Annotated in this window: 55 protein-coding genes and 1 tRNA gene (2 of these 56 cut by a window edge); 30 read left to right on the forward strand and 26 right to left on the reverse strand. The window is 39.9% G+C overall.

Going from position 1 to position 57,671, the window contains the following annotated elements; translation table 11 throughout:
- The 13 genes from AAC851_RS11825 to AAC851_RS11885 all read left to right on the forward strand — a co-directional run.
- On the forward strand, nt 1-466 hold the 3' portion of the coding sequence (locus AAC851_RS11825; RefSeq protein WP_005083393.1) for a glycosyltransferase family 4 protein. Its footprint begins 851 nt before the window's first position; 466 of the gene's 1,317 nt are visible here — the last part of the coding sequence; its start codon lies off the left edge, out of view; its stop codon occupies nt 464-466.
- Between the two features lie 23 nt (nt 467-489).
- Entirely contained in the window at nt 490-1,041 is a 552-nt protein-coding gene (locus AAC851_RS11830; RefSeq protein WP_004640826.1) for a phosphatase PAP2 family protein, read from the forward strand.
- A gap of 84 nt (nt 1,042-1,125) precedes the next feature.
- The gene (iscX, locus tag AAC851_RS11835) at nt 1,126-1,326 is read left to right on the forward strand and encodes a Fe-S cluster assembly protein IscX (RefSeq protein WP_004640824.1); all 201 of its coding nucleotides are present in this window, start codon (nt 1,126-1,128) and stop codon (nt 1,324-1,326) included.
- A gap of 109 nt (nt 1,327-1,435) precedes the next feature.
- Nucleotides 1,436-1,867, forward strand: a complete 432-nt coding sequence (gene ndk, locus AAC851_RS11840) for a nucleoside-diphosphate kinase (RefSeq protein WP_004640823.1) — start codon at nt 1,436-1,438, stop codon at nt 1,865-1,867.
- Between the two features lie 120 nt (nt 1,868-1,987).
- Nucleotides 1,988-3,223, forward strand: coding sequence for a 23S rRNA (adenine(2503)-C(2))-methyltransferase RlmN (gene rlmN / locus AAC851_RS11845; protein WP_005083389.1), 1,236 nt, complete (start codon nt 1,988-1,990; stop codon nt 3,221-3,223).
- A gap of 17 nt (nt 3,224-3,240) precedes the next feature.
- Nucleotides 3,241-4,041, forward strand: a complete 801-nt coding sequence (pilW, locus tag AAC851_RS11850) for a type IV pilus biogenesis/stability protein PilW (RefSeq protein ID WP_026056343.1) — start codon at nt 3,241-3,243, stop codon at nt 4,039-4,041.
- Entirely contained in the window at nt 4,032-4,826 is a 795-nt protein-coding gene (locus AAC851_RS11855; RefSeq protein ID WP_075314793.1) for a helix-turn-helix domain-containing protein, read from the forward strand. Before pilW ends, AAC851_RS11855 begins: the two co-directional genes overlap by 10 nt.
- A gap of 21 nt (nt 4,827-4,847) precedes the next feature.
- A complete protein-coding gene (gene ispG, locus AAC851_RS11860; protein ID WP_005083384.1) occupies nt 4,848-5,963 on the forward strand; it encodes a flavodoxin-dependent (E)-4-hydroxy-3-methylbut-2-enyl-diphosphate synthase in 1,116 nt (371 codons plus the stop codon).
- Complete coding sequence (hisS, locus tag AAC851_RS11865) at nt 5,960-7,252, forward strand: histidine--tRNA ligase (protein ID WP_004640814.1); 1,293 nt, start codon at nt 5,960-5,962, stop codon at nt 7,250-7,252. The genes ispG and hisS overlap by 4 nt, the downstream gene beginning before the upstream one ends.
- A gap of 24 nt (nt 7,253-7,276) precedes the next feature.
- On the forward strand, nt 7,277-7,975 hold the full coding sequence (locus AAC851_RS11870; RefSeq protein WP_004640812.1) for a YfgM family protein: 699 nt from the start codon (nt 7,277-7,279) through the stop codon (nt 7,973-7,975).
- Nucleotides 7,975-9,117 (forward strand): outer membrane protein assembly factor BamB, encoded by a 1,143-nt coding sequence (bamB, locus tag AAC851_RS11875; RefSeq protein WP_004640811.1) that lies wholly within the window; start codon nt 7,975-7,977, stop codon nt 9,115-9,117. The genes AAC851_RS11870 and bamB overlap by 1 nt, the downstream gene beginning before the upstream one ends.
- Nucleotides 9,118-9,491: 374 nt before the next feature.
- Complete coding sequence (gene der, locus AAC851_RS11880; RefSeq protein WP_340600894.1) at nt 9,492-10,901, forward strand: ribosome biogenesis GTPase Der; 1,410 nt, start codon at nt 9,492-9,494, stop codon at nt 10,899-10,901.
- A 59-nt stretch (nt 10,902-10,960) separates the two neighbouring features.
- Entirely contained in the window at nt 10,961-11,608 is a 648-nt protein-coding gene (locus tag AAC851_RS11885) for a 4'-phosphopantetheinyl transferase family protein (protein ID WP_340600895.1), read from the forward strand.
- Nucleotides 11,609-11,670: 62 nt separating this feature from the next.
- Here the strand turns inward: AAC851_RS11885 and secF are convergent, their stop codons facing one another.
- From secF to AAC851_RS11930, 9 genes are all read right to left on the reverse strand, one after another.
- Complete coding sequence (secF, locus tag AAC851_RS11890; RefSeq protein ID WP_004640807.1) at nt 11,671-12,639, reverse strand: protein translocase subunit SecF; 969 nt, start codon at nt 12,637-12,639, stop codon at nt 11,671-11,673.
- A 10-nt stretch (nt 12,640-12,649) separates the two neighbouring features.
- Entirely contained in the window at nt 12,650-14,551 is a 1,902-nt protein-coding gene (gene secD, locus AAC851_RS11895) for a protein translocase subunit SecD (RefSeq protein ID WP_004640806.1), read from the reverse strand.
- Between the two features lie 52 nt (nt 14,552-14,603).
- On the reverse strand, nt 14,604-14,933 hold the full coding sequence (yajC, locus tag AAC851_RS11900; RefSeq protein WP_004640804.1) for a preprotein translocase subunit YajC: 330 nt from the start codon (nt 14,931-14,933) through the stop codon (nt 14,604-14,606).
- 99 nt (nt 14,934-15,032) lie between these two features.
- The gene (gene tgt / locus AAC851_RS11905; RefSeq protein ID WP_005083369.1) at nt 15,033-16,160 is read right to left on the reverse strand and encodes a tRNA guanosine(34) transglycosylase Tgt; all 1,128 of its coding nucleotides are present in this window, start codon (nt 16,158-16,160) and stop codon (nt 15,033-15,035) included.
- Between the two features lie 96 nt (nt 16,161-16,256).
- Complete coding sequence (locus AAC851_RS11910) at nt 16,257-16,826, reverse strand: LemA family protein (RefSeq protein WP_005083367.1); 570 nt, start codon at nt 16,824-16,826, stop codon at nt 16,257-16,259.
- A gap of 62 nt (nt 16,827-16,888) precedes the next feature.
- A complete protein-coding gene (locus tag AAC851_RS11915) occupies nt 16,889-17,917 on the reverse strand; it encodes a hypothetical protein (protein ID WP_340600896.1) in 1,029 nt (342 codons plus the stop codon).
- A 105-nt stretch (nt 17,918-18,022) separates the two neighbouring features.
- A complete protein-coding gene (locus AAC851_RS11920; protein ID WP_340600897.1) occupies nt 18,023-19,009 on the reverse strand; it encodes a hypothetical protein in 987 nt (328 codons plus the stop codon).
- A 63-nt stretch (nt 19,010-19,072) separates the two neighbouring features.
- Nucleotides 19,073-20,107, reverse strand: a complete 1,035-nt coding sequence (gene queA / locus AAC851_RS11925; protein WP_340601046.1) for a tRNA preQ1(34) S-adenosylmethionine ribosyltransferase-isomerase QueA — start codon at nt 20,105-20,107, stop codon at nt 19,073-19,075.
- Nucleotides 20,108-20,171: 64 nt separating this feature from the next.
- Nucleotides 20,172-20,258, reverse strand: a tRNA-Leu gene (locus tag AAC851_RS11930).
- A gap of 307 nt (nt 20,259-20,565) precedes the next feature.
- Between AAC851_RS11930 and AAC851_RS11935 the strand changes: the two genes are divergently transcribed.
- The 9 genes from AAC851_RS11935 to AAC851_RS11975 all read left to right on the forward strand — a co-directional run bounded on the left by AAC851_RS11935 (nt 20,566) and on the right by AAC851_RS11975 (nt 31,515).
- Entirely contained in the window at nt 20,566-21,837 is a 1,272-nt protein-coding gene (locus tag AAC851_RS11935) for a sensor histidine kinase (RefSeq protein WP_004640791.1), read from the forward strand.
- Nucleotides 21,838-21,924: 87 nt separating this feature from the next.
- Nucleotides 21,925-24,672: a bifunctional [glutamate--ammonia ligase]-adenylyl-L-tyrosine phosphorylase/[glutamate--ammonia-ligase] adenylyltransferase gene (gene glnE, locus AAC851_RS11940; protein ID WP_005089142.1), complete on the forward strand. Its 2,748-nt coding sequence runs from the start codon at nt 21,925-21,927 to the stop codon at nt 24,670-24,672.
- A 28-nt stretch (nt 24,673-24,700) separates the two neighbouring features.
- Nucleotides 24,701-25,627 (forward strand): branched-chain amino acid transaminase, encoded by a 927-nt coding sequence (locus AAC851_RS11945; RefSeq protein ID WP_340600898.1) that lies wholly within the window; start codon nt 24,701-24,703, stop codon nt 25,625-25,627.
- 141 nt (nt 25,628-25,768) lie between these two features.
- On the forward strand, nt 25,769-26,929 hold the full coding sequence (locus AAC851_RS11950; RefSeq protein ID WP_340600899.1) for a nucleotide sugar dehydrogenase: 1,161 nt from the start codon (nt 25,769-25,771) through the stop codon (nt 26,927-26,929).
- Nucleotides 26,930-27,096: 167 nt separating this feature from the next.
- Nucleotides 27,097-27,852, forward strand: a complete 756-nt coding sequence (locus AAC851_RS11955; protein WP_042874730.1) for a hypothetical protein — start codon at nt 27,097-27,099, stop codon at nt 27,850-27,852.
- 31 nt (nt 27,853-27,883) lie between these two features.
- Nucleotides 27,884-28,879 carry a Stealth CR1 domain-containing protein gene (locus tag AAC851_RS11960; protein ID WP_100834016.1) on the forward strand — a complete coding sequence of 332 codons (996 nt, stop codon included), beginning with the start codon at nt 27,884-27,886 and terminating at the stop codon, nt 28,877-28,879.
- A 15-nt stretch (nt 28,880-28,894) separates the two neighbouring features.
- Nucleotides 28,895-29,653, forward strand: a complete 759-nt coding sequence (locus AAC851_RS11965; RefSeq protein ID WP_279735332.1) for a glycosyltransferase family 25 protein — start codon at nt 28,895-28,897, stop codon at nt 29,651-29,653.
- Between the two features lie 75 nt (nt 29,654-29,728).
- Nucleotides 29,729-30,643: a glycosyltransferase family 32 protein gene (locus AAC851_RS11970; RefSeq protein ID WP_113996700.1), complete on the forward strand. Its 915-nt coding sequence runs from the start codon at nt 29,729-29,731 to the stop codon at nt 30,641-30,643.
- Between the two features lie 92 nt (nt 30,644-30,735).
- Nucleotides 30,736-31,515: a glycosyltransferase family 25 protein gene (locus tag AAC851_RS11975; protein WP_075314813.1), complete on the forward strand. Its 780-nt coding sequence runs from the start codon at nt 30,736-30,738 to the stop codon at nt 31,513-31,515.
- A 44-nt stretch (nt 31,516-31,559) separates the two neighbouring features.
- On the opposite strand, the gene AAC851_RS11980 is transcribed toward AAC851_RS11975, so the two are convergent.
- Entirely contained in the window at nt 31,560-32,567 is a 1,008-nt protein-coding gene (locus AAC851_RS11980; protein ID WP_075314815.1) for a glycosyltransferase family 2 protein, read from the reverse strand.
- Between the two features lie 70 nt (nt 32,568-32,637).
- Between AAC851_RS11980 and AAC851_RS11985 the strand changes: the two genes are divergently transcribed.
- The gene (locus AAC851_RS11985) at nt 32,638-33,426 is read left to right on the forward strand and encodes a glycosyltransferase family 25 protein (RefSeq protein ID WP_279735330.1); all 789 of its coding nucleotides are present in this window, start codon (nt 32,638-32,640) and stop codon (nt 33,424-33,426) included.
- A gap of 5 nt (nt 33,427-33,431) precedes the next feature.
- On the opposite strand, the gene AAC851_RS11990 is transcribed toward AAC851_RS11985, so the two are convergent.
- From AAC851_RS11990 to AAC851_RS12010, 5 genes are all read right to left on the reverse strand, one after another.
- Entirely contained in the window at nt 33,432-34,208 is a 777-nt protein-coding gene (locus tag AAC851_RS11990; protein WP_075314817.1) for a glycosyltransferase family 32 protein, read from the reverse strand.
- Nucleotides 34,209-34,338: 130 nt separating this feature from the next.
- Nucleotides 34,339-35,208 (reverse strand): lysophospholipid acyltransferase family protein, encoded by an 870-nt coding sequence (locus tag AAC851_RS11995; protein ID WP_340600900.1) that lies wholly within the window; start codon nt 35,206-35,208, stop codon nt 34,339-34,341.
- Nucleotides 35,209-35,213: 5 nt separating this feature from the next.
- A complete protein-coding gene (locus tag AAC851_RS12000) occupies nt 35,214-35,435 on the reverse strand; it encodes a hypothetical protein (protein WP_004640773.1) in 222 nt (73 codons plus the stop codon).
- Between the two features lie 161 nt (nt 35,436-35,596).
- Nucleotides 35,597-37,378, reverse strand: a complete 1,782-nt coding sequence (gene aspS / locus AAC851_RS12005) for an aspartate--tRNA ligase (protein WP_134251548.1) — start codon at nt 37,376-37,378, stop codon at nt 35,597-35,599.
- A 137-nt stretch (nt 37,379-37,515) separates the two neighbouring features.
- On the reverse strand, nt 37,516-38,280 hold the full coding sequence (locus AAC851_RS12010; protein WP_161420402.1) for a DUF4184 family protein: 765 nt from the start codon (nt 38,278-38,280) through the stop codon (nt 37,516-37,518).
- Nucleotides 38,281-38,415: 135 nt separating this feature from the next.
- On the opposite strand from AAC851_RS12010, the gene znuD reads away from it, so the two are divergent.
- The gene (gene znuD / locus AAC851_RS12015; RefSeq protein ID WP_075314825.1) at nt 38,416-40,506 is read left to right on the forward strand and encodes a zinc piracy TonB-dependent receptor ZnuD; all 2,091 of its coding nucleotides are present in this window, start codon (nt 38,416-38,418) and stop codon (nt 40,504-40,506) included.
- A gap of 79 nt (nt 40,507-40,585) precedes the next feature.
- Entirely contained in the window at nt 40,586-42,049 is a 1,464-nt protein-coding gene (locus AAC851_RS12020; RefSeq protein WP_051063683.1) for a phospholipase D family protein, read from the forward strand.
- 41 nt (nt 42,050-42,090) lie between these two features.
- On the opposite strand, the gene AAC851_RS12025 is transcribed toward AAC851_RS12020, so the two are convergent.
- On the reverse strand, nt 42,091-42,537 hold the full coding sequence (locus AAC851_RS12025) for a hypothetical protein (RefSeq protein ID WP_171065834.1): 447 nt from the start codon (nt 42,535-42,537) through the stop codon (nt 42,091-42,093).
- Nucleotides 42,538-42,705: 168 nt separating this feature from the next.
- Here AAC851_RS12025 and AAC851_RS12030 point away from each other — a divergent pair, with 168 nt between their 5' ends.
- Together AAC851_RS12030 and AAC851_RS12035 are read left to right on the forward strand one after the other, a co-directional pair.
- On the forward strand, nt 42,706-43,197 hold the full coding sequence (locus AAC851_RS12030) for an RcnB family protein (RefSeq protein WP_075314831.1): 492 nt from the start codon (nt 42,706-42,708) through the stop codon (nt 43,195-43,197).
- A 153-nt stretch (nt 43,198-43,350) separates the two neighbouring features.
- Nucleotides 43,351-43,725 (forward strand): RcnB family protein, encoded by a 375-nt coding sequence (locus AAC851_RS12035; protein ID WP_005089172.1) that lies wholly within the window; start codon nt 43,351-43,353, stop codon nt 43,723-43,725.
- 40 nt (nt 43,726-43,765) lie between these two features.
- On the opposite strand, the gene AAC851_RS12040 is transcribed toward AAC851_RS12035, so the two are convergent.
- The 4 genes from AAC851_RS12040 to AAC851_RS12055 form a co-directional block, all read right to left on the reverse strand.
- Entirely contained in the window at nt 43,766-44,266 is a 501-nt protein-coding gene (locus AAC851_RS12040; protein ID WP_008942362.1) for a phosphate-starvation-inducible protein PsiE, read from the reverse strand.
- A 113-nt stretch (nt 44,267-44,379) separates the two neighbouring features.
- Nucleotides 44,380-46,161, reverse strand: a complete 1,782-nt coding sequence (locus AAC851_RS12045; protein ID WP_161984492.1) for an acyl-CoA dehydrogenase C-terminal domain-containing protein — start codon at nt 46,159-46,161, stop codon at nt 44,380-44,382.
- A gap of 160 nt (nt 46,162-46,321) precedes the next feature.
- Nucleotides 46,322-48,124, reverse strand: a complete 1,803-nt coding sequence (locus AAC851_RS12050) for an acyl-CoA dehydrogenase C-terminal domain-containing protein (protein ID WP_005089176.1) — start codon at nt 48,122-48,124, stop codon at nt 46,322-46,324.
- A gap of 326 nt (nt 48,125-48,450) precedes the next feature.
- Nucleotides 48,451-48,822 carry a heavy-metal resistance gene (locus AAC851_RS12055; protein WP_075314833.1) on the reverse strand — a complete coding sequence of 124 codons (372 nt, stop codon included), beginning with the start codon at nt 48,820-48,822 and terminating at the stop codon, nt 48,451-48,453.
- A 131-nt stretch (nt 48,823-48,953) separates the two neighbouring features.
- Here AAC851_RS12055 and baeS point away from each other — a divergent pair, with 131 nt between their 5' ends.
- Entirely contained in the window at nt 48,954-50,630 is a 1,677-nt protein-coding gene (baeS, locus tag AAC851_RS12060; protein WP_075314835.1) for a sensor histidine kinase efflux regulator BaeS, read from the forward strand.
- A 44-nt stretch (nt 50,631-50,674) separates the two neighbouring features.
- The gene (locus AAC851_RS12065; protein WP_005083316.1) at nt 50,675-51,358 is read left to right on the forward strand and encodes a response regulator; all 684 of its coding nucleotides are present in this window, start codon (nt 50,675-50,677) and stop codon (nt 51,356-51,358) included.
- Nucleotides 51,359-51,411: 53 nt separating this feature from the next.
- Here the strand turns inward: AAC851_RS12065 and AAC851_RS12070 are convergent, their stop codons facing one another.
- From AAC851_RS12070 to AAC851_RS12085, 4 genes are all read right to left on the reverse strand, one after another.
- Nucleotides 51,412-52,497 carry a hypothetical protein gene (locus AAC851_RS12070; protein ID WP_004640749.1) on the reverse strand — a complete coding sequence of 362 codons (1,086 nt, stop codon included), beginning with the start codon at nt 52,495-52,497 and terminating at the stop codon, nt 51,412-51,414.
- 222 nt (nt 52,498-52,719) lie between these two features.
- Complete coding sequence (locus tag AAC851_RS12075) at nt 52,720-53,316, reverse strand: L,D-transpeptidase family protein (RefSeq protein ID WP_340600902.1); 597 nt, start codon at nt 53,314-53,316, stop codon at nt 52,720-52,722.
- 29 nt (nt 53,317-53,345) lie between these two features.
- The gene (locus AAC851_RS12080; RefSeq protein ID WP_340600903.1) at nt 53,346-54,788 is read right to left on the reverse strand and encodes a protein adenylyltransferase SelO; all 1,443 of its coding nucleotides are present in this window, start codon (nt 54,786-54,788) and stop codon (nt 53,346-53,348) included.
- A 139-nt stretch (nt 54,789-54,927) separates the two neighbouring features.
- Nucleotides 54,928-56,097, reverse strand: a complete 1,170-nt coding sequence (locus AAC851_RS12085; protein WP_005089185.1) for an acyl-CoA desaturase — start codon at nt 56,095-56,097, stop codon at nt 54,928-54,930.
- 211 nt (nt 56,098-56,308) lie between these two features.
- On the opposite strand from AAC851_RS12085, the gene AAC851_RS12090 reads away from it, so the two are divergent.
- Nucleotides 56,309-56,836 carry an META domain-containing protein gene (locus AAC851_RS12090; protein WP_075314852.1) on the forward strand — a complete coding sequence of 176 codons (528 nt, stop codon included), beginning with the start codon at nt 56,309-56,311 and terminating at the stop codon, nt 56,834-56,836.
- 35 nt (nt 56,837-56,871) lie between these two features.
- On the opposite strand, the gene AAC851_RS12095 is transcribed toward AAC851_RS12090, so the two are convergent.
- Both AAC851_RS12095 and AAC851_RS12100 read right to left on the reverse strand, forming a co-directional pair.
- The gene (locus tag AAC851_RS12095) at nt 56,872-57,591 is read right to left on the reverse strand and encodes a glycerophosphodiester phosphodiesterase (protein ID WP_075314854.1); all 720 of its coding nucleotides are present in this window, start codon (nt 57,589-57,591) and stop codon (nt 56,872-56,874) included.
- 21 nt (nt 57,592-57,612) lie between these two features.
- Nucleotides 57,613-57,671: the 3' end of a cob(I)yrinic acid a,c-diamide adenosyltransferase gene (locus AAC851_RS12100; protein WP_075314856.1), read on the reverse strand. The gene runs 529 nt beyond the window's last position; 59 of the gene's 588 nt are visible here — the last part of the coding sequence; the start codon falls outside the window, past its right edge; it ends in the stop codon at nt 57,613-57,615.

The raw sequence follows: 57,671 nt of genomic DNA on the forward strand, positions 1-57,671 counted from the left end.
TCAACAAGGTACTAATTTTAAATTTGTCATTGTTGGTGATGGTCCAGATCGCGCTCGCTTAGGGAAATTAGCTCAGTCCAATGATGTGATCTTTATGGGAAGTCTAAGTGGTCGTGAGTTATCAGAAGCTTATGCCAGTGCCGATGTTTTTACCTTTGCTAGCCAAGCCGATACCTTCGGGAATGTTGTGCTTGAAGCAATTGCGAGTGGACTGCCTGTGGTCGCTTATGACTATGTCGCTGCTCATCAACATATCAAACATGATGTTACAGGATGGTTGAGCCCACTGGGACATACCACTGATTTGATCCAATCGATTTGTCATTTACCTGCGCTCCCACAGCTTAGACAAATGGGGTTGCTTGCCAGTGAAAGCGTGCAAGAAACCAGTTGGCAGTTTCCTGTACAACAATTAGAACAAGCACTTTATCAAGTTGCCAAGGAGTCTCCGATGACTTCTAGCTAACGATTCTCATATAGGAGAAGATTATGAAATTTGAAAATGCAAAAATAAAAATACTTGATCTTGATTTAAAAGGGTGTTTATACCTAAATCATCTCTCACATTCACAGCGTGTTGCCTTGTTTTTTAAAACGATCAGTCGTTTAGGTGATGGGCCATTTTGGTACGTTATGTTGCTATCTGTATGGGCAACACAAGGTCTGGCATACGGCTTACAGATTCTGTATTTAATTCTCGCTGGTTCTGTTGGAACCTTGATTTATAAGTTTTTAAAACATAAAACCACACGACCAAGACCTTATCAGGTTCATCAGGTCATTGTACTCGGTGAGCGGCCATTGGACCATTTTAGCTTCCCATCGGGACATACTTTACATGCGGTGATGGTCACGATTGTATTGGGTTATATCCAGCCTGTACTGTTGATTTTGATGCTCCCATTTACGATCTTGATTGCCTTGTCGCGGATGGTACTGGGTTTACACTATCCAAGTGATGTGATTGTCGGCGCAATCATTGGTGCCTCAGTTGCAAGCGCGGTCATTTTACTAGCACCGAGCTTGAATATTATTTTGTAGTGAATCTAGGGAATAGGGCTATCGTTCAAATCGAATGATTTGTTAAAGTACGGGATAATCCTATTTTTTTATTCAGGTTGTCATATGGGCTTACGTTGGACAGATACGATCGATATCGCAATTGAATTGGTTGAGGCACATCCTGATGTCGATCCGCAATGGATTCGTTTTACTGATTTACATGCGTGGGTATGTGCATTGCCAGACTTTAATGATGATCCAAACAAATCAACTGAAGGCTTATTAGAAGCGATTCAAATGGCGTGGTTGGACGAAGTTCGTTAGAAATTCATCTGAAATCGTGGAACTTTTACAGATTCCAGCTGATTATTGGCGATGACATCGGTATAATGCGGCAAATTTTTTAATGTTTAGACCATAATGGGAGCCAATCATGGCGATTGAACGTACTTTATCTATTGTTAAACCAGATGCAGTTTCTAAAAACCACATCGGCGATATCTTTGCTCGTTTTGAAAAAGCGGGTTTAAAAATCGTTGCAACTAAAATGAAACACCTTTCTCAATCAGATGCTGAGGGTTTCTATGCTGAGCACAAAGAACGTGGTTTCTTTGGTGATTTAGTTGCTTTCATGACTTCTGGTCCAGTTGTTGTTTCAGTTCTTGAAGGTGAAAATGCAGTTCTTGCTCACCGTGAAATCTTAGGTGCGACAAACCCTAAAGAAGCTGCACCTGGTACGATCCGTGCTGATTTTGCTGTAAGCATCGATGAAAATGCTGCTCACGGTTCTGACTCAGTTGCTTCTGCTGAGCGTGAAATCGCTTACTTCTTTGCTGATAACGAGATCTGCCCACGCACTCGTTAATCCAAAGTATTCAAGCCAGATAAGTGGTATACTACTTATCTGGTTTTTTATTTTTTATAAATTGTGTTGTGTAAAGAATACACAGCATATTTAGCGCTGATATTGTTTAGGTAAATGTTCATGAGTTCTGCAGTGGTCGTTTCATCCGAAAATTTAGATGAAAAACAACAGTCTGTTTCTATGCCTGTGGTTCATGCTGCTGACAATAAAGTCAATTTACTGGGCATGTCACGTGCAGAATTAGAAAAGTTCTTCGAAGACTTGGGCGAAAAAAAGTTTCGCGCTGGTCAGGTGATGAAATGGATTCATCAATATTTTGTTACTGATTTTGCTGAGATGACCAATATCTCAGGTAAGTTACGTGAAAAATTAGAAAAAATTTGTGAAATCAAAGCACCTGAAGTGGTACATCGCAATTACTCAAAAGATGGTACCCGTAAGTGGGTGTTCCGTGTTGGCGATGGCGAAGGTTCTTTGGTTGAAACCGTCTTGATTCCTGCCGAAGATAAAACGGGCGCACGTAAAACCTTATGTATCTCGTCACAAGTTGGTTGTGCACTGGATTGTTCGTTCTGTTCAACAGGCAAACAAGGTTTTCAGCGTGATTTGACACCAGCGGAAATTATTGGTCAGCTTTGGATGGCAAACTATTCCTATATGGAAGAGGTGCCTGTTGCTGAGCGCGAACGCACGGTGACCAATGTTGTGATGATGGGGATGGGTGAACCATTACTCAATTATGATGCGGTATTGAGTTCAATGCAGTTGATGTTGGATGACTTTGCTTATGGCATGTCAAAACGTCGTGTAACCTTATCCACCTCTGGTGTAGTGCCAAAGATTGACCAATTGGCGCAAGATATTGATGTGGCATTGGCAATTTCATTACATGCACCGAATGATGAGCTGCGTAATGAATTGGTACCGATTAATAAAAAATATCCATTACAACAATTGATCGCTGCATGTCAGCGTTATTTAGCAAAAGATGGCAATGAAAGTGCGCGCCGTCATGTCACCATTGAATATGTGATGTTAGATGGGGTCAATGACCAGCCAGAGCATGCGCAACAGCTACTTAAATTGTTAAAAAATTTACCAAGTAAAATCAATCTGATTCCATTTAACCCTTTTCCGCATGCGCCATATGGTCGTTCAAGCAGAAATCGTATTATTGCATTCCAAAAAACTTTGTCTGATGCAGGATTTGTGTGTACGATTCGTCAGACACGTGGTGATGATATTGATGCGGCGTGTGGTCAATTGGTAGGGCAAGTTGCTGACCGGACTCGTCGTGCTGAACAATGGAAAAAGAAAGTGGCGCAGCGACAAGAAATTTTGCGCACACAAGGATAAAACTTGGGGACAATGCGTTGAATACAACTCGACTAAAAACGACCATAGCGATAACAGTTGTACTTATGGCAGGTGGCTTGACAGCTTGCCAATCGACACCATCTACGAAAGATCCAGAGAAAGCTGTTCAGGTTCGCACCCAATTGGCTGCGGAATATATTCGTACGCGTGATTTGGACTCTGCAAAACGTTCACTTGACCAAGCATTGAAACTTAATTCCCGTGATGCAAATGCCAATATGATGATGGGTATTTTGCTGCAACAAGAGGGAAGTAAGCTCAATATGGAAAAAGCAGATGCTTATTTTAAGCGAGCGATTTCATCTGAGCCAGACAATGCTCAAGCGCGTAATAATTACGGTACATACTTATATCAGATGCAGCGTTATAATGAAGCAATTGAGCAGTTCACGCGTGCTGGTGCAACCTTAGGTTATGATCAACGATTTCAATCACTGGAAAACCTAGGGCGAATCTATTTATTATTGGGCGATGTGACGAATGCTGAAAAATCATTCAAACAGGCGCTGCAAGCAAATCGAAATGCAACCATTTCAATGTTAGAGTTGTCGGAAATTTTCTATTTGCAACAAAACAATAGAGATGCATCCCAGTTATATGAACAATATGTTCGTAGCGTGGGACAGCGCAACCAAGGTGCTAGAGCACTTTGGATCGGGATACGCATTGCTCGAGCGAATGCGGATCAGTTAGGAATGCAAGTGTTAGTCAACCAATTACGCGCTTTATTTCCTGATAGTCCAGAATATCAACGTTATTTGCAATTACAGTACAGTACTGAGGCCGTATGGAAATAAATCCAAATTCACATCAGCCAACTGGCTCAACCTCGCCATCGTCAACATTGGGAAATATTCAACGACCTGGTGAGTATTTGCGTCAAATTCGTATTGCACAAAAGAAAGAACTTGAAGAAATTGCAAGCGTATTGAATATGCCGGTCAAAACGTTGACAGCATTAGAGCAGGATGAATATACCGCTTTGCCAGAGGCGACGTTTATCAAGGGCTATTATCGAGCATATGCGAAATGCTTAAATGCTGATGCGAGCGGGATTATTCAACGTTTTGATGAAATATATGCCAATGATACGGGGCTTAAAGCAAGCCATGCCTTGAATAACTCACCAATTAAAACCATGGGTAAATTGGCGGGTTCAAAAAGCGTACGTAATCGTAAATGGTTAAAACGTCTGGTGATTTTGGCTGTTGTTTTATTGCTGGGTTGGTTGGCTGTTATGGCTGTACAAAACTGGTCATCGAGTAGCAGTAAAGATGATGTCGATATTCCTAAGATTACCAATTCAGATATTGAAATTTTACCGATGGCAAACACATCTGTGGCATCGGGAGATCAGTTAGTATTGAACTTTAGCCGTCCGACATCCATTAATATTGTTGATGCAACAGGTAAAGTCCTTGCGACAGGTCGCCAAGCGTCAACATTAAATTTGAGTGGCGAATCACCATTTCAAATTCGCTTAGATGATGCGACTGCCGTAACATTAAGTTTGAATCAAGAACAGATTTCATTGCGTCCTTATACCGTGAATGGTAAAGCTGAATTCCGTTTATCTCGCTAATGCTAAATAGGTAGCTATACGATGATCGTGAACCCAATTAAGCGTCGCCCAACACGAAAAATCCGTGTGGGGTCGGTGTATGTCGGTGGTGATGCTCCCATTAGTGTGCAGAGCATGACCAATACTGAAACCTGTGATGTCGATGCAACGGTTGCACAAATCCAGCGCTGTGCAGATGCAGGTGCGGATATCATGCGTGTTTCTGTGCCATCGATGGAGGCAGCGGAAGCATTTGGTGCTATTCGTAAACGTGTTTCTGTGCCTTTAGTTGCTGATATTCATTTTGATCATCGTATTGCGTTAGCGGTCGCTGATTATGGCGCTGATTGTTTGCGTATCAATCCAGGAAACATTGGTTCGGATCAAAAAGTACGTGAGGTAGTTGCAGCGGCAAAGCATCATGGGATTTCGATTCGTATTGGTGTAAATGGCGGCTCTTTGGAAAAAGACCTGCAAATCAAATATGGCGAACCAACTGGGCAGGCGTTGCTTGAGTCTGCGATGCGTCATATTGATATTCTAGATCGCTTAAATTTTCACGAATTCAAAGTGAGTGTGAAAGCATCAAATGTATTTTTAACCATGGATGCTTATCGTTTGCTGTCACAACAGATTGATAATCCATTGCATCTCGGTGTAACTGAGGCAGGTATCTATCGTACTGGTACAGTGAAATCAGCGATTGCGCTCGGTGGGCTATTAATGGAAGGCATTGGTGATACCATGCGTATTTCCTTGGCTGCTGAGCCTGAAGATGAGATTAAAATCGGTTTCGATATTTTAAAATCATTGGGCTTACGTTCGAATGGCATTAACTTTATTGCTTGCCCAAGCTGTTCACGCCAAGAGTTTAATGTGATCCAAGTGATGCAAGCTTTGGAAGAGCGTTTAGAGGATATTCGTACTCCGATGGATGTATCGGTTATCGGATGTAAAGTGAACGGTCCTGGTGAAGCTAAAGAAGCTGATATCGGGATTGTAGGCGCATCACCGCGTTCGCTGGTCTATCGAAATGGTGAAAAAAGTCATTTAATTGACACCAATCAGTTGGTTGATGAAATTGAAACAATGGTTCGTCAACGTGTTCAAGAGCTTGAAGAAGCCAAATCTAAAGAAATTATTCGTAGTTCATCATGAGTTCAATCGTCGCTATCAAAGGTTTTAATGACATCCTTCCAACGCAAACTGCGGCTTGGAGAAGTCTAGAACAACAATTGGCATCTTTAATGGATGCCTATGGTTATCAGCAAATCCGTTTGCCTATCGTTGAGCAAACAGGTTTATTCAAACGTGCTATTGGCGATGCGACTGATATTGTCGAAAAGGAAATGTATACCTTTTTCGATAAGGGAACACCACCAGAGTCATTGACCTTACGTCCAGAAGGGACAGCGGGTTGTGTACGTGCAATGTTAGAACACAACTTACTTCGTGGCGCTGCGCCACGAGTATGGTATGTGGGACCTATGTTCCGTTATGAAAAACCGCAAAAAGGGCGTTATCGTCAATTTCATCAATTCGGTGTAGAAACTTTTGGTGTTGCAACGCCTGATATTGATGCTGAAATTATTCTCATGACAGCACGTTTGTGGAAACGTATGGGAATGGCGGAAAATGTGCGTTTAGAATTAAACACTTTAGGTGAAACGGATGAGCGCGCTGAGTATCGTGCTGCATTGGTTGAGTTTCTGAATCAACATAAAGATCAGTTAGATGAAGACTCACAACGTCGATTAACCACTAATCCTTTGCGCATTTTGGATTCTAAAATCGAATCAACACAAAAGATTTTAGAAAATGCACCTAAATTGCATGATTTCTTAAAAGAAGATTCGCTCAATCATTTCCAACAACTACAGCAATATTTAACTGATGCTGGCGTTGAGTTTGTGATTAACCAAAAGTTAGTACGTGGTTTAGATTACTACAACAAAACGGTATTTGAGTGGACGACCACCATGTTGGGCTCTCAAGGAACAGTATGTGCAGGCGGTCGTTATGATGGTTTGGTTGGTCAGTTAAAAGGTAAGCCAGATCAATCCGTACCTGCGGTTGGTTTCGCGATGGGGATGGAGCGTTTGCTGTTATTACTTGAGCAAGTAGCGCAGAACAAAGATACGCGTGATTGTGAAGTGTTCCTATTGGCAGAGCCAGCATATCAAGCTAAAGCATTGGTATTGGCTGAGCAAATCCGTGACCAGTTAGAAGCTGCGAATAGCACGATTCGCCTCAAAACTGGTTCTCAAGGTAGCATGAAAAGCCAAATGAAGAAGGCGGATCAATCGGGTGCTGTTTATGCTGTGATTTTGGGTGAGCGAGAGTGGGATTCACAGCAGCTTCTGGTGAAAGAACTTGCAACGGCTGAACAGTCTCAGGTTTCTTTGGCTGAGTTGGCGCCATTTTTTATCGAAAAATTTAAACAATAAAACATTTAGGAAAAGGACAATCACATGAGTTTAAGTGATGATGAACAACTCGACAGTTTGAAGTCGTTTGCTAAAAAATATGGTTCTGCAATTATTAGCGGGATTCTCATTGCCTTGATTGCCTTTTTCGGATGGGAATATTGGCAGAAGAAAACTCAGGCTGAAGCTCAGAATCAGACGGCTAAAGTGCAAAAGTTGATCGATGAGGCTCAAGCACTTGCTGGTCAACCTAATGCTTTTGAGACGATTTCTGAGGCGGCGGATAAGATTGTCAAAGAAGATGCCAATTCTGTGCATGCGATTCAGGTTCAATTGTTATTGGCAAAACTAGCTTATGACAAAGATGACTATGCAGCAGCTGAAAAGGCGCTGAAGAAAGTTGAAAACTCGACGATCAAAGATACTGGGTTGGTGCAAATTGTTAAATTACGTTTAGCAGATGCGCAACTGGCGCAGAAAAAATATGATGAAGCTTTGAAAACCTTAGATAAAGTGACTGAACCAACGTTCAAAGCGACTGCTGATGAGCTACGTGGCGACATTTATGTTGCAAAGCAAGAGACAGAAGCTGCACGTAAGGCCTATCAAAGTGCATGGGATAATGTGGTCGAGCGTAAGTTAGAGCGTCAGCTTTTACAAATTAAACTCGAAAGTGTTGGCGTTTTAGTGGATGATCCTGAAGTTGAGCGCCCGATCTTAGATACCAATGTGGATGAGTCTTAATGCAGAATAAACTAAAACTACCATTGGCAATCGCCATTGCTTCAGCTTTATTTGTAGGTTGTTCGAGTAATAAGGTAAAGCCTGTAAAGCCGAACCCATTACCGAAAATTACCCAAGAGCAAAGTTTAAACCTTGTGTTCTCGCAAAGTGTTTCATCGACCAGTGCTGCAGATGCTATTCGATTGCAGTTGGACACGGATAATGGTGTGATTTTTGCTCCTGATCCAGATGGTCAGGTGTCTGCTTACCAAGGCAAAGAAAGACTTTGGAAAAGTAAAATTACCAAACAAGAGCTGACCGCTGGTGTTGAAGCTGGTGAAGGTGTTGTGGTTATTGGTAACCGTAAAGGTCAGTTATTTGCACTTGACCAAGCAACAGGTGAGCAGAAATGGACTGCACAATTGTCGGGTGCAATTTTAACACCTTCTTCGATTCAGTCTGGTCGTGTGATTAGTTTGGCAAATGATGGAACTGTATTTGCTCATGATGTTGCTACAGGGCAGCAAGTTTGGGCGTATAAGTTGCCAAATGTACAATTCAGTTTACGTGGTCAAGCCGCACCAGTTCGTTTAGATGATCGTACTGTCCTGATCGCTTCAGCAAATGCATATATTTATGCAATTGATGTGATCAGTGGTATCCCAAGATTTCAACGTCGAGTTGCAATCAGTGAGGGACGCTCTGATATTCAACGTTTGAATGATATTAATGGTGATCCTGTTGTCGCAGGGCAGTACTTGGTGACTACAAGTTTCCAAGGACAAGTTACTGTTACTGATCTAGCAACCCAACGCGTGGTTTGGAGTGAAGATGCAAGCAGTACTAACCGCCCTGAAGTTGCTGAAGATAAGGTCTTTGTTTCAACTGTAGATGGCAAGTTAAATGCTTATGATCTCGCGACAGGTGAGCTTGTTTGGCAGAACGAAAGCTTGTTAAATCGTAAGCTTAGTAATCCAGTTATGCTTGGACAAAACCTTGTAGTTGGTGATTTGGATGGTGTTTTACATCTGATAGAACCTGCCACAGGACGTTTGGTTGGTCGTGCTAAAACACGTGGAGATGTTCGTAAATTACGTGTGATTAATGATCAGCTTTACGTTTCCACTCAAAAAGGTGCATTAAGCATTTGGCAGAATCGTTAATTTTATCCAAGCTTGTGGTAAAATTAGAAAATAGGGCATGGCAAAATACCATGCCCTGCATTTTTTATAGAATTTAAATTTCAACATAAATTTTTCAATCCGAATATGATACTCGTTAGGGGCATCCGCAACCTGAGCGAAGATACACAAAGCACTGCTTTGTCTGGGTGTAAGACGAGTAGCTCTGCTGCGAATATTGTATGCGAATTGAGTCTTGTAGTATGGATAACTGTCTTTGCCTTTACGAAGCTTCAAGTGCTTGTTTGGGTAAAAAGAAAGTCAGTCTAACTGAAAGCTTATCCAAGTATTGGGTGATAAATCAGCAAGACACCATTATGATGATTTTAAAAATCTAACTCAGATTAAGGTAATTTATGAAACCCGTTATTGCGCTCATTGGTCGTCCAAACGTCGGAAAATCAACGCTATTTAACCAAATCACTAAAAGTCGTGATGCTTTGGTTGCTGACTTCGCTGGTTTAACTCGTGACCGCAAATACGGAGATGCGGTATATCAAAATAAATCATTTATCGTCGTCGATACCGGTGGTATCGGTGAAAATGAAGGTGGTATTGACTCTTACATGGCGGAGCAGTCAAAAACCGCGATACATGAAGCGGATATCATCGTTTTCGTGGTAGATGCACGTGCTGGCCTATTGGCATCAGATGAACAAATTGCACGAGAACTACGCACCTTAGGTAAGAAAGTTTATTTAGTTGCTAACAAAGTGGATGGCGTCCATGCTGAAGCTGCTTTAGTCGAGTTTTATAAGCTCGGTATGGGTGAGCCATTGCAAGTAGCTGCAAGTCATGGTCGTGGCGTACAGCAAATGTTAGAAGATGTACTTGCAGAAGTACCTGAAGATGAAAATCCTGAAGAACATAATAAAAATACGGGTTTGCGTTTAGCGATTATTGGTCGTCCAAACGTGGGTAAGTCAACACTCGTTAACCGTTTATTGGGTGAAGAACGTGTGGTGGCTTTCGACCAACCAGGGACAACCCGAGACTCGATTTATATCCCATTTGAACGTGATGGCCGCCAATATACTTTGATTGATACGGCAGGCGTACGTCGTAAAGGTAAAGTGGATGAAATGATTGAGAAATTCTCAATTGTTAAAACACTACAAGCGATGAAAGATGCAAATGTGGTCGTAATCGTTGTAGATGCTCGTGAAGGTATTGTTGAGCAAGATCTACATTTGATCGGTTATGCACTTGAAGCAGGTCGTGCGATGGTGATTGCGATCAACAAGTGGGATAACATGACCGAGTATGATCGTAAGCAATGTAAACTAGATGTTGAGCGTCGCTTTGATTTTATTCCATGGGCGAAAATTCATTTAATTTCGGCATTACATGGCACTGGGGTGGGTGAGTTATATCCATCCATCCACCGCGCTTATGAATCATCGAATTTGAAAGTTTCACCAGCAAAACTCACTCAAATTCTAAATGATGCAACAGAAGCACATCAGCCGCCAATGATTAGTGGTCGACGTATTAAAATGCGTTATGCGCATATGGGGGGGCAAAACCCGCCGACGATCGTTATTCATGGTAATAAGGTCGATAAGACACCAGCAGACTATCGCCGTTATCTCGAAAATGTATTCCGTAAAGTCTATAAGCTTGAAGGAACACCCGTTAAGATTGATTTTAAAACGTCTGAAAATCCATTTGAAGGTCGTAAATCTCGGGTGGATGAGCGCGTTGCGGCACGTAAACGCCGTTATGTTCAGAAATTCAAAAAGGCTGAAAAGAAATTTAAGCGTTAATATAAATAGATCTAGATTAGCCCAAAGTTCGCTTTGGGCTTTTTTATAAGGAGGGACCAATGACCATACGTAAAATCGAAATACATCTACAGGCATTGGCGCAACTGCTGAAAAAAAATAAAACAGATTTTGCTGATTTAAGCAGCTTTAATTTTTATAAACAACAGCAAATAAGAGCTTACCGTGACCAGCTTTTGGCTGAGCACTTGCAGAGTGGTATTGAAGCGCTCAGCTTTGCTAAACATGAACATGGTAAGCCTTTTTTAAGCTCTCACGCTTTACATTTCAACCACTCACATAGTCGACATTATTATGCTTTAGCAGTGAGTAAACGTGTGCAAGATATAGGCGTTGATGTAGAGGAGTTAGATCGAAAAGTACGTTTTGATGCTTTAGCCCAACATGCTTTTCATCCTGATGAATATCAAATCTGGCAACAAGAGCAGAACAAAGAATATTGGTTTAAGGTGTGGACGACGAAGGAAGCAATATTAAAAGCTTCGGGCTTGGGGATTCGTTTAGATTTAAATAGTTTAAATACACAGGTTCATCCTGAACAGACTGGGGGAGTGTGTACGCACCCCCTGATCGGAACATTTGCCTATCAAAATTTTATCTTAAATCGTATTGTGATAACTGTGGCATGGCGAAGTGAGCAGTCATGCCGTGGGTTCCAGTTTCCACAGCTTCAAATTATTCAGCACTGATGTGAATAAAAAAATGCCAGTGGTTACACTGGCATTTGGTTTGAATCTAGAGAAGCCGAGATTTAAGGAATCTGATCATCTTCAAATTCAGGTTTGACTTGCACGATAAAGTCTTGACGGCTGAGACCACGCCATAAGGCATAGGCTGTACCAATATAAATCGATGAATAGGTACCTACAAAGACCCCAACAATCATTGCTGCAGAGAACCAATGTAAGCCATCACCACCCAAGATAAACATCGCAACGACAACCAATAATAAAGTTGCAGACGTATGAATGGTACGACGAAGCGTTTCAGTCAAGGCAATATCAATAATTTCTCGAGAGCTGGTCTCGCGGATCTTGCGGAAGTTCTCACGGATACGGTCTGAAACGACGATGTTATCGTTCAACGAGAAACCGATAATCGCTAGCAGGGCTGCTAAAACGGTTAGATCAAATGGCCATTGGAATAAGGCAAACGCACCGATAATGATGACAATGTCATGGAACAGTGACATTACTGCACCCATTGCAAGTTTAAACTCGAAACGAATGGTGACATAAATCAGCATTAAAATGAGTGCAAGAGCAACCGCACCAGCTGAACGCACATAGAGTTCATTTCCAACCGCACCACCGACTGCATCTACTTTATGTACATTCACCGTATTATTCGGTAACTGCACTGCTTGAGTGATGCTTTGGCTGAGATCATCGACCACGAGATCGTCCTGTACAGGCATACGTACAATCAGATCAGTATTACTTCCTAAGGTCTGAACTACAGCATCTTTAAAACCAGCTTGATTGAGCGCTTGTGTCACCTGTGAAGGTTGAACTGGATTTTGATAGTTCAATTCAGCAGAAACACCACCGGTAAAATCTAAGCCAAGATTGAGTCCTTTGGTTGCAATAAAGAAAATACTCGCAATGGTCAGTAAGATCGAAATAATCGCAGCAGGTTTGGCGATCTTCATAAATGGGATGATTTTTAAATCATCTGGACGACCGTATTGTTTTGAGTCACGTTGAGTCAGATCTGACATATCAATCTCCTTAAATACTCAACTTGGTCAAATTACGGCGTTTGCCATAAATGAGTTGTACGATTGCACGCGTCACTGTAATTGCAGTAAACATCGAACAAACAATACCGATCATCAATGTAACCGCAAAGCCTTTGATCGGACCTGTACCTATTGCAAATAAAATAAATGCAACAAGGAATGTGGTTAAGTTGGAATCAACGATGGTGTTATAAGCGCGATCATAACCTGCAACAATGGCTTGTTTCGGTGATGCACCCCATCGCATTTCCTCTCGAATACGTTCGCAGATCAATACGTTCGCATCGACTGCCATACCAATGGTAATGACAATACCCGCAATACCTGGCAAGGTGAGGGAAGCACCTAACCATGACATGACCGTTAAAATCATCGCAAGGTTAAAAATCAGGGCAAAGTTTGCAATCAAACCAAATAGACGGAAGAACACCACCATCCAAATTGCAACTAAGATAAAGCCAATAATGGTTGACTGAACCCCTTTCTCGATATTTTCTTTACCTAAGCTAGGACCAACCACACGTTCTTCAACGAAATACATTGGCGCAGCAAGCGCACCCGCACGCAACATCAGTGCAAGTTCAGCAGCTTCTTGAGGTGAATCTAGACCTGTAATACGGAACTGTGAACCCAACACCGCTTGAATCGTTGCTGCATTGATAACAACTGATTCAGTATAAGGTGTACGAACTTCGGTTTGTGCCCCTGTTTCAGGATCAGTGACGTAGCTAATGCGTTGTTTATTTTCAATAAACAAGACCGCCATACGTTTTCCAACTGCGTTACGTGTGCCATCTGCCATGAGCTTGCCACCCGCACTGTCCAAGGTAATATTTACCTCAGCACCACCTGTATCTTGGCTAAAACCAGAGCTCGCATTTTGTACACGTTCACCCGTTAAAATACGATTGCGGTTAAGCAATAAGTCACGGCCACTGTCTAGAGATTCAAAAGCAAAAACTTCTGTTCCTGGTGGCACAGGTTGTCCATTGTATTTACGTGTATAAGGATCGATATATTGATCGTTACTATCTGCAACCAAACGGAACTCTAGGTTGGCGGTACGACCGAGGACACGTTTTGCTTCAGCTGTATCTTGGATACCCGGTAACTCAACCACAATACGGTTGCTACCTTGAGTTTGAACCAAGGCTTCAGCAACCCCTAATTCATTGATACGGTTGCGAAGAGTCGTTAAGTTTTGGTTGACAGCGTAGGATTGGATTTCCTGACGACGAGCATCAGTATAATTCAATCTTAATGTTGCACCAGTCGCTGTCGCAATGGATTGCTGATTAAACTCATTACCATTACGACGTAAGAAATCAGCCGCTGCATCACGATCTGCATTGCTGGCAAATTGGATGGTAATTGTATTATTGTTTAAAGCGAGGTTATTGAACTTAATTTTGTTGTCACGGAACTGACGGCGTAAATCAGTTGCGGATGTTTCCATACGCTGACTAATTGCCTTATCCATATCAACTTCGAGCAAGAAGTGTACACCGCCACGTAAGTCCAAACCGAGTTTCATCGGTTTCGCCCCAATCTTTTGCAACCAAATAGGAGTGGTTGGTGCAAGGTTGAGTGCAATCACATAGTCATCGCCTAGATCACGACTGAGGATGGCTTTTGCTTTGAGCTGTTCTTCAGATGAGCTTAAACGGAGTAAAGCTGCATTATTGGAGAAACTACCATCATGACTGCTAATATTGGCCGTTTTTAAAATCTGCTCAGCTCTTTGCACTACGCTCTGATCAATTTGAGTACCTGCTTTTGCGCCCGAAATCTGGACAGCAGGTTCATCAGGATACAGGCTTGGAAGTGCATATAACGTACTGATCACAAAGACAACGAGGATCAGTAAATATTTCCATGCAGGGTAACGCATTCGCTTTCTTCTTAAATGAAAAAGTCGTGCTTAGGCACGACTATCTTAATGATTAAAGGTTATTGAGTGTGCCTTCAGGTAAGACTGAAATAACACTTGCACGTTGGATTTTTACTTCTACACCGCGGCTGAGTTCAACTGTTGCAAAGTCGCCATCTAAGCGAATAATTTTGCCCATTAAGCCACCCGCAAATACGATTTCACTACCAACACCTAAGCTTTCAACCAAGCTACGATGCTCTTTGGCACGTTTTGCTTGTGGACGCCAGATCAAGAAATAGAAGATCGCAACAAATACAGCGATCATCAATAAGTTTGCCATCAAGCTTGGGCCTTGGGCTGCTGCATCAGCAGCATGGGCAGTAGAAATGAAAAAGCTCATTTTAATTTCCTAAAGTTTAAAAGGTCAAAAAATTGACATTAAGTTCCAATTCGTTTTGCAATGTACCTTGTCTTGGCGTTACGTGCAAATCTTGATAGATTAATTTGGACAAGGTGGCACATCTAAACCACGACGTGCATAAAAATCTTCAACATAGGCATCAAAAGTGCCATTATCCAAGGCATCACGCATGCCTTGGGTTAAGCGCTGGTAGTAGCGTAAGTTATGGATTGTGCCCAACATAGATGCCAGCATTTCACCGCACTTCTCTAAATGATATAAATAGGCACGAGTAAAGTTTTTACAAGTGTAACAATCACAATGTGGGTCTAAAGGCCCTTTATCATGACGATATTTACTGTTACGAATTCTTACCAGCCCATCGGTGACAAAATAGTGACCATTACGTGCGTTTCGTGTTGGCATGACACAGTCAAACATGTCGACACCACGACGAACAGCTTCAACGATATCTTCTGGTTTTCCTACACCCATTAGATAACGTGGTTTGTCTTCGGGCATTTTATTTGGAAGATAATCCAATACTTTGATCATTTCTTCTTTAGGTTCACCTACTGATAAACCACCAATGGCATAACCATCGAAACCGACTTCTAGTAAACCTTTGAGTGATTCATCACGTAGGTCTTCGTACATCCCACCTTGAATAATGCCGAATAATGCATTTTTATTCTTGAGCTCATCGTGATGGTGCGTTTTACAACGTTTTGCCCAGCGCAATGAAAGTTGCAATGATTTTTGTGCTTCTTCATGAGTGGCTGGGTAAGGTGTGCACTCATCAAAGATCATTACGATATCTGAATTAAGCACATGTTGAATCTCCATTGAAATTTCTGGAGATAAAAATACTTTTGAACCGTCGATCGGTGAGCGGAAAGTCACACCTTCTTCTTTGATCTTACGCATTGCACCCAAGCTGAACACTTGGAAGCCACCAGAGTCAGTCAAAATCGGCTTATCCCATTGGATAAACTCATGCAGACCACCGTGCTCTTTGATGACTTCTAAGCCTGGACGTAAATATAAATGGAAGGTGTTACCTAAAATAATCTGTGCCTGAATTTCTTCAATATCACGAGGCAACATGCCTTTTACCGTACCATAAGTACCGACAGGCATAAATACAGGTGTTTCAACAACACCATGTTCTAAGGTAAGTCGACCACGACGGGCGCGTCCCGACTGACCTAATTTTTCAAATTTCATGACACTATCCATCAAGGCGAAAAAACAGTTCGCTGATCAAAAGCGGGTATTTTCCTTGATTATGGCGTGTAGTTCTACTACTAAATGTAGCTAGCGTTAAAAATTTGGTTTGTAGTCAAAATTACGGTCAATTACTTGATCTCGAAAAGGACGAATCGCTTTCTTTGCTAAGGTCATGGTATTGACTAAGTTGTTTGGAAAAATCTGAATGTGATTATTAAATAACTCGACATTACGGTTAAATATGGTGATTGCTGCACCGACATTTTCATTTTGTTCTTGAATATCATCCATCATTTTGCTGTACAGCGTGTCAGCTTTTAGTTCTGGATAGTTTTCTACAACGACATTTAGACTACGCATCAAATCGGTATTTAATTTTTCAATCTGCTGCAATTTAGCAATATCGGTGTCATTTACATTCAAATTCATGATTTGCTGACGTAAAGCCGTCACTTGCTCTAGAGTTGATTTTTCAAACACAGTGTATTTACTGAGTGTATCTTCTAAAGCCTCTAAGGTTTTGACTTTCTGGCGTTCGAAATTGGCAACTTCTGCCCACGCACGTTTGGTGGCATTGAAATATCGCACAATCGTATTGCGGATATGAATCCCCCAAACAATTAAGACAACGAAAATGCCTAAGAAAATAATTAAGCCTGTCATCGCCATACCCCTTTATCTTGTCCCTTTCGACTTATGCTATGTATGAGCCGTTGAGGGAAATTTTATCGAATTAAGTTAAGCATCAATTCTTGAAACCTTTGATATTGAGGCATGGTCATGGTGCGTAGATGTCCACGTAGTGCAGGAATATCATTGATTTGATCGCGCTTACTGGTTGTTTGTAATAGGTTTTGTTCCCCAACATAGCAAAGTATTTGCTCTTGTTGATGATAAATTAAATCACCTTTAAAGTGTTGAAAAAAATCATGTAATTTTAGGGTCATACTTGGACTAATGCTTTTAGCCAATTCATGTTGACTACGGCCAAAAATTTTTAGATTGCGATTCACCGAAATGTCACTACTTTCCCAAACACTACCGTAAGGTTCAAAAAAACGAGAGCGTTGATTGCTGACAGCGATACCTAAGTTGGGCATTTGGAAAATAAAAGCCCCCCACAAATCTTTGTGAATTTCCTTGACGATTTTTTTATCACTCGTTTTATCTTGGAGGATCGGCATTTCACTGACATAGTGATATTGAAAGATGAGAACTTGATGCTCAGTTGTTCCATCATGCCACGTCGTAGATGCATATTGGGTAATTTGATTGGATTCAGTACCACGATAAAACAATGGAAAGAGTTGTCGTAGTCGGCTGATGACTAAGCTGGGTTGTGCTTGGATTGGGAGATAGGTTGGGAGTTGCTGGAAATTTAACTGATAACGTAGCGTCATCATACGTTGTTCAAGAAACTCGGTCACCTGAATTAAAGGTTGTTTTGGCTCATAGAGAAGATAGGCTAAAAACCCTGTCAAAAATGCAGCTAAAAAGCTCCAAATGAACTGAATATGCGGATGAATAAAGTAGCCAAACACTAAGCAACAGAGACTAACGATGGTGAGGAGCAAGGGGAGTACATTAAAAAAATGTAGATCATGTGCTTCACCCCACGGGTGTAACTTGTCGAGTAACTCTTGATCATTGGTTGATTTGTTCCCAATATCCCAAAGCCGAGCGATATTACGGAAAACCTGAGCATTTTTTTTACGTCTTATATGAAGCGCTTGTTGTACAGTATCGATCGGCATGGAAAGGATCAGTTCATTATAATAGGTCGATGATGATTGGATTATGCTTTAAATTTCAGAAACTAAGAAGTACCTTGTGGGCTATTTTAATCGTTATAGATGGAATTAGAGAGTCTTGAGTAGACTGGTAAGTGCTTCTTGTAAACGTTGAAGTTTTGGCATTTGAAGTTGTTCTAGCTTTTCAGCAAGTTTATTTACCGTGATTGCCTGAAATAAATAATTACTCTCGATTAAAGGGGATTCATTGAATAACCAGTACATCACACTAGTTTGTGGAGGTACATAAAAATCCCCATGAAAAGTTTGCATCATTTTTTCCAGTGACAATAGCCTTTCTGGAGTTAAAAATTTAACAAACTCGTATTTATTTACGCCAGTTTGCTGATACTTCTTATTAAAGAGAATATCACTAGATTTCCACTCTATACCTAGATGACATTGATGTTTATAGTGAGCTGAGATGCTGATGCCTTTGAATGGGAAATTGTCCATCAGTACGCCCCATAGATCACAATGGGTCGTTTCCCAAAATTCTTTTCCCTGATCATCGGTTGTCCTTGTTTGATAGGTGTAGTGATAGTTAAAAACAGAATAATCATATGTTTTTTGTTTAATCACTAATTTCCCATCTAGCAATATTTTAACAGTATTGTCTTTATCACCTAGTTTAAATAAGGGATGATCTAGTAAGGCAGAATTTAAGGGTTTGTTATCAGGATGAAACTTAACCTGATAGTTCTGCTCCAGAATATAGAGTCTTAATTGTTCTTTTAGGCTGTCTAATTCAGTTGTCGGAATACGATAACGCACACCAATACTAAACAGAACAACACAAACAATTAGATAGTAGGCAGAGAACAAAAGGCCTGCCAGTAAAAAAATCAGACTCAGCGTGGACATTGTCCAGTACAGGTAATTCTTGATATACAGGTTTTGCTCGCCTTGCCAGTGTTTTAAGCGATTAATAAGTGTGTCGGGTGAAGGGTGTTCCTCAAGGAGGTGGCGAATAGCCTCAATATTTTCTAAGGTCACCTGATTATGCATAAATTGATTTTGAAAGGCTTTTTGAATTTTTTTAGATATAAATGGCATAAATTTTTTAAATCATCATATTAAAAAATAGGCTAAACCATGATTTAGCCTATGGAAATATATTTAAGCAAGTTTATCAATCAACATAGCATCGCCATAACTAAAGAAGCGATAGCGTTGCTCCACGGCATGTTTATACGCAGCCAATATGTTATCTCGATTCGACAACGCTGAAACCAGCATCAATAAGGTTGATTCAGGTAAATGGAAGTTGGTAATCAAACGATCCACGATACAGAACTGATAACCTGGATAAATGAAAATCTGAGTGTCGCCTGTCCATGCTGCGATTTTGCCATCATTTGCTTGTGCTGCACTTTCCAGCGCACGGGTCGCCGTAGTGCCTACTGCAATAACTTTATTACCACGTGCTTTGGTTTCCAAAATCAGATCAATCGTCTCTTGTGGTACATCACACCATTCACTATGCATAATGTGATTGGTAATATCCGTTGTGCGAACAGGCATAAATGTCCCTGCACCGACATGTAAAGTGACAAAAGTTTTTTGAATGCCTTTTGCTGCCAATTTTTCTAATAAATCTTGGTCAAAGTGTAGACTTGCTGTAGGGGCAGCAACGCTGGCAATTTTTTCAGGATTGTGAAAAACGGTTTGATAACGCTCCGTATCAATCTCTTCTGCTTCACGATTGAAATACGGTGGAATTGGTAACTGACCATATTGATCCAGTACAGATAAAATCGGTTGTGAAAATTCGACCACAAACAGGTTTTCATGACGACCTTGTACAGTTACTGGTACTGCATCTTCACCCACATAAAGTTCAGCACCTGCTTTCGGTGCGTTACTGGATTTGATATGGCAATGTGCTGTATGCGTGTCGAGCATTCGTTCAACCAAAATCTCGATTGCTCCACCTGTAGCACGTTTGCCTTTTAAGCGGGCTTTCATGACTTTAGTGTCATTGAGTACCAGTAAATCACCTTCTTCAAGTAGATCGAGAATATCGGTGAAAGCATGGTCGTAATACTGACCTTGAGTATCGATATGGAGTAGGCGTGATGCGCTGCGGCTTTCTAATGGGTAGCGAGCGATAAGTTCATCTGGGAGATCAAAAGAGAAGTCGGAGAGTTGCATATTTTTCTTTACCACATATGAAAAAACCCCAAACTTTTAGTGCTAGTTTGGGGTTTCGAAATTTTGGTCCCGAGGGTCGGACTCGAACCGACACGTCATCTCTGACAGCGGATTTTGAGTCCGCCGCGTCTACCAATTTCACCACCTCGGGAAGAGTGCGATGCTTTGTGTTGCGTATAATACCTTGTTTAAATCACTTGTCAATCATGCAGATTTAACAGTTGCTGAATTTTAGAGCAATTTATCGTTTTTTTAGGTTTTTTTATAAAAATTGTTCAAAAATTACTATTTTTATAATAATGAAATAAATTATTGTTGAAATTTCACGTTTTGTTGCGAAATTGTCGGAAGCAGCAATTGCCTTTTATGTTAAAGTTTGTTAATACTAAGGGATGGTTTTCACATTTTTTTTAATAAAACGTAAATAACCAAATAATGATAATATTCGAGAGGCGGGCATGGCTATTCAATTATTAGAATTACAGCAAGCCGATAAGCTAAGCGCTTGTAAAATTTCACTTTCTTTGGGTCTTAACTCAGAGCAAAACTTGATTGAACAATTCCTGCAATTTAATCGTAAATTGATGCAGGCAAGTACCGCATTGCTCGCATTCCACCAAGAACCCTATTTATGGCATCGTTGCCCAGAAAAGCTTCAAGCAATTGATTCTACAAAAATTGCAAAAAGTTTAAATACCTTATTTGTCAATAATGATCTGATTGATTGTGATCATCCTCGCTACCCAAGTTTGATGGCTTTTCTTAATGTTTTCAAGAAGAAAGTCCAACGTGCTGTTGCGTTGCATTTAAGACATCCAGATCAGACATCCTTGGGGTATGTGATCCTATTTGATGAAGAGGCACAGGCCTTCTCAAAACTACAAACAGAGTTATTGCAAGCACATTGTCGTAACTTTATGCAGCAGCTTGAGTTGAAATTTAATCATGATGAATTAAAGGAACTTTATGAGCAAGAAGCTGCGCTCAATGTTAGTAAAACTAAGTTTTTCTCGATTATCTCGCATGATTTAAGAGCACCATTTCATGGATTGTTGGGGTTTTCAGAGATTCTGGCGAAAGAACGTGAAACCTTAGATGAGTCGAGTATTCAAAATATTGCTGATTATCTGCATGATACCTCGCAATCAACATATAACTTATTAGAAAGTCTACTCAATTGGGCGATGGCTGAAGGTGGGCGTTTTGTTTATCACCCAATTAATTTTAAGTTGCGTCAAATAACCAATATTGTGACTGATATTTTAAAAACTTTGGCTTTGAAAAAGCATATTGAATTGGTGAATGAGGTCGATGAAAACCTCAAAGTTTATGCTGATATGAATATGATTACTTCTGTCATCCAAAATCTTGTTTCAAATGCGCTGAAGTTCACCGATGTGGATGGTTCAGGCAAAGTTTATATTAAAGCAAAGGCACGTGGTGACGTTGTTGAGATCTATATTAAAGATACGGGTTTAGGTATGACCCCTGATCAGCTCAAAGATTTGTTTCAACCACGTATAACCATCAGTTTAAAAGGCACTGCAGGTGAGAAAGGTGCGGGGCTGGGGTTGGCGTTGTGTAAGCGCTTTGTTGAAATGAATCACGGGAAGATCAGTGCCAGTTCAAAAGAAGGAGAAGGGACTTTGTTTAAGGTGGTATTGCCTGTTGCGCGTGAACATGTAGATTTGTGCGTTGAGCAAAATAAAAGTCAGGAAAAATTAGTCTAAACAGATTTTAATCCTTGGTCAGTAACTGATATAACTACAATGGTGTTATAGATCTTATTACGATGGCATCAGTTGAGCTTTTTTTATATGAATGTGGAACAGCTAGAAAAAACCTTAGTCGCAAGTCAATATGCAGAACAAGTTTTAAATTTATACACATTACAATTAGAACAAGATTATGCAGAAGATCAATTTCTTTGCTCACTTTCGACGGAAAATATTTTTGACAAGGTTCAACATGCTGTTGCGGATATAAGTGATGAACAGGCTTGGATGAAAGCCTTGCGTATCTTACGTGCTAGATTGATGTTCCGCTGGATTTGGCAGGATGCCAATCAACTTACAGATGTTGTGACATTAACTCGAGAGTTATCAGACCTTGCAGATGCTAGTATTTGTGCGGCAAAGGCATTTGCATTGCCTCCTTTGATTGCCAAACATGGTGAACCGATTGGATATTCAGGTCAGTTTCAGGATTTGATTGTGATCGGTATGGGGAAATTAGGCGCACAAGAGCTGAATTTATCCAGTGACATTGATTTGATTTTTGCTTTTGACGAACAAGGTGAAAGTAATGGTCGAAAATGTATCGATGTGCAGCAATTCTGTATTCTGTGGGGACAGAAACTGATTTATTTGTTGGATCATATTACTGCTGATGGCTTTGTTTTTCGTGTCGATATGCGCTTGCGTCCATGGGGGGATGGCTCGGCATTAGCCATTAGTCACAGTGGTTTAGAAAAATATTTAAGCCAGCACGGACGAGAGTGGGAACGTTATGCATGGATTAAGGCACGGGTCATCACAGGGGGACAAGCTGGCGATGATCTGATGGAAATGTCACGTCCATTTGTATTTCGCCGCTATGTGGACTATTCAGCATTTGCTGCAATGCGTGAAATGAAAGCCATGATCGAACGTGAAGTCATGCGCCGCAATATTGAAGATGATATCAAGTTGGGTGCAGGTGGGATTCGCGAAATCGAGTTTATTGTTCAAGTTTTTCAGTTGATTTATGGCGGTTCGAGACGTGAGTTACAAGATCGTCAATGTTTGGTGAACTTACAGCATCTTGGACAAGCTGAGTTGCTGGATGCGCAAGCGGTTATTGATTTAGAAGATGCTTATTTATTTTTAAGACGGGTTGAGCATGCCATTCAGGCCCTGAACGATCAACAAACACAGTCCTTACCAACAGAGCCAGATCTGAGACAGCGGATGCTGGATACGTTGGGCTTTGCCGATTGGTCTGCTTTTTTAGCTGAGCTCAATCAGAAACGAGACAAAGTTAAAGTTCAGTTTAAACAGTTGATTCAGGAAAAAGAATTCTCTGCGCCGATTGATGATTTTATCCAATTGGAACAGCAATTGAATGCAGTGCTAGATCCTGATGCGCAAAATTTGATTCAGAATTTTTGGCATGGACAAGCATTACGCAAGATTCCTGCCAGCGCGCTAGAACGATTAAAGAAGTTCTGGCCACATTTGATAGAAGCAATTTTACAGTCAGATCGGCCACAAGTGGCATTATTGCGTTTAATGCCATTGGTGGAGTCGGTGTTGCGCCGCACTGTGTATTTAGTGATGTTGATGGAAAGTCGTGGAGCTTTGCAGCGACTCGTAAAAATGGCAACCGTGAGTCCGTGGATTTGCGAGGAACTGGCGCAATATCCGGTGTTATTAGATGAGTTCTTATCGATGGATTTTGGCTTGCCACAACGCCAAGATTTAGAAGATTCGTTACGCCAACAGTTATTGCGCATTGAAATTGATCAAGTTGAAGATCAGATGCGAGTGTTACGACTCTTTAAAAAGAGTAATGTCTTAACGGTTGCTGCCAGTGATGTATTGGCAGAAAGTCCGCTAATGAAAGTATCTGATGCCTTAACTGATATTGCAGAAGTTAGTGTACAGGCCACATTGAATTTAGCTTATGAAGCAGTCGCACAGCGTCATGGTTATCCACTCAGCAATACAGGTGAACGTTGTAGTTTAGATGCCAAAGGCTTTGCTGTGATCGGTTATGGGAAATTGGGTGGCATTGAACTTGGTTATGGTTCTGATCTTGATTTAGTGTTTATTCATACCTTTGAAGAGCAAAGTGAAACGGATGGGCGTAAGTCAATTAGTGGCGCTGAATTTGCAATTCGTGTTGCACAGAAGTTCATGTCTTTGATGACTACCCAGACTTTGGATGGTCGTGTCTACGAAATTGATACGCGTTTGCGACCTTCAGGTGAAGCAGGAATGTTGGTGACAAGCCTCAAGGCTTTTGAGCAATATCAGCAGAAAAGCGCATGGTTGTGGGAGCATCAAGCATTGGTTCGTGCGCGCTCTATCGCTGGCGAAAAGGCTTTGTGTCAGCAGTTCGAACAGGTACGTTGTCAGATCCTGACGCAAGTCCGTGATGAAAATATGGTGCGTGAAGAAGTGATCAAAATGCGCCAAAAAATGAAAGATCATTTGGGTTCATCTTCTGAGCAAAAAAAACATGGGATTTTTCATTTAAAACAGGACTCAGGTGGTATCGTTGACATTGAATTTATGGCACAGTATGCGGTACTTGCATGGAGTGGGACGAATCCAGATCTCGCCCATTATTCCGATAATGTAAGAATTCTAGAAGATGCTGCTAAAGCAGGCTGCTTATCCAGTGAAGATGCCACAGCATTAATCCACGCTTATCTCCGTGAACGAGCTGAGAGTCACCGTCTAGCGCTTGCAAATCAATCTATGCAAGTCAATGCTGCGGATTGGCACGATACCCGTGAGATCGTTTGCAAGTTATGGCAAAGATTAGTTGATCCAACTGCAATAGCATTGGAAAGTGAATAATTGTGTAGAAAAAAATGGAGTATGTGCGATGAGTTTGGCTGATCGTGATGGTTTTATTTGGCAAGATGGAAAATTAGTTGATTGGCGTGATGCAAAAATTCACGTCTTAACGCACACACTGCATTATAGTATGGGCGTCTTTGAGGGCGTCAGAGCTTACGAAACACCAAAGGGTACAGCAATCTTCCGTTTGCAAGATCACACTAAGCGCTTATTAAATTCAGCAAAAATTTATCAAATGAATGTACCATTTGATCAAGCGACATTAGAACAAGCACAAATCGATGTTGTTCGTGAAAATAAATTGGCATCTTGCTACTTGCGTCCATTGATTTGGATTGGTTCTGAGAAGTTGGGTATTGCTGCAACTGAAAATACCATTCATGCTGCGGTTGCTGCATGGGGCTGGGGTGCATACCTTGGTGAAGAGGCAATGGCGCACGGTATTCGTGTAAAAACCTCATCGTTTACCCACCATCATCCAAACGTGACTATGTGTAAAGCAAAAGCTTGTGGTAACTACACTGTTTCCATCTTGGCACATCAAGAAGTGGCACGTGCAGGTTATGACGAAGCAATGTTACTTGATCCTCAAGGTTTTGTCTGCCAAGGTGCGGGTGAAAATGTATTCTTGATCAAGGATGGTGTATTACATACACCTGACTTGGCTGGTGGTGCATTGGAAGGGATTACTCGTCAAACTGTGATGACCATTGCCAAAGACCTTGGTTATGAAATTGTTGAACGCCGTATTACTCGTGATGAGTTCTATATCGCAGATGAAGCATTCTTTACGGGTACTGCTGCTGAAGTAACACCAATTCGTGAATATGATGATCGTCAAATTGGTTGTGGTTCTCGTGGTCCAATTACGACTGAAATTCAAAAGACATTCTTTGATGCTGTTCAAGGCCGTAATGAAAAATATGCACATTGGTTAACTTATATTAAATAAGCCCAATATGTGATGAAAGCGAAGCTTAGGCTTCGCTTTTTTATTGGCAGGACTGTCAACAGATTGCAATCAAAGTATCATCAATCTTTCATTTAACTCAATTAGCTTGGTCTTTAAGCAAAATTAAAAAATAGAGTAACAATGAAAATTACGGTGGTTGGTGCAGGATATGTAGGCTTATCAAATGCCTTATTATTTTCTAAACAACACGATGTGATGATCTTGGACATTGACAAAGCCAAAGTGAAGCAGATCAATCAAAAAATCTCCCCAATCAGTGATGCGTGTATTCAAAATTATTTATCTGAATCGCATATTGAAGCAACCTGTGATAAAGCGTTGGCTTATCAGAATGCCAAACTCATCATTATTGCAACACCGACCAACTATAATCCTGAGACCAATTATTTTGACACCTCAAGTATTGAGGCGGTGATTGCAGATATACAGGCTGTTAATCCCAAAGCCTTGATGTTGATCAAATCTACAGTTCCTGTGGGTTATACCCAAGAAATCTCGAAAAGACTCAAATTAAAAAATCTGATTTTCTCTCCTGAGTTTTTACGGGAAGGGCAAGCTTTGCAAGATAATCTCTATCCTGCTCGTATTATTGTTGGTGAGAAATCGAAGCGTGCAGAGAAAATTGCCAAACTCTATCTAAGAGCAACGATTAAAAAGGATGCGGTATTATTATGTGTGGATGCAACTGAAGCAGAAGCAATCAAGCTGTTTTCAAATACTTATTTAGCGATGCGTGTGGCATTTTTTAATGAGTTGGACACCTATTGCTTGAAAAATAGATTAAGTGCACTTGATATTATTAAAGGGGTCGGTCTAGATCAGCGGATTGGTGATCACTATAACAATCCATCCTTTGGTTATGGTGGCTATTGTTTACCCAAAGATACCAAGCAACTGCTTGCCAATTATCATGAAACACCACAGGAATTGATTTCAGCGATTATTCGTTCTAACCAAACCCGTAAACAGGCGATTATTGAAGATATTCTGAGTCGAAAGGTGTCACGTGTAGGTGTATATCGCCTAACAATGAAAGCAGATTCAGATAATTTTAGAGAATCTGCTGTACATGATGTTTTACAGGGGCTAGCAAATGAAGGTATTCATATTACCATTTATGAACCGACTTTGGATGTAAAGGAATACCTGGGTCATCCGATTGAGGCAAGCCTGCAAAAATTTAAGTCCACATCTGACTTAATTATCGTGAACCGAATAGTGCCTATGTTTAGTGATGTGATGGAAAAAATTTATACTCGGGATTTGTTTGGAGTGAACTAGTTTTTGAAAAATCAGACCTAGGAAAATCATGGCTGTTTGACGAATTTATAATAATCAATTTGATAATGCCTATGCTAAGATAGTCTAATATTCGGTGCATATTATTTAAAGCTTGCGATATTGGATGTGCAAAGCAAAATATTATTTCAGGCATTCAAGGTTATCAAATGGTCGATATTCAACAAAATTCAGAAACACACGAAGAAAATATTATTTTGTGTATGAAGTGGGGAACCAAATACGGTGCTGAATACGTCAATCGTTTGTATAACATGGTGAAGCGCCATCTTACATTGCCATTTAAAATGGTATGTTTGACGGATCGTACTGAAGGTATTGACCCAAATGTTCAATGTTTTCCGATTCCATCCCTAGACTTACCTGAAGGTGCACCCGAGCGAGGCTGGAATAAATTATCTACCTTTGAACCTGATCTGTATGGTTTAAAAGGCAATGCACTTTTTCTCGATTTAGACGTGGTGATTGTAGACAACATCGATGGTTTCTTTCAGGCACCAGGTGAGTTTTTAATTATCCACGATTGGAAACGCCCGTGGCGTGTCACGGGTAATAGCTCAGTGTATCGCTTTAAACTCGGCGAGTTTTCTGGGATTTTGCCGTATTTCCGTGAGAATTTTGATGAAATCCGTGAAAAATTCCGTAATGAGCAAGAATACCTCTCTTGGTTTGTGCACAAAGAAGGGAAGCTGAGTTATTGGGATAAAGATTGGTGTAAGAGTTACAAATACCACTGTTTAAGAAAAGTACCATTTGCGTATTTCCAACCGCCAATCAAGCCGAAAGGTGCAAAAATTATTATTTTCCATGGTGAGATTAACCCACCTGACGCAGTTTCTGGTGGTGGTGGTAAGTGGTATCGCTATGTATTGCCTTCTGATTGGATCAAAGAGTCTTGGCAGTAAGCAAGACGACATCATTACAAGAGTTTGATTTATGAAAGATACAATACAACCTATTGATATCGTAATTGCTTGGGTGGATGGAAATGATCCTAAGTTAAAAAACAAGCGTCAACAATTTATAAATCAAACTGCACCGTCAAATGCTTTAGACGCAACGCGTTTTGCGAGTAATGATGAAATTTATTTCTGTATTGCCTCCATACTCAAATTTGTACCGTATTGTGGGAAAATTTATGTAGTCACTGATCAACAAACACCCCAATGGCTGGATCAGTTTGAGCAGCAGAATCTCTGTGAGAAAGGCAAGATTAGAGTGGTCGATCACACGGAGTTGTTTAGAGGATACGAATTTGCGTTGCCGACGTTTAATTCTTTAAGTATTGAAACGATGCTTTGGAATATCCCGAGTATTTCAGATTATTTTATTTATTTAAATGATGATTTCTTCTTTAATCAACCCTCTGATCCACAAGACTTTTTAATTGATAGTCAAATGGTGATGTATGGGCATTGGGAAAGTAATCTAGTAAAAAAAATCAAATATATTGTTAGAAAGTTTGTGCAAAATAAATTTGGAAAGCTGGCACAACCCTCATATACAATGGCGCAAATGTTAAGTGCAGATTGTGTTGGCATGTCTCAATATTTTGAGATTCACCATCGTCCGCATATCTTGAGTCGGATACTTCTATGCAATTATTTTGAAAAAAATATGCAACAATTACAGAAGCAAATTAGCTTTAAATTTAGGAATATCGATCAGATATTACCTGTAGGTTTATCTAATCACCTAGCGATTAAAAATGACCAAGCAATTCTCAACGATGATGTTGAAATCGCTTATTTAAAAGATCATCGTGATTTAGAGTCGTTTACTCAGGCTTTATCTAATCCAGATGTGAAATTTGGTTGTATTCAAAGTTTGGACCAACTGCAACACAATGATGAACAGCATATACGCCATGCACTTATTCATAAATTTAAAGATGTTTTGCCTAGTCAGATCCAAGCGACGATAGCAGGATAAGCAAAGGAAGATCGGATGAAAGTTGTTACTTATCTCATAAATCTAGAGGGTAGTGATCAGCGTTTAGCAAATGCGACAGCTCAGTTGCAACAAGCGGGTTGGGCATTTTCTCGTTTCCCTGCTTATGATGGACGTGGCAAAGCTTTATCGGAGTTTGAAGATTATGACGATGTTGCGGCCCAAAAAATATTAGGTCGTAGTTTAATTAGCTCTGAGTTGGGGTGTTATCTCAGCCATTATGGTTGTGCTAAAAAATTTTTAGAAACGGATGCGGATTATCTTGTTGTTCTTGAAGATGATATTCAAGTGTTGCCGAACTTTAAACAAAATCTTAATTCATTAATAAATTATCTTGATCAGCATAAAGAACTCGAATGGTATGTGGTGAATCTTGCTGCAAAAAAGAAGAAATTGGCAAAAGACATTGTTCAGATTGATGGTTATACAATCTGGCATGCTTATTACTTTCCCATCCGTGGTGTAGGATTAGTATGGTCAAGAGCAGGTGCTGAGGCATTTGTTGAGCTGGGTAAAACCATGCAAGTTCCTGTCGATATCTTTTTTCAAAGCTGGTTAAGTAAAAATGGCAAAGGATTGGGGGTGTGGCAGCCTTTTGTCCAACCTGCAGGGATTGATAGTGATATTCTAGGCACTGTGGCAACACAGGGTATTCAACGTAAAGCACTGGAAAATAGAAGTGCTTCACATGGGTTCAAAAAACAGAAAAGAATGTGGCGTGATCGTTTTTATGCGATTAGGCATCTTTATTTTTAATTAAAATTGTTTGGGTAAATCACTTTGGAACAAAGATGGGCTGAAGTAATATAAAGATATGGCTGAGTGACCTGTATGAAAATATTTAAAAAAATATTCTATCTCTTAAAGTTCTATACGATGTATTCGAACAAAAAGAGAGGGGTTAATGCAGCCATAGACAATGAAGCAGATTTGATTGTGCTTAATCCGACTATTACTGATGCGGCCATTCCAAAGAAAATCTGGATGTATTGGGAAGGTCCGCTGGCTGGATTTGTGAAAGAATGTGTGGAACAAGTTAAAAAGACCAATCCAGATTATGAGGTCCATTTTCTCACACCTGATACAGTCAAAAACTTCTGTGATATTGATTTTGGCCGCTTCCCAAAGGCAACGCCACAACAAAAGGCCGATCTGCTCCGCTTTGAACTGATTTATCAATATGGAGGGATCTGGTTAGACGCTAGTATCATCGTGTATGAGTCTTTAGATTGGATTCAGGATCTGGTTAAAAAGACCCAGACCAATAGTTTTGCTTATTATCGTGCCAAGAATACTACCCTTAAAGCATCTCCTGTTCTAGAAAACTGGTTGTTGGCAAGCGCAGAAAAAAATCCATTTTTTAAGTACTGGTTTGATGAGTTGGTCACAGCGATTGAATTAAGTCCTAAAGCGTATTTGCAAAAATTAAAAGAAACAGAACCTGATTGTCAGGACTTATTTCAGCACATTGGTCGCCTCGAGTATCTTGTAGCGTATGTTGCCTGTCAGAAAGTAATGCGTAATCATTTGCCAAGTATGTGTTTAATTAACTGCGATAAAAATGCACTGTATTTTCAGGTGAAACATCAATGGATCAAAGAGAAAGTACTCATTGATATGGCAATTCATCATTCGCCTACTGAAATGCCAAAGCTGATCAAGCTTGCAGGCAAGGAAAGAAAGACACTGAGTCATTACTATAAAAAAGGAATGTATTTGGAAGGCTCTCTTCTAGATTTCTCTTAAATATCTGACCACATTTGTTGTCTATATTAATTGGAGGTGAAGCTTATTCAAAAAAATAGTAAAATACGGCTAATCTTCAGCTTTATACTATTATGAAAAAATTTGTTATCAGTCTATCTACAGCGAATGAACGTAGAGAGCATATTTCTAGTGAATTCGGTAAAAAAAGTATAAATTTTGACTTTTTTGATGCTTTAACTCCCGAGCCTGCAGCTCTTTTTGCGAAAGAACTTAACTTAAACGTTGATGAACAGTCTTTAACAAAGGGTGAGGTTGCATGCTTTATGAGCCATGTGTTCTTGTGGAATAAAATGATTAGCGAGAATATTCCACATATGGCAATTTTTGAAGATGATATTTATTTAGGTGAGAACGTTAAAACATTCCTGACAGAAACTTCTTGGATTGAACCTCATTGGCACCTGATTAAAATAGAGGAATTTACACCAAAAGTAGCTTTGGGTGAAAAAATTAAAGTGTTTCAAACTGAACCACAAAGAGCGTTGTTTGACCTTAAAAGTAAAAATCTGGGAACGGCTGGTTATATTCTGTCTTTACATGGAGCTAAGCAATTAATCAATTATATTCAATCATTGGATAAGTTGATTGCATTAGATCATTTAATGTTTGAAAAGCTTATCCAAGATAAAGTTTTAGCTGTATGCCAGATGAAACCAGCATTATGTATCCAAGATGTGACGCTCTTTTCTACAAAAGATAGTGTCAGATTTGCAAGCCATTTGTATAAAGAGCGCTTAACCAGAAGAAAATACGATAAAAAGAAGGGACTGGATAAGATTCTGTTAGAATTAAGTCGAATCCTTGTGCAAGTCAGAAACCTTATTTTCTTTAAGACAGTTGGGTTTAAATAAAAATATAAATATATATCAAAAATACCTATGTATTTTTGATTTTTTTATTTTAAAAGTTTACTTAATTTTCGCGCTAAATAGTGCCCCAAAACTCCATAATGAAGAAAAATAAAAAAAATTCTTTCTCGTTTTGTTTGCACAATTGTTGTATCCAGTTTTAATTTCCTGAGCTCTTTTGAGATTTTTCTCCAGTTGCTGTTGGTGACAAAATATCCTTTACATTTTTTGGATTCGTCTATATAGATGTATGAGAAATGCACTAAAGGAATCGTAAATACTTTTTTCTCTTGAGTATTTTGAATGAGTTCATTGATGAGAAGAGCGCAGCTATTTAATAGACGGTCTTTCATTAATAAATTTTTCTCTCTTGTCGCACTACTTTCTAAGATTCTGTATTTATAAATACTCTCTTTAATAATAAATATCGTTTGAATTTCAGTGAATATCTTTGAGACGATGAATGCATCTTCAAAGTGGGTCATGTTAGTTGGAAATGGATTGCTCAACAAAAGTTCGCGTTTATATGTTCTTAACCAAGAAAACCAATTGTTTTTATTAAAAATTTCATAAAGAATTTCATCATTCACAGTATATAATCCTGACAAGGCAGGTTGAGAAAGATGATAATTTTTTAGAGGATTGTTCTCGAAAAAACAATAGGCATTGAACTGAATAAGATCGGGACACGCTTGGATTGCAGAGAGGATCTTTGCAATATAATTATCAGCCACCTTATCATCCGAATCTATAAACGTTATATAACTGCCCTTAGCGTTCTTTACGCCATTGTTTCTTGCATGGCTTACCCCCTGATTTTTTTGATGAATAACAATAAAATTTTGTTTGAGTGAATCAGGAAGGTTATCTATAAATTCATTAATAATTTGTACTGAATGATCTTTTGAGCCATCGTTAACAATAATAACTTCAATTGTATTTTCTATTTGATTACATAAGTTTAGTAAACATTCTTGAATGTATTTTTCAACATTGTATACCGGAATAATAATGCTTAAACAAATCATTAGGTGGGGAGAGCGAATTTGAGTCATACCTTATTTTATCCTATAATCACACAAATAACAGTATGTTGTTAGTTTGATCCTGAGAAGAGAACATTGAATGGATATTTTTGTCGTTAGCTTAAAAAATGCGCTTGAAAGAAGAAAGCATATAAATAAGCAATTCATGACTCAGCAAATTGAATTTCAATATTTTGATGCGATTGAACCTCATCAAATTGAAGGGACACTCCAAAATATTGGCGTCGAACTAAAAAATTGTTCTTTAACCAAAGGCGAGATTGGATGTTTTTTAAGCCATGTTTCCCTGTGGAAAAAAATAATTGATAATAATTTGTCTTATATGGCAATTTTTGAAGATGATATCTATTTAGGCTCAAAAGCAGCATCATTTCTAAAAGATAATTCATGGATACCTGAAAATGTAGAGGTGATTAAACTTGAAGCATTCTCAGATTCAGTGCAAGTAGAATTATTTTCTAAAAAGGCTCTCATTGATGATCGAGCTTTGTTCCTTTTAAAAGGGAGGCATTTAGGTACAGCAGGCTATATTATTTCCAATGCTGGGGCGAGAGATTTATTTAAATACATCAATCAGTTGGATGTTTTAAAGCCGATTGATGATGTTATGTTTGATAGCTATATTGCGAAGAAAATGGTCTATCAGATGCAACCCGCATTATGTGTACAAGATTTTATTTACAACAAAGAAGTGAAATTTGAAAGTTGTCTTCAAAAAGATCGTTCTCAAAGACATATGAGTGAATTGGTCGTTCCTGTTAAAATTAATAAAATAAGTCTAAAAATAAAAAGAGAGATTTATCGTTTTTTTATTCAGATTTACAATTTACATTATAAATTTTTTGAAAAGAAAATAGAGTTCAAGTAGTTTTACTACTTGAACTTATACTTTATATAATAGCGAATTAGGTTGATTAAACTCTTTATATTTAACTTTGTGGCTAGATTTTTTAGAAAAAGTTTATCCGTAGCCACATCTACTTCTAATACCTTATTTTTATAATATGCCGTATGAACTCTAGCTTTATAACTTTCAGTTTTCTCTTTATCTAACCATGAACCAATAAAATGGTGAGTTGTATAATTAGGCGGAAGATCTAAACAAAAATAACAAGAGGAAAAAATATGAATTTTATGAGTCCCATCATTGCCAATCTGGTTTTCATCTTTATAAGGATCAATCTCATAAAAACGTGTTAGCAAATTACTAATAGTAACTGTATTTGGAGGTTCATCATTACTATAGGTCTTTGAATCATAATAACTGAGTATTCTTTTCGTGAGTGAATGCTGAGGCATACTCCCCCACACAGCAGAAGTAAAAGGGATGCTGTCGATTTCAAAGCTACTAAAAGCTTCTAACGTTAAAAACTCATCAATTGGATGTTTGATTTCAACGTCTGTATCTAAATAGACTCCACCAAATTTATGCAAAGCCATTGCACGCACATAGTCTGAGACAAAAGCATATTTTTTCTCTTCATAGGCTTTTTGAGTGAAAGGATGGCTATTGATATCGAAATTATCTTCATTCCAAAGTTTGATTTCCCAACCTGGGCATTTATCTTTCCAGCCATTGATATAGTGCTGTAATGATTCAGGAATATTCTTTCTCCCAAACCAACAATAATGAATAATTTTAGGAATCATTTAGGTACAGATTAGATTAAAACAGAAGTATAATATATCATTGTTTTATCAAGTTTTTGTAGTTCTAGCGTTTTAAAGGGATTCGTTTGTGGGTTAAATAGAAGATTAACCTGATAAAAATAATATTTGATTATTGATAATAATCTTTGTCAATTGTATTACCCCTAAACCTTTTATATCCCCACATGTACTCTGTAGGAAAGCGGTTGATCATCTGTTCAACTGCTTTATTCAGTGCAGTCGTTGCAACCTCAATATCTCGATCATAGAGTTGAGGATCGTTAAGATCGTCACAGTAGACATCAAAACCTTCATCATCTTCGCGACGAAAACAGCTTAAACCTACTAAACGACATTGGGTTTTTTGTGCCATTTTACTTGCTAAAGTGCTCGTAAGGCAGGGAATCCCGAAGAAAGGAACCACAACACCACCTGAAGGTTGGGGTACATGGTCGGGCAAAATTACACTAAATCCGCCTTGTTTAAGGTTTTTAAATAAAGCCTTTACACCATTGGCATCAGTTGGAACCAATGTTGCATTGAGTCGCTGACGAGCATGGAGAGCAAAGCTATTAAAGCCACTATCTTTCATTGGTTTGTACATGATGGTGGGGATACCGTATTGGTGTACCCAAGCATTCATCATTTCCCAAGTTCCAAGATGAGGGGTAATGATTAAAGCACCTTTAGGATCGTTGAGTGCATCGGTTAAGACTTCTAAATTATGCACAGTATGAATTTGCTGGATGCTCCACTCAGGCGGCATTGCCCAGCATTTTCCAGATTCAATATAGCTGAGACATTGCTTGGTGACGCTTTCCCGAGCCATTTTTTCTTTTTGATCGATCGTTAGCTCAGGGTAGGCGAGAGCTAAATTGACTCGAGTTTTCCATAACATACTTTTGTTTGGATTTTGATTGATAAAGTATGCCGCCACTTTTGCAATACTGCGTAAAAATGGTAAAGGTAAAACCCGAAGCAAGGTACGATAAAAGGACATACGAATTAATCTTGCTTATCTGCATTCCCTTTGAGCACCATATAAATCAGTGCTGCAAAAATCAGTAAGGCACCTGCCAAGCTACTGACACAAAAATATAAGATACGTTGATAAGTGGTCATATTGAAGAGTTCATTCGACAAGATGTAACGCATAAGGAACCATTGCGCGAGTGAAAACACAATAATAACAATGGTATGTCGACGAACATCTGGACGCATAGCCATGGGCAGATACCTTCAATAGAAAACTGGCTTATTATGCCACTAGCGAACATGATCTCAAAGTATAAATTACCTTGCCTAACCGCTTCCAAAAGAAGAGCGATCATATCGATATAAAAAACCCTGCATAGTGCAGGGTTCTTATCGAATCATAAACTCAAGGTTTATTTTTCTTCAGCTTTTGGTTTTTCACGTAAACGAATACCTAGGTCACGCAATTGGTTTGCTTCAACTGGTGCTGGTGCTTGCGTCAATGGACATTCTGCTGTCTTGGTTTTCGGGAATGCAATTACATCACGAATCGAAGATGCGCCTGTCATCAACATGATCAAACGATCAAGACCAAATGCCAAACCACCGTGCGGAGGTGCACCGTAACGTAATGCATTGAGTAGGAAGCTAAATTTCTCTTCTGCTTCTTCTTCGCCAATACCTAAAGCTTCAAAAATCGCTTTTTGCATTTCTAAGGTATAGATACGAAGTGAACCACCACCGATTTCAGTACCGTTCAATACCATGTCATATGCAACAGAAAGTGCTTCACCTGGATTGTTCTTCACTTCTTCAACACTTGATTTAGGCAGTGTGAATGGGTGATGCACAGACGTCCATTTGCCATCATCAGTTTCTTCAAACATTGGGAAGTCAACAACCCAAAGTGGTGCCCATTCTTTTGTTGCAAGATTGAGGTCATGGCCGATTTTGACACGAAGTGCGCCCATTGCATCGTTTACGACTTTGGCTTTATCCGCGCCAAAGAATACGATGTCGCCGTTCTCAGCACCAACACGTTTTAATAGATCAAGTACGATTGGCTCGATGAACTTAACGATTGGTGATTGTAGACCTTCGATGCCTTTTTCAAGCTCGTTAACTTTAATATAAGCCAAGCCTTTTGCACCGTAGATACCGACGAATTTGGTGTATTCGTCAATCGCACTACGTGGTAGTGAACCAGCACCTGGAACGCGTAACGCAACAATACGACCTTTAGGATCTTTCGCAGGGCCAGCGAATACTTTGAACTCAACGTCTTGCATTAAGTCTGCAACGTCAACCAATTTCAATGGAATACGCATATCCGGTTTGTCAGATGCATAGTCACGCATTGCGTCCGCATAGGTCATACGTTCAAATTTATCGAATTTTACATTCAATAATTCATCGAACATTTTAACTGTTAAGCCTTCCATTAAATCCATGATGTCATCGTCACTCATGAACGATGTTTCAACGTCGATTTGGGTAAATTCAGGCTGGCGATCCGCACGTAAATCTTCGTCACGGAAACATTTAGCGATTTGGTAATAACGATCAATACCGCCAACCATCAACAATTGTTTGAACAACTGTGGTGATTGTGGAAGTGCATAGAAGCTACCATTTGAAACACGGCTTGGAACCAAATAGTCACGTGCGCCTTCAGGAGTTGCACGCGTCAAAATTGGTGTTTCAACGTCTAAGAAACCATGATCTTCAAAATAGTTACGGATCAAATTGGTTACTTTAGAACGGAAGCGTAAACGTTCTAGCATTTCTGGACGACGAATGTCCAAGAAACGATATTTCAAACGAATTTCTTCAGAAATATTGGTGTTTTCATCATTCAATGGGAATGGAGGTGTTTCAGAAGCAGCAAGTACTTCGATTTCTTTACCTAAAACCTCGATTTGACCACTGACCATGTTGGCATTTTCAGTACCAGCATAACGACGGCGAACACGACCTGTAATTTTTAAAACGAATTCAGAACGCGCTTTATCAGCAGTTTCAAATGCTTCTGGGGTATCTGGGTCGATAACCACTTGTACGAGGCCATCACGGTCACGCATATCAAGGAAAATTACACCACCATGGTCACGGCGACGGTGGACCCATCCACATAGAGTAACTGTTTGATCGATTTGGGCTTCAGTAAGAGAGCCACAGTAATGAGTGCGCATCATATTGAATTATATATCCAAACTATATTGGCTAGAAGGTGAATGCGTAAACAGCGCAGCACCAATGAAGGGGAGATTATGCCTTGTTGAGCGTCTTGTCTCAAGTCTTAATATATGTAAACAGATGCTTTGAGAGAAAACTAAGCCTTATAAGCTTTACGATCTAAAAATAATAACAGGAGACATGCAACCGTAAACAAGATGAGACCAGTCTGTGTAAATTCATTGATCGATTTTCCAATAAAAAAATAAGGTTCACTTAACCAGATTTCAGACGCAATATGACGGCTATAATCCCAAATGGATAATAGTCCGCCAAGGACTGAAATAATTAAACTGACAACCACGAACGTTTTAATTTTTTGTGGAACCAAGCTGTTTTGCTTGTGACTTTGATAGTAATGCCAACACATCCAAAAAATAAAAGGGAGGGCGATAATAGATGAACCAATTTGTAAGATAAAATGCAATGGATAAGTAAAGCCGAACAACGAGATTTGCTGAGCAAGTACAGTTTTAAATGCAAAGGTGCGAAAGTCGAGATGCGTTAGTCCATCCCAAATCAAATGCGTTGCTGTTCCAATGATAATCGCAAAGCAACTCATCAAGCTAAAAGCAATAAAACTGTCAAATGAATGAATATTTAAATCATCTCGAATTGCAAATAGTCGATAGAGGACGGGACGATAAAGTAAATACCAAAGTAAACTAAAGAATAGTCCAATGGGTAGATTTGGAAATAAAACCCCGGCCCATTGATGGGTAAGAGCAATGCTTTCGGGTGTAAACAACCGATATAAATCTGGTGCCATACAGCCGATCGCCAAGGCTGCGATTGGTAAATGACCTTTGCTGAGTTTGGATAAGGGAGGTGCAAGAACAGCGTGAGACAAGGTAAAAGGCATATTGTTATAAAACAAGTTTTATAAAATCATGGAGACACAGTGTAGCAAATGTTTTTTTCAGCTATGTTTTTTATTGCAAAATAAATGAAATGTTATAGTATAACAACTAATATTTGAGCTGATCCGAGACACGGTATGTCATTTTCAAAAAATATTTTAACCTTATCTATACTTGCTGCTGTATCTGTATCGGCACTCGCAGCAGAAAATCAAAAAGTCCAAACGCTAGAAACGATAAGAATCAAAGCACATCCACTTGAGCAAACTTCACAAGACTTTGCGGTTGCAGATACAGTGGTTGATCAAAAAACCTTGACTGAAGGTGCTGTTACGATTGGGGATGCACTTGCCAGTGAAGTTGGCATTTATTCCAATCAATTTGGTGCGGGTTCTAGCCGACCTGTAATCCGTGGGCAAGATGGTGCACGTGTTAAGGTGCTTCAAAACTCTTCAGAAAATATCGATGTCTCTACATTGTCGCCTGACCATGCTGTGACCGTTGATCCTGCGCTTGCAACACAAGTAGAAGTAATTCGTGGACCCTCTACCTTATTATTTGGTGCGGGTACTGTGGGCGGTTTGGTCAATGTAAATGACAGTAAACTCCCAACAAAAATGCCAGAAAAAGGCTATGAAGGTAATGTAGGGCTACGTTACAACACAGGCAGTGACGAAAAATTAGCAAGTGCTGGCGTAACTGTAGGATTGGGAGATCAATTTGCATTACGTGTTGAAGGTTTAAAGCGAGAAGCTAATGATTATATTGCACCGAACTATTTCCATGAGGGTGAAAAAGAGCGTCGTGTAGATAATACTTTTGCTGAAGGGCAAACGGTAAATGTAGGATTATCTTGGATTTATGATCGTGGTTTTACAGGAATTTCATATAGTAACCGTCAAGATAAGTACGGTTTACCTGGACACAGTCATGAATATGAAAGTTGTGATGCACATGTAGTTGGTCGACCACATTTACATTGTGGAGACCATGGTCATGACCACGGACATGATGATCATGATGACGACCATGGACATGATGACCACGATCATGAGCATGAGCATGCACATGGTGGGCCATGGATTGATCTAAAATCTGAACGTTATGATTTCCGTACAGAATTGGATGATCCATTTGTAGGCTTTAAGAAGATGCGTGCTCAAGCGAGCTACACTGATTATCGTCATGATGAAATCGAAGAGGATACCATCACGACTCGATTCAAAAATAAGGGTTATGATGGACGTTTTGAGCTGGTTCATAATCCACTTGGGGCATGGGAAGGGGTAATTGGAACTCAGTACAGCCAACAGAAGTTGACTTTAACTGGTCAAGAAGCTTTCTTGGCACCAAATACCACGAAGAAATGGAGTGTATTTGCTTTAGAACATGCGCAATTCAATGATGTTCATGTTGAGCTGGCAGCGCGTGCAGAACAACAAAAAATTGATATTGAAGATTCAAGCAAGAAAGATTTTGATGGTTCAGCGTTTTCAGTATCAGGCGCAGCGAATTGGGAGTTTGCTCCAAACTATAAACTTTCATTTGTGACATCACATCAACAGCGTTTACCGCTTGCACAAGAGTTATATGCAAATGGTAAGCATTTTGCGACCAATACCTATGAATTGGGCAATGATCAGTTGAAGAAAGAGAAATCAAACAATGTAGAGCTTGGTTTCCATTATGACAATAACAAGTTTGATTACCATGTACATGTCTACCATAACTGGTTTGATGACTACATCTTTGCACAAACTTTAGATCGTTATGAAGACTTCCGCTTGGTTGAGTACACCCAAGATAAAGCTCGTTTCTATGGTGCTGAAGCTGAGGCTGGCTATCAGGTATCGCCAATCTATAAAGTGAGCGTATTTGGTGATTACGTTCGTGGCAAGATTGACAATGAGAACGCGCCTCGTGTACCCGCCGGTCGTTTAGGTACTAAAGTCAAGGCTAACTTTGGCGACGGATTTAGTGGCTCAGCAGAGTATTATCACGTATTCCAGCAAGATAAGATTGCTGCATATGAAACCGATACGCAAAGCTACAATATGCTTAATCTCGGTGTAGCTTACTCTGGTCAATACAGTAAAGCGGCTGACTATCGCGTATTCTTGAATGCGAACAACGTGTTAGATGAAAAGGTTTATCAACATGCGTCATTCTTATCAACGATTCCACAAGTTGGTCGTAATTTTACAGTCGGTGTAAATTTTAACTTCTAATTTTTCACTTAAATCTTATTGAAAAATCAAAGTATAAGCTCTAGCCTTAATTCATTAGGCTAGGGCTTTTTCTTTTTATATGCGTATCTTCCAACGAATCCATCAAAAATTAAACTGGTCAGGTCGGCGTTACATGGCAGTCATATTAAGTATTTTGGTGATCGGGTATCTTGCTTCTGCAATTTACCACACAGTAAAACCACTTCCGAAAGGATTGGATTTTACTGGACAAATTCGCCATGCCAATGTGAAATTTTTAGCGGATCAAACCTATCTAGATACACAAGGACAGCAACAGGTTGATCAACACATTTTTGATGAAATGTTGCAACTGATTAACGAGGCTAAAACCACCATTGTGCTGGATATGTTTCTTTTTAATCAGGAAGTCGGAAAGTCAAAAGTCCAGCAGCGCCCATTAATGCAACAATTAACAGATGCGTTGGTTGCCAAACGACAAGAAAACCCACAAATACAGGTGGTGCTGATCACGGATCCAATTAACTCGGTTTATGGTGGGATTGCTCCAACACATTATGCTCAATTACGCCAAGCAGGTATTCAAGTCATTGAAACAGACTTGAAACCCTTGCGCGCCTCAAATCCATTATGGTCTGGATTTTGGTATATCTGTTGTCAGGACTTAGGGAATAACCCAAATCGAGGATGGTTAAACAATCCATTCGGTGAGCAAAAAATAACTTTGCGTAGTTATTTATCGCTGTTTAATTTTAAGGCCAATCATCGTAAAACCTTGGTTGTGGATACAGATTCAGGTTGGAAAAGCTTGGTCACTTCGGCAAATCCACATGATGGCAGTTCGCGTCATAGTAATGTTGCACTAGTCGTAGACGGCGCAACAGCAATAGATATGCTGCAAACAGAGCAAACGGTTGCACAGATGTCACAAGGGGGAAGCCCGATCGTGATTATGGGCGGCCTAACTGAAGATAAAAGTCTCCCTCAAGTTCAAGTACTGACTGAAAAAGCAATTTACACAGCTGTTCTGAAAATGATTGAAGGTACTGAGAAAGATGAATATTTAGATGTTGCAATGTTTTATCTGTCTGAAAGAAAAATTATCAATGCGTTGAAACAGGCACAACAACGGGGCGCAAAGATTAGGATTATTCTTGATCCCAATAAAGATGCTTTCGGACGTCAGAAGAATGGCATGCCTAATCGACAAGTCGCTTCTGAATTGAATGCTGCAGGCATTCCAATACGTTGGTGTGATACCCGTGGCGAGCAGTGTCATAGTAAAATGTTATTAAAATACGATAAACAACATGCCGAGTTGATTTTGGGTTCTGCTAACTTAACCGCACGTAATCTAAAAAATTATAATCTCGAAACCAATATGCGAGTGTTTGGTTCTACACAAGCGCCAGTGTTTAAAGATGCTCAGCAGTATTTTGATTCATCGTGGGAGAATCAGAATGCACGTCAAATCACGGTTGATTATGTAAAGTATGCGGATGAATCGAAAGGAAAATACTGGTTGTATCGCTTTATGGAGTGGTCAGGTTTATCGACTTTTTAATGCTTATAACCCCTCTTTTGATAAGAGGGGGTGATATTTCTTTAGGCACTCGGCGGGATCAACTGATCCAAATCTTTATCTGCAAGTTGCTCTAATTCGCTTAGGTCTGTTTGAATTTTCCATTGTCCTACTTCGTCTACTGGATTGGGTAAACGTGCTTCTAACCAATCACAAATCACGTCTGGATTAAACTCAGGATGATTGCATTGAATTACCCAAGCCAAAAAGTCTTTTGGCTCACCATTCATATACGGTGGGGGAGAGACTGGGAAAAATTGGGTAGGTAAACGCTCGTTGGTCGATAAATAGTTCAATACATGTCCGAGTTCCTGAACGGTTTGCCATGCGAGTGGATGTTCTACATCGATATTGAATTTAAACCACCATGCATGTTGACCATCTGAGCCATGCGCAACAATACGTGATTCTTGAACGCTAGGAACTTTACAAAAAAATTGATAGAGACGATCAAAGTTCATTTCCGACACAGCTATTGACTCAAAACTCAAAAATAGATTCTAGCACATTCTAAAAGTCAGCTAAAAAGTGTCTCCTTATTTCATCCTAAATCAAATTGAAATGGCAAACAATGTAACAGTCTCTGTAGATTTTTTGTTCTAAAATATTGTAATGATAGTCCTTATGAGGATAGGGCAATGCTGCAATCAAAATATTATCGACATGGTATGATCGGTTTGCTGGGCTGCTTTTCAGCGATGACTTATGCTGATAATGCATGGGGTGGTTATAGTGGTGTAGAACGTCGGTCTTATCATCAAACTACACCTTCTTATCAGCAACCTGCGCAAGATCCTTTTGCATTTTCTAATCAGCGCTATACGCCAACTGCTCCACCTAAAGGCTATTACTATCAACCTTATCAAAATAGCCATCCATATCCGCGCTATCCACAACCTCGAGTACGAATAGAATATTATCCTGATACACAAACAGAATATCGCTATCGCCGTGAATCGTTTGTTGTTGGAAATGCATTACCTGCTGAGTTTAGAAATGAACGTTATGTGGTGCGAGATTGGGGATATTATTCATTACGTGAACCACCACGAGGCCGCCATTGGGTTGTGGTCGATGGTCGTTACTTTTTGGTGACGGATGATAATTACACCATTGAAATTATCCGTTGATATGCTTAGTGTATCAATAATAGACAGCTTCAATCAGTCTCCATAATTTCTTGGAAATGATTACAAAGTTTTGCAATGTCCAAGCTTTTGTTCATGGTTTCTCCCAGAGTTTCTTTTAACCTGATTTCAGATCAAAGAGCAGAGGATCAAAGAATGAAAAAGACATTAGCACTACTAGTTTCAACAATAATGCTAGGCATGTCTGCATGTGCTGTAGCAGAGCCGTCAAACCAATGGAAACATGATCATAGAGATCGTTATGACCATCGTTACGACCGTTATGACCATCGTAAAGACCAACGTAAGCCACCACATTGGTCAAATGCGGATCGTGGGAATCATTATGGACAACGTATTACATTTAAACGTGGTGAACGTGTACCTTCTCAGTTCCGCAATAGCCGTTATGTGATCTCTAATTATCGTCAACATCGTTTATATCAGCCACCACGTGGTTATCAATGGATGAAGATACAAGGTCGTTATATCTTAGTTGATTCTAAATACCGCGTGTATCGTGTCGCATAAACTAGAGACAAAATTCAAGCAGGCTGTGGCCTGCTTTTTTTTATGCTAATTCGTCATCTTGGGGTTTCGGGATTTTATTGGCGGACACAGTATGTTCTTGATCTTTACCGCGAAGTACTGATGGGTAGTGCCATGATGCAAAACGAACTACGAGAATTGCAAAAGCTAGGATTAGAATCGAACCAGTAATAATCACAAGATCCATGGATGCCTTATGATGGTGCTGAATGTCGGCAATCAATAAGCGAGTCAGGGCTGTAATGGCAATATAAATTAAAAAGCGGACAGGCATATGATTGGTTTTGAAGTAAATGCCAACCATTGCTCCCAGTTCAAGATAAATAAATAGTAGAAGAATGTCATCGATGCTTGCATATTGTTTGATGGTGAGCATCTCAATCACAGTATGCACGGCTGACCATGCGATCATGCAGCCAATGATGAATAAGGCAATATAATGAAAAGCCTCAACCGCATAATGACCAAAACGATCAGACAAGCGTTGTAAATTTTCCAGTTTTTTATCTTTTTGAGTAGGCATTGCAATAGTGACTCTCAGCGCGATGATAAGTCTGTTATGCAATTTCTATGCTGTTTTATAAAATTTGATGAAAAAAAACGCCTGAATTTTCAGGCGTTTTTAGTTTGCTTTAATTAGGCTTGATTAGTGAAGTAATCTTCACTAAAGCTCATGATTAAGTCAGAACCAGCTTCAACTTTCTTAATACGTGATTCTAGTTCAGGTAAAATACGTGTTACGAAATATTGAGCTAAAGCAAGCTTGCTTTGGTAGAAATCACCAGACTTGTCTTTCGCAGCAGCAGCGATTTTTGCGAACATATAGGCAAAGCTGAGTAAGCCTACAGCATGTAAATAATCAACCGCAGCTGAGTTCGGGAACTCTACATTTTCAGCAGCTTGTTCAATGATAAACTGAGTGACCGCTTCAATTTCTGTCGCTGCATCTAAAGTTGCATCTTTGATGAAGTTCAAATCTGCGTCTAATGTATTGGCAAAGTCACGGATTTCAGTGATGTATTCAGCGATGAATGCACCGCCATTTTTAATCACTTTACGACCAATTAAATCCTGAGACTGAACACCGTTGGTGCCTTCGTAGATTTGAGCAATACGAAGATCACGAATACATTGTTCCATGCCCCATTCACGGATATAACCGTGACCACCAAAGACCATTTGTGCATCTAAGGTTGCTTGGAATGCAGTATCTGTGAGGTACGCTTTTGCGATTGGGGTTAACAGCGCAACGCGATCATTGGCTTTTTTCACTGCTTCTGGATCAGTCGAGAATTTAGTGATGTCAAGTTGCTGACCAACGTAGACTGCAAATGCACGAGATGCTTCATTGTTGGCGCGTACATTGAGCAACATACGACGTACATCACCATGGACTAATATGCTGTCAGCAGGTTTGTTTGGTGATTGAACGCCAGCTGCGCTACGACCTTGTAGACGATCAGTCGCATATTGTGCTGCATTTTGGTAAGCAAATTCAGAAGCACCAAGACCTTGGATACCCATCGATAAACGTTCGTAGTTCATCATCACGAACATCGCAGCAAGACCTTCGTTTTCTTTACCAACGAGGTAGCCTTTTGCACCGTCAAAGTTCATGACACAAGTTGCAGAGGCTTTGATCCCCATCTTATGTTCGATTGAACCAGGACCCACTGGATTGCGTTCACCTAAAGAACCATCCTCATTTACAAGGAATTTTGGTACGATGAATAAAGAAATACCGCGAGAGCCAGCTGGCGCATCAGGGGTTTTTGCAAGTACCAAGTGAATGATGTTTTCAGCTAGGTCGTTGTCACCGCCAGTGATGAAGATTTTAGTACCAGTAATATTATAAGTACCGTCTTCGTTGCGCTCAGCTTTAGTTTTGATAATCCCTAAATCTGTGCCTGCATGTGGCTCAGTTAAGCACATGGTACCTGACCATTCACCAGAGTAGATTTTAGGTAAATAGGTTTCTTTTTGCGCTTGTGATGCATAGCTATTTAATGCCATACCAGCACCCACAGAAAGAAGCGGGTAGAGCATGAATGATGGGTTGGTTGCGAATAACATTTCATCAGAAAGAACGGTGAGCATTTTCGGCATAGCCTGACCGCCCCATTCCTCATCTGCACCTAAACCGATCCAGCCGCCGTCAGCATATTGACGGAAAGCTTCTTTAAAACCAGCAGGTGTAAATACATCACCATTTTCCCAACGCGCGCCTTCTTCATCGCCTGTACGGTTCAGTGGGTGAGTAACGTTTTGGGCAAATTTTGCCATTTCTTCTAAAATTGCTTCTGCGGTTGCAGCATCTACATGAGCAAGTTTCTCATTAGACTGCCAAAATTGTTCTGCTTTAAATACATCATTTAAGATGAATTTCATGTCTGCTAAAGGAGCATTGTAAATTGGCATAATCGTTCCCTTCTACGCACAGGTCATGTGCAAAGTGATCAAATAAAACGAACAAATAAATGAATAAGGTAAATTTAGCATTGATTAAACAAAAAAAGGACGGTCAAAACTGACCAGTCCTTTTTTTGTGATGAACGTTGCATCTCATTCTAATCTATGATTAGAACGCGAAGTGTTCCGCATCAAGTTCAAACAATGGCTCAACACCTGTTGAAAGAACGTCTACGTGAGAGCGAATACGTGGCAAGATCTTCTTGAAGTAGAAACGTGCAGTGGTAATTTTCGCATTGTAGAAGTCTACATCAGTTGTGCCTTCAGCCAATTTCTCTTGTGCGACAAGTGCCATACGTGCCCATAAGTACGCAAGCGTTACATAGCCAGCAAAGTATAGGTAATCAACCGCAGCTGCACCTACTTCATCAGGATTTTGCATTGCGCGCATACCGATTTGCATGGTGATGTCGCCCCATTCTTTGTTAGCAGCAGCCAATGGCGCAACGAACTCTTGCATTGCTGCATTGTCTTTGTTTGCTTCAACAAATTTATGGATGATCTTGGTGAAATCTTTTAGCATTGCACCTTGAGTTTGCAATACTTTACGACCTAACAAGTCAAGCGCTTGAATCTCGGTTGTTCCTTCGTATAGGCAAGCGATACGTGTATCACGTACGATTTGCTCCATACCGTGTTCAGAAATGAAACCGTGACCACCAAAGACTTGTACACCGTGCTTCGCAGATTCAGAACCAGTTTCAGTTAAGAATGCTTTAGCAATTGGTGTTAACAACGATAAGATGTTGTCAGCAAACTTACGCTCTTCTTCTGTTTCGCCTTTTTCAACGATATCAGCATATTGAGCTAATAGGTAAACCAACGCACGACCACCCTCAGCAAATGACTTTTGAGTTAAAAGCATGTTGCGAACAGCTGGATGAACAATGATTGGATCTGCTTCTTTTTCAGGTGCTTTAGGACCAGAAAGTGAACGCATTGCTAAGCGATCTTTCGCATAAGCCAAAGCGCCTTGGAAAGAAGATTCAGAAGCAGATAAACCTTGAACCGCAGTACCGATACGTGCAGTGTTCATAAATGTGAACATGCAGTTTAAGCCACGGTTTTCAGGTCCGATTAAGTAACCTTTTGCTTTATCAAAGTTGATTACACAAGTTGCGTTACCATGGATCCCCATTTTGTGTTCAATCGAACCACAACGAACCGCATTACGTTCACCAATAGAACCGTCTGCATTTAAGTTGAATTTTGGTACGATGAATAATGAAATACCTTTAGTGCCTTTCGGAGCACCTGGTAAACGTGCAAGAACGATATGGATGATATTGTCAGCCATGTCATGTTCACCAGCAGAGATAAAGATTTTCTCGCCAGAGATTGCGTAGCTACCATCATCATTTGGTTCTGCTTTGGTACGGATAATACCAAGGTCTGAACCTGCATGAGATTCAGTCAAACACATCGTACCTGTCCAAACACCTGAAACAAGGTTTGGTAAGTAAGTTGCTTTTTGCTCGTCAGAACCATGGTGTTCTAAAGTACGTACAGCACCGTGAGAAAGACCAGGGTACATACCCCAAGACCAGTTTGCTGTACCTACCATTTCAGAGATTGTGATCCCTAAAGAGTTTGGTAATGCTTGTCCGCCAAATTCTTCATCTGCAGAAAGTGATGGGAAACCGAGTTCGATATATTTTTGATACGCTTCTTTAAAACCTGTAGGCGTAGTCACAACACCGTCATTCCAAGTACAACCTTCACGGTCGCCAACTTGGTTTAATGGAGAAAGCTCATTCTCACAGAAATCAGCCGCTGCTTCTAAATATTGATCAACCAATTCACGGCTTACGGTGCCTTGAAATGCAGGCAGTTTTGCGTAATGTGCTTCAGCATTTAATAATTCGTGCAATACGAACTGCATATCACGTAAGGGTGCTTTGTATTGTGGCATAGCGGGTTCCTCAATACTGGTGAAACCAGAGTTATAATCTTAGTCAATGATAAATGTGCCCAATGGCACCATTTTGTACCGCTAATCGTGCAACAAGTTATAGTTCGGTACAAGCTATTACAGGTCATTTCTTAGTGACTGCTAAGTCAAAGATTGTTATGTAGCCTGTTTAAGCACTGAGATTGTATGTGTTTTTTGAGGTTTTTACTCAAATTCGATCGCTAAAATCGTAAGCAGCTGTGTAAAGCAGTAAAAATGTGATTTTTATACTAAATTACACCACTAAAAAAGGCGCTTCAATGCGCCTGTATCAACGGTGATTTGAATTAAGTTGTTGCATTACTTTGTCGTTTAAATTGTGATTTATCAGGCGTAAAGCGTACTTCACATGTTCCTTCGATTACACGATTATTCAACTGAACATTGACACGCTCACCAATTTTTTTCCCTTGGCAAGCTTGTTCTACTTTTGCTCGTTCCGCTTTGTGTTTCGCTCGCATTTGTTCACGATGTTCTAAGCGTTGTTCACGTTTGGCTTGCCACTCAGCACGTTGTTCTGGTGTAAGTTCACGTTTTTGGTGAGCATGACGCTGCTCTGCTTCTATTGACGGTTTTTGTGCTGTTGTTGATTGGCAAGCTGCTAAACCCATCGCAGAACCAAGTAGTGCCGTCATCATAACGAGTCTAGTTTTGTTCATCGCTATATCCTATATCATTGATTGTGATTTGATGGATAAAGATTAGATAATAAAGATGAAGAAACAATGGAGAGTTTTTTTGAAGCATGTTGGGTACAATTCATAAGTAGAACAATATTGAGACTTAAATTTTGAATGTTCGTCGTGTTCCGATCGCTTTGCGCTTATTTCTCACAGTGTTACTCACGACCTTGCTGATCGCAACGATTAGCTTAGGCGTGTTGCATTGGACGATGCAAAAAAACTTTGCACGTTATGTTGCTGACGTGGAAATGCAGAAGTTGGATCGTTTGATTGCCAATCTTGGTAACGTTTATAGAATATATCATGACTGGGGCAATGCGATTCAGGCACAAATTTTACAAATTGAAGGAACCGCCGCACCTGATGATTATGATCGTCTTTCACAGTGGTGGTTGCGTAGACAATATGATATTGCTTTACAACAACGTTATTTTAATGAACACACATTGTTAAACCTTTCACCAACGTTGACGCAAAATAATGCCGAGATCAGAAGTCGTCAGATCTTTAATGAAGAAGAATTACAGGTTTTAAAACAGAATTTACCATCAGAATATCAACCTTTTGAGGGGTTGCGTTTTCCACTCAGTCCAAGCCAATTTCGTTTGAAAAAAGAAGGCTCGGAGGACGAACAAGAAAGCAAAACCAACAGTGCTAATGTAAATACGCAAGCGAAAAAGCGTTTTGTATCAATACCTGATCGTTTAGGATTAAGCTCTCGTCTATCGTTATACAATGAAAATCAACAATTCATTGTGGGTGAACCATCATCGGATCAGTTGTCGTATCGCCCTATCATTGTAGATGAAAAGGTAGTGGGTTATCTCGGTCTGAAACCTGTTTTAGATCAGGATGATGCTTCTAGTATCAATTTCTTTAGTAACCAAAAGCGTTATTTATTTTTGGTTTATGTGCTGACTGTATTATCGAGTCTGGTGGCTGCATTGTTAATGGCAACCTATTTTAAAAAGCCAATTCAGCGCTTGCTTAAGGCAACTTTAGAGTTGACCAGAGGTAATTATCAGCATCAGGTGCTGATCAAGCGAAACGATGAACTCGGTGATCTATCGAATCAATTGAATCATTTAGCCGATATTTTACATCAGCATGAGCAATCTCGCCGTCAATGGGTGGCGGATACTTCACATGAGTTAAAAACACCATTGGCCGTATTGCAAGCGCAAATTGAGGCAATGCAGGATGGAATTCGAAAAGCGACACCAGAACATCTTGAGGCAATGATGCGTCAAGTATCCAGTTTAAAGAAACTAACTCAGGACCTAGCAGATTTAGCGCAGGCGGAAGCACAACAACTGAAATGTTATTTTGCTGAAGTCAATCCTTGGGATGTCGTACTACAAGAAGTGGAAAATTTTAAATCGACTTTTGAGCAACATCAGCTCGAGGTTGAATTATTAGGTGAGGGGGCATTGTTGTCCTTAGATCGTGATCGTTTTAAACAGATTATCGTGAATTTATTAGGAAACTGTGTGCGTTATACCGAAAAAGGCGGAAAAATACAGATTCACACTCAACAAGATCAGCAACAATGGATATTGTATGTGGATGATAGTCCTTTGGGGGTGAGTGATGAGCAATTGGCACGTCTTGGTGAGCGATTCTATCGGGTTGATGATTCACGTACACGCAGTACAGGCGGTACAGGTTTAGGCTTGGCACTCTCGACTAAACTCGCACAAGCATTAGGTGGTGCACTGACGTTCGAGCATTCCCCATTAGGTGGATTACGCTGTGTACTCACGTTCCCAAAACAAATTAAATAACGTCGTAGTCCTCGGTTTGAGGATCGTAAAATAGGATGAAAATCATGAAACATATAATGTTGGTGGAAGATGAGGTTGAACTGGCTCAGCTCGTTCGTGACTATTTAGAAGCTGCTGGTTTTGAAGTGAGCATGTTTCATGATGGTCAAGATGCTTATACCCAATTTCAGCAACGCAAACCAAGTTTGATGATCTTGGATCTCATGGTGCCACGTATGGATGGTTTGACTATTTGCCGTAAAGTGCGCGAGCAGTCAGATTTACCGATTATTATGGTAACCGCACGAACTGAAGAAATTGATCGTGTTTTGGGTTTGAACATGGGTGCTGACGACTATATTTGTAAGCCATTTAGCCCGAAAGAATTAGTTGCGAGAGTACAAGCGGTACTCCGTCGTTTAGAGCGTAAGGCCGAACCAGAGCAAAATGATTTATTCCGCATCGATAAGGCTCAGCAACGTATTTGGTATCAACAAAAAGCACTGACTTTGACACCAACAGAGTTTCGTTTACTGGAGTTGTTCTTAGAGCACTTAGGGCAGGTCTATTCACGTGCACAATTATTAGATCATATCAATCCTGACAGTTTTGATGTGGCAGATCGCGTGATTGATAGTCATATAAAAAACCTGCGTCGTAAGATCTCAGAAGCTGCGGACACAGGCAATCGCCATGAATGGATTCAAGCGGTGTATGGTGTAGGTTATCGTTTTGAATATCCTGAATAATCTAAAAGCTTGCCTTAGAGTCTTAATAAGGCAAGCTTAATCAACATATAAACTTAGAAACAAACCAAGAAACACATGATTTGGGATTTGTCTAAAATTATATTTACAGTATCACCATCTTTTGGAATGGTTACGGGTTTTTCAAAGGAAGTACCTTCTTTAATCACATAGCTCCAGTGAGCAATCTGATCATTTGAACCAATATGTTGATTGCCTACATAGACATCGGTTCTTCCTACAACTTCAGTACGGCTAACACTTTTTTCATAAGAAAAATTTGCAACGAGGATGTATTCACCTGCGGGTAGATTAGTGAATTTAAAATGTCCTTGATCATCTAAAATACGTGTAGACATAAAATGTTTAAGAATGTTTTCAGGAATTTGCTCAGGGATCTTTTGGTTGCGCTTAACTTGTTCGTACCATGCTTTAAACTCATCTGTCATCCAGATTAATCCAACTGCTTGACTTCCTTTTGGCGGGTATTGCTTTTTCGCAAGAATTGCACCTTTGTAAAAAGCTTGTCCAGTAATAGTTGAGTTACCCAATGGTCGAATTTCAGCTGTAGCCTGTTTCAATGTTTTGGTTTTGACTGTTTTACCTGCAATACAATCCAGCATGGCATTACGCGCTAGAGCAAGACCGTCATAATCTAAGCTGAAAATGGTTGCATGATTGAGGCGCAATTGTAGATCGTGTTCAGCATCACGCATGGATTTTAGGGTTTGATGAATGTCTCCGGTACTGACTGCAAGTATTCCTGTATTTTGACTCGGTAAAATTTGAGCTTTAAGTGGCGTTGAGGCTAATTTTTTTTGTACCAGTTCAACACGTGCATCTTGAGGGGAGCGGGCTGTTGGGATATTTTTTCCTTGAAACAAAATGGTCGCACTCGACGATTGTTTGGTTGGCCCGAAAATGGAAAAACTAGTCTCTGAATCCTGTAAGGGTATAAATCGAATCGCACAGTTCATGCGAGGTTGTTTTAAGTCTTGTTTTAGTACCCAAGCGCCTAGAGCGGATCTAGAAATTACTTGGGTATCTTCATTTGAGATTGACAATGGGGCGGCGAATGAAGAACAACTAAAACTTAAAAAGACACACGCAAAAATTGTTTTTATTAATGTTGTCCGATACATTTTTAAGATCTCATTTATATTTTGCTTATTTTGTCATAGCTACTCATTTCCTAAAAGAGAGGATGGATAACTATCTTAATTTGTTTTGAGTATCTAAATAGTGCTCATTTATTCTAATGCTCTTATCCTGTGGATAACCACAAGTTTATCCACAGAAAATGTGGATATTTTTCTGAGCTTTGTGCTGCTTATATCTACAGTTATTTGGGGTCATTTAGAGGATTATGGGTGGATTACGATTTGAGTATTGTTATCCACCAATTGCCAGATTTCATCCATATCAATATTTCTAACCGCAATACAACCAAGTGTCCAATCTCCCTGAGGGAAATAAGTCATACTGGTTGGTAAATTAAGATATTCCTTTGGCACACTACCATGAATCATAATATCTCCACCTGCTGATCGTCCTTGTTGTTTAGCATAAGCGGCATCTTGTTCATTTGGATAGGAAATATGCAACGATTTATAATAGGCGCTATTGGGATTGCGCCAGTCGATGCTATATGTCCCTTCAGGTGTTTTTCCATCCCCCTCGAATTGTTTATGACCCAAAGGATTAAACCCTAAGCGCATTGGATACTCACGAATAATCTCGTTGTGATGCTTGAGTTGTAAGATCCGTTGATGCTTAAACACTTCAATCTTGGTAATCGGGGTGTTGTCTCTAATGTATATGATTTCCTCGTCGGATAATGATTGTGGCATGACAGAGTCTGTCGGCATCATTGTGCTTGGAATATAGGCTCTGTAAACATATAGCCCTATCCCAATCAGCAAAATAATGATACTGGTACATATCGCTATCCAAGGTTTCATTGTTTTTATTCCTTTTGTATATTGATCCTTTAGGACGAACAACTGACAGAAATTTCAGGGACGTCACTCGGCAAAGGAGTAATATCTTCAGCCGTTTCTAGATCAGGTTGTTTGCTATAAGGTAGATTCAGTAACTTAAACAAACGATCAACTTCGCTAAAATCTCCACGCTGTGCAAGTTCGATGGCTTTTTGCGCCATATGATTGCGTAATACATAGTGTGGATTTGCTTGTTGCATAGCGTGATCTAATGCGTCGATATCCTGATGTTTACGTATCTCTTGATATTGTTGGAGGAAGGCATCAAATTGACGTAAATCCAAACAATCATCGCGTAGTATTTTATATTCCTGATTTTGTAAGCGAATAAAACTTTGAGTGTAGTCGAGTTGTTCTGTTTGAAGAATATTCAAGAATGCAAAACTACAATCCAGACTATCTTTGTGGAAATGAGGCAATCCCATCTTTTGACATAAACCTTGGCCGTAATGCTCCAAGAAAATAGGTTCAAATTGTTCCAGACATTTTGCTAAATCCAGTTTGAACTGTTCTTTATTTTCAGGTGTTGCCAGAGGAATCAGATTATTTAACCAAGTCCAAAGATTCCAATGGCCAATGCTTGGCTGATTTTGGTAGGTGTATCGACCTTGATAGTCTGAATGGTTATTGATCCAGTTTGGACGGAAGCGTTCCATAAATCCATAAGGACCAAAATCTAAGGTTGAACCTGTAATATTTAAATTATCGGTATTCATCACCCCATGCGCAAAACCAACCAGTTGCCATTTTGCGATCATGATAGCGGTACGCTCAATCACTTTCTGGGCAAAAGCAAGAATTGGATTATCTGCATCTAAGCATTCTGGATAGTGCCATTCGATACACTTCTGCGTGAAATCAGCTAAAAGTACTGGTGCATATTGGTTAATCCACTCGAAATGACCGAAACGAATATGGCAGTCAGATGTACGTAAAAGCATTGCACCGAGTTCTAATGTTTCACGTTGTACGCCTTGGGATGAGGTGGTGAAGCCCACAGCATGACTCGATGCGACACCAAGTGCATTTAACGCATGTCCAGCAAGATATTCACGAATCACGGAACGTAATACAGCTCTTCCATCCCCCATACGAGAGTAGGGCGTAGAGCCTGCTCCTTTTAGATGAAGGTCTATGGTTTGTCCATGCTGATCTAGGATTTGTCCGATCAGCAATCCTCGTCCATCACCCAGTTGACCTGCCCACTGTCCGAATTGATGCCCTGCATAAACCATAGCTAAAGGAGGAAACTCAGCAAAGGTTTTTTGTCCACTACAAATCTCAACCCAGTTGGCTTTATCCTCTGCACTCCATTGTAATTCATCGGCTAAGGCTTCATTGAAATGACCTGCTTTAGCACCGCGTAATGGGCTTGGTTGCTGTTGATGAAAAAGCTTTGTATCGAGAGAAGAGTAGCGTGGGTTAAACTGCATAAGACAAGCATCAAAAGTATGAGCGAAGAATGACTATAGCAAATTTTCAGCTTGGCAGCGATGAGAAGCAGGGGCGGATTTGCACCTGATAGATATAAAAAATGGCCTCTTTAAAGAGACCATTTTTTATCATTTATGTTTACTCAGAAACAGGTGCTTTTTTGATATTACGCATTAAAGTTTCTAAGCACTCACGATGATGAGCAAGACGATGCTCAAGTAATTGGAAATCAACTTTTAATTTATGGTCGATTTGATGAATCTTTTCTGCCATCGCTGCTTTTTTAGCTTGTAGCTCTTGCTCTTTAAGCTTTGCCCAATCATTTAATGTATGGGTAAATGCTTCGTATTCTTGAGCAATACGTTGCTTCATTTGCACGATATCTGTGTTTACATCATGTCCATAAATGGCCAAGTCTTGTTCAGCATATTTAAATTTCATCGCTAACTCAGCTTTTTGAATATTAAAGCTCGGAATACGACGTAAATTTTTAGCTAGACCTAATTTAGAGCTGGTCCAAATTAACCATTTTGTTGGGTCATATTGCCACCATTTCACACCATTACGATAGTCGTATTGGAAGATATGATGGTAATTGTGATAACCCTCACCCCAAGTGAAAATCGCTAAGACGAAGTTGTCTCGTGCCGTATTTTCATCAGTATAAGGACGTTTGCCCCACATATGACAGAGTGAGTTAATAAAGAAGGTAACATGATGACTGATAATCAAGCGCAGTAGACCACCTAGTAGAACTACGCCCCAAACATCACCAACAGCCCAGCCAATACCACCCAATAAACCAACATGAACCGCAATGACCATCGGGACATAGTACTTGTGTTGGAACATCACGAGTTTGTCATTGAGCAAATCTGGTGAGTTTTTGAAATCAGGTTGAGACGGTGAATGATCGCGGATCATCCAACCTAAATGTGCATACCAAAAACCACGTTTGATCGAGTATGGGTCTTGATCTACATCATCGACATGACGGTGATGGGTACGGTGTCCAGAAGCCCAGAACAGAATACTGTTTTGAACGGCAAAAGTTCCACCAATCATCAATAGAATTTTTAAGGGTAAAGATGCTTCATAAGCACGATGTGCCCATAAGCGATGGTAACCCGCTGTGATGCCTAAACTACTCAATGCTAAGAGGAAGAATAAACTTACCCATGCGCTTACACTAAAATCATAATAATAAGCGTATAAAGGAATTAAAATAGCAGCAAGAATTGGGGTTCCAATTAAGGTAATGCTAGCAGTCCAGTTAATGGGTGCTTTTTTGAGTGGGGCGGAATTCATATCCGGCAGCGCTCCTAACAACCTTGTTTGCACAAGATAATAAAACTAAACGAGATAGCAAGACCAATCTTTACGATATATTGCTATTTTAGTCCTGATATTAGCATGCTCAAATCAATAAGCACTAGTATTATTCTACAGTTGTATCGAAAGAACAGTAACAGAATTCGTTTGCCGAACAGGCTAATTTATTAAAAGGTGAAATAAATCAATGTCTGAGCAAATTATTGTGAAAAATCCTATTTTCTCTATAAAGGCATTTGTTCACAAAACTTTAATATTTTCTAGTGTTTTGATGGTGGCTGCTTGCCAGAGCCAACCTTCAAAAGTGCAAAAAAATACTTTACAACCTAAACCGTCACATACACTTCCACCAATGCAGGTTCGTAAGAGTAGTGATGGAATTCAAGATGTTGATTGGCAAATTACAATGATTCACAACAAACGTGCATTGTTCTTTAGTCAATTTCCAAGTTTTACATTGAACTCTGTGAGTAAAAGTGTTGCAGGGCATACTGGATGTAATAATATTTATGGGCGTTATCGCTATGATTTTGCTCAACGTAAACTTGATTTCGATGTGAGAGCAGGGCATTACAGTTGTAATAAGTCTTTGGCACAAGAAGCAGAGTTGATGGATGCGATTCAGCGAGTCGAGCGTTTTCAATATGATGGAACCAATCTCTATCTATTGGATGCTAGAGGGCAACGTTTGATACAAGCACAACGTAAGAAATGATAAAAAATGGTGGAGTGGTCTCCACCATTTTATTTTTATTGTGAAAAATGCTGCAACATTGTTTGAGGAATATCAGTAATCAAACCTTGAATACCAAGCTGTTGTAAATGCATAGCACGTTCAACATCATTTACTGTCCAAACACTAATATCTAATTGCGCTTGCTGGGTCAGTTGAATGATTTCATCTGAAGCGAGTTGATCTTTCCAACCGATTTGACGACATTGATACTGATGTGCAAGTTCGATTGCATATTCACCGATTGGAACTTCGACCAAGAGTCCTCGTTTAAAAGTGCTCTGATGTTGCTGTAATGCATCTAAAATTTTTGTATCAAAGCTGGTAATAGTTGCTGTTTTTTCAAAACCTTGTAGTTCTTGCTGTAGTTTTATAATCAGCCGTTCAGCCGCAACCTCATCAACGACTGATTTTACTTCAACTTCAATATGCTCAAAGTCGATTAAACAATCCATAACCTGCTTTAAACTCGGCGTAAATTCTTCAGTTTTCCAGTCTTGCCACTGATGGCGATGATCAAATTGTTCGGCTTCTAGCAGATTACAACTTTCTACATGTTGTAAGCGACCGGCAGTACGAACAAAATCATCATCATGAATTACGATGAGTTGGTCATCTTTAAGCTGACGAACGTCAAACTCGACTGCACGAATGCCAAGCCCATGCAGATAGCGGAATCCACCTAAGGTATTTTCAGGCGCTTCACCACGTGCACCACGATGACCAATAATTCTCATCTTTATTCACCTTGGAAATAGTTATGCTGGATCGATACTGTCATTAATGTTTTTTTGCCACAACACTTCGTTACCACCTT

Origin of the sequence: Acinetobacter sp. HZNU-JH01, assembly GCF_037996845.1 — a bacterium.
Lineage (GTDB): Bacteria > Pseudomonadota > Gammaproteobacteria > Pseudomonadales > Moraxellaceae > Acinetobacter > Acinetobacter haemolyticus.

Bases quoted from the DNA above. Each gene is read 5' to 3' on its own strand.
- AAC851_RS11830 (WP_004640826.1), top strand. From the start codon at position 490: ATGAAATTTGAAAATGCAAAAATAAAAATACTTGATCTTGATTTAAAA.
- iscX (WP_004640824.1), top strand. From the start codon at position 1,126: ATGGGCTTACGTTGGACAGATACGATCGATATCGCAATTGAATTGGTT.
- ndk (WP_004640823.1), top strand. From the start codon at position 1,436: ATGGCGATTGAACGTACTTTATCTATTGTTAAACCAGATGCAGTTTCT.
- rlmN (WP_005083389.1), top strand. From the start codon at position 1,988: ATGAGTTCTGCAGTGGTCGTTTCATCCGAAAATTTAGATGAAAAACAA.
- AAC851_RS11855 (WP_075314793.1), top strand. From the start codon at position 4,032: ATGGAAATAAATCCAAATTCACATCAGCCAACTGGCTCAACCTCGCCA.
- ispG (WP_005083384.1), top strand. From the start codon at position 4,848: ATGATCGTGAACCCAATTAAGCGTCGCCCAACACGAAAAATCCGTGTG.
- hisS (WP_004640814.1), top strand. From the start codon at position 5,960: ATGAGTTCAATCGTCGCTATCAAAGGTTTTAATGACATCCTTCCAACG.
- AAC851_RS11870 (WP_004640812.1), top strand. From the start codon at position 7,277: ATGAGTTTAAGTGATGATGAACAACTCGACAGTTTGAAGTCGTTTGCT.
- bamB (WP_004640811.1), top strand. From the start codon at position 7,975: ATGCAGAATAAACTAAAACTACCATTGGCAATCGCCATTGCTTCAGCT.
- der (WP_340600894.1), top strand. From the start codon at position 9,492: ATGAAACCCGTTATTGCGCTCATTGGTCGTCCAAACGTCGGAAAATCA.
- AAC851_RS11885 (WP_340600895.1), top strand. From the start codon at position 10,961: ATGACCATACGTAAAATCGAAATACATCTACAGGCATTGGCGCAACTG.
- secF (WP_004640807.1), bottom strand. From the start codon at position 12,639: ATGTCAGATCTGACTCAACGTGACTCAAAACAATACGGTCGTCCAGAT.
- secD (WP_004640806.1), bottom strand. From the start codon at position 14,551: ATGCGTTACCCTGCATGGAAATATTTACTGATCCTCGTTGTCTTTGTG.
- yajC (WP_004640804.1), bottom strand. From the start codon at position 14,933: ATGAGCTTTTTCATTTCTACTGCCCATGCTGCTGATGCAGCAGCCCAA.
- tgt (WP_005083369.1), bottom strand. From the start codon at position 16,160: ATGAAATTTGAAAAATTAGGTCAGTCGGGACGCGCCCGTCGTGGTCGA.
- AAC851_RS11910 (WP_005083367.1), bottom strand. From the start codon at position 16,826: ATGACAGGCTTAATTATTTTCTTAGGCATTTTCGTTGTCTTAATTGTT.
- AAC851_RS11915 (WP_340600896.1), bottom strand. From the start codon at position 17,917: ATGCCGATCGATACTGTACAACAAGCGCTTCATATAAGACGTAAAAAA.
- AAC851_RS11920 (WP_340600897.1), bottom strand. From the start codon at position 19,009: ATGCCATTTATATCTAAAAAAATTCAAAAAGCCTTTCAAAATCAATTT.
- queA (WP_340601046.1), bottom strand. From the start codon at position 20,107: ATGCAACTCTCCGACTTCTCTTTTGATCTCCCAGATGAACTTATCGCT.
- AAC851_RS11935 (WP_004640791.1), top strand. From the start codon at position 20,566: ATGGCTATTCAATTATTAGAATTACAGCAAGCCGATAAGCTAAGCGCT.
- glnE (WP_005089142.1), top strand. From the start codon at position 21,925: ATGAATGTGGAACAGCTAGAAAAAACCTTAGTCGCAAGTCAATATGCA.
- AAC851_RS11945 (WP_340600898.1), top strand. From the start codon at position 24,701: ATGAGTTTGGCTGATCGTGATGGTTTTATTTGGCAAGATGGAAAATTA.
- AAC851_RS11950 (WP_340600899.1), top strand. From the start codon at position 25,769: ATGAAAATTACGGTGGTTGGTGCAGGATATGTAGGCTTATCAAATGCC.
- AAC851_RS11955 (WP_042874730.1), top strand. From the start codon at position 27,097: ATGGTCGATATTCAACAAAATTCAGAAACACACGAAGAAAATATTATT.
- AAC851_RS11960 (WP_100834016.1), top strand. From the start codon at position 27,884: ATGAAAGATACAATACAACCTATTGATATCGTAATTGCTTGGGTGGAT.
- AAC851_RS11965 (WP_279735332.1), top strand. From the start codon at position 28,895: ATGAAAGTTGTTACTTATCTCATAAATCTAGAGGGTAGTGATCAGCGT.
- AAC851_RS11970 (WP_113996700.1), top strand. From the start codon at position 29,729: ATGAAAATATTTAAAAAAATATTCTATCTCTTAAAGTTCTATACGATG.
- AAC851_RS11975 (WP_075314813.1), top strand. From the start codon at position 30,736: ATGAAAAAATTTGTTATCAGTCTATCTACAGCGAATGAACGTAGAGAG.
- AAC851_RS11980 (WP_075314815.1), bottom strand. From the start codon at position 32,567: ATGACTCAAATTCGCTCTCCCCACCTAATGATTTGTTTAAGCATTATT.
- AAC851_RS11985 (WP_279735330.1), top strand. From the start codon at position 32,638: ATGGATATTTTTGTCGTTAGCTTAAAAAATGCGCTTGAAAGAAGAAAG.
- AAC851_RS11990 (WP_075314817.1), bottom strand. From the start codon at position 34,208: ATGATTCCTAAAATTATTCATTATTGTTGGTTTGGGAGAAAGAATATT.
- AAC851_RS11995 (WP_340600900.1), bottom strand. From the start codon at position 35,208: ATGTCCTTTTATCGTACCTTGCTTCGGGTTTTACCTTTACCATTTTTA.
- AAC851_RS12000 (WP_004640773.1), bottom strand. From the start codon at position 35,435: ATGGCTATGCGTCCAGATGTTCGTCGACATACCATTGTTATTATTGTG.
- aspS (WP_134251548.1), bottom strand. From the start codon at position 37,378: ATGATGCGCACTCATTACTGTGGCTCTCTTACTGAAGCCCAAATCGAT.
- AAC851_RS12010 (WP_161420402.1), bottom strand. From the start codon at position 38,280: ATGCCTTTTACCTTGTCTCACGCTGTTCTTGCACCTCCCTTATCCAAA.
- znuD (WP_075314825.1), top strand. From the start codon at position 38,416: ATGTCATTTTCAAAAAATATTTTAACCTTATCTATACTTGCTGCTGTA.
- AAC851_RS12020 (WP_051063683.1), top strand. From the start codon at position 40,586: ATGCGTATCTTCCAACGAATCCATCAAAAATTAAACTGGTCAGGTCGG.
- AAC851_RS12030 (WP_075314831.1), top strand. From the start codon at position 42,706: ATGCTGCAATCAAAATATTATCGACATGGTATGATCGGTTTGCTGGGC.
- AAC851_RS12035 (WP_005089172.1), top strand. From the start codon at position 43,351: ATGAAAAAGACATTAGCACTACTAGTTTCAACAATAATGCTAGGCATG.
- AAC851_RS12040 (WP_008942362.1), bottom strand. From the start codon at position 44,266: ATGCCTACTCAAAAAGATAAAAAACTGGAAAATTTACAACGCTTGTCT.
- AAC851_RS12045 (WP_161984492.1), bottom strand. From the start codon at position 46,161: ATGCCAATTTACAATGCTCCTTTAGCAGACATGAAATTCATCTTAAAT.
- AAC851_RS12050 (WP_005089176.1), bottom strand. From the start codon at position 48,124: ATGCCACAATACAAAGCACCCTTACGTGATATGCAGTTCGTATTGCAC.
- AAC851_RS12055 (WP_075314833.1), bottom strand. From the start codon at position 48,822: ATGAACAAAACTAGACTCGTTATGATGACGGCACTACTTGGTTCTGCG.
- AAC851_RS12065 (WP_005083316.1), top strand. From the start codon at position 50,675: ATGAAACATATAATGTTGGTGGAAGATGAGGTTGAACTGGCTCAGCTC.
- AAC851_RS12070 (WP_004640749.1), bottom strand. From the start codon at position 52,497: ATGTATCGGACAACATTAATAAAAACAATTTTTGCGTGTGTCTTTTTA.
- AAC851_RS12075 (WP_340600902.1), bottom strand. From the start codon at position 53,316: ATGAAACCTTGGATAGCGATATGTACCAGTATCATTATTTTGCTGATT.
- AAC851_RS12080 (WP_340600903.1), bottom strand. From the start codon at position 54,788: ATGCAGTTTAACCCACGCTACTCTTCTCTCGATACAAAGCTTTTTCAT.
- AAC851_RS12085 (WP_005089185.1), bottom strand. From the start codon at position 56,097: ATGAATTCCGCCCCACTCAAAAAAGCACCCATTAACTGGACTGCTAGC.
- AAC851_RS12090 (WP_075314852.1), top strand. From the start codon at position 56,309: ATGTCTGAGCAAATTATTGTGAAAAATCCTATTTTCTCTATAAAGGCA.
- AAC851_RS12095 (WP_075314854.1), bottom strand. From the start codon at position 57,591: ATGAGAATTATTGGTCATCGTGGTGCACGTGGTGAAGCGCCTGAAAAT.